Annotated in this window: 53 protein-coding genes (2 of these 53 only partly in view); 23 read left to right on the top strand and 30 right to left on the bottom strand. The window is 33.6% G+C overall.

Going from position 1 to position 57,671, the window contains the following annotated elements; genetic code table 11:
* The 3 genes from mdh to EOD40_RS07195 all read left to right on the top strand — a co-directional run.
* On the top strand, nt 1-560 hold the 3' portion of the coding sequence (gene mdh, locus EOD40_RS07205; protein WP_128194217.1) for a malate dehydrogenase. The gene continues 376 nt to the left of window position 1, outside the view; only the last 560 of its 936 coding nucleotides appear in the window; its start codon lies off the left edge, out of view; the stop codon is at nt 558-560.
* A 224-nt stretch (nt 561-784) separates the two neighbouring features.
* Complete coding sequence (gene secDF, locus EOD40_RS07200) at nt 785-3,760, top strand: protein translocase subunit SecDF (RefSeq protein ID WP_128194216.1); 2,976 nt, start codon at nt 785-787, stop codon at nt 3,758-3,760.
* Between the two features lie 188 nt (nt 3,761-3,948).
* Nucleotides 3,949-5,502 carry a T9SS type B sorting domain-containing protein gene (locus EOD40_RS07195; protein ID WP_128194215.1) on the top strand — a complete coding sequence of 518 codons (1,554 nt, stop codon included), beginning with the start codon at nt 3,949-3,951 and terminating at the stop codon, nt 5,500-5,502.
* 40 nt (nt 5,503-5,542) lie between these two features.
* Here EOD40_RS07195 and EOD40_RS07190 read toward each other — a convergent pair whose 3' ends face one another.
* The 12 genes from EOD40_RS07190 to EOD40_RS07135 form a co-directional block, all read right to left on the bottom strand.
* The gene (locus EOD40_RS07190; protein WP_128194214.1) at nt 5,543-6,637 is read right to left on the bottom strand and encodes a sensor histidine kinase; all 1,095 of its coding nucleotides are present in this window, start codon (nt 6,635-6,637) and stop codon (nt 5,543-5,545) included.
* Nucleotides 6,624-7,187 carry a chemotaxis protein CheB gene (locus tag EOD40_RS07185; protein WP_128194213.1) on the bottom strand — a complete coding sequence of 188 codons (564 nt, stop codon included), beginning with the start codon at nt 7,185-7,187 and terminating at the stop codon, nt 6,624-6,626. Before EOD40_RS07185 ends, EOD40_RS07190 begins: the two co-directional genes overlap by 14 nt.
* Nucleotides 7,184-7,996 (bottom strand): CheR family methyltransferase, encoded by an 813-nt coding sequence (locus tag EOD40_RS07180; protein ID WP_128194212.1) that lies wholly within the window; start codon nt 7,994-7,996, stop codon nt 7,184-7,186. The genes EOD40_RS07185 and EOD40_RS07180 overlap by 4 nt, the downstream gene beginning before the upstream one ends.
* Complete coding sequence (locus EOD40_RS07175) at nt 7,993-12,054, bottom strand: response regulator (RefSeq protein ID WP_128194211.1); 4,062 nt, start codon at nt 12,052-12,054, stop codon at nt 7,993-7,995. Before EOD40_RS07175 ends, EOD40_RS07180 begins: the two co-directional genes overlap by 4 nt.
* Before the next feature lie 157 nt (nt 12,055-12,211).
* Nucleotides 12,212-12,922 (bottom strand): DUF4369 domain-containing protein, encoded by a 711-nt coding sequence (locus tag EOD40_RS07170; RefSeq protein ID WP_128194210.1) that lies wholly within the window; start codon nt 12,920-12,922, stop codon nt 12,212-12,214.
* A gap of 120 nt (nt 12,923-13,042) precedes the next feature.
* A complete protein-coding gene (locus tag EOD40_RS07165) occupies nt 13,043-14,899 on the bottom strand; it encodes a M61 family metallopeptidase (protein WP_128194209.1) in 1,857 nt (618 codons plus the stop codon).
* Nucleotides 14,900-15,012: 113 nt separating this feature from the next.
* A complete protein-coding gene (locus EOD40_RS07160; RefSeq protein WP_128194208.1) occupies nt 15,013-15,291 on the bottom strand; it encodes a DUF2805 domain-containing protein in 279 nt (92 codons plus the stop codon).
* A 256-nt stretch (nt 15,292-15,547) separates the two neighbouring features.
* On the bottom strand, nt 15,548-16,255 hold the full coding sequence (aqpZ, locus tag EOD40_RS07155; RefSeq protein WP_128194207.1) for an aquaporin Z: 708 nt from the start codon (nt 16,253-16,255) through the stop codon (nt 15,548-15,550).
* Between the two features lie 24 nt (nt 16,256-16,279).
* Nucleotides 16,280-16,639, bottom strand: coding sequence for a DoxX family protein (locus tag EOD40_RS07150; protein WP_128194206.1), 360 nt, complete (start codon nt 16,637-16,639; stop codon nt 16,280-16,282).
* Nucleotides 16,640-16,728: 89 nt separating this feature from the next.
* Nucleotides 16,729-17,619, bottom strand: a complete 891-nt coding sequence (locus EOD40_RS07145; RefSeq protein ID WP_128194205.1) for a DMT family transporter — start codon at nt 17,617-17,619, stop codon at nt 16,729-16,731.
* A 144-nt stretch (nt 17,620-17,763) separates the two neighbouring features.
* Nucleotides 17,764-18,930 carry a DUF1501 domain-containing protein gene (locus tag EOD40_RS07140; protein WP_128194204.1) on the bottom strand — a complete coding sequence of 389 codons (1,167 nt, stop codon included), beginning with the start codon at nt 18,928-18,930 and terminating at the stop codon, nt 17,764-17,766.
* Nucleotides 18,931-18,955: 25 nt separating this feature from the next.
* The gene (locus EOD40_RS07135; RefSeq protein WP_128194203.1) at nt 18,956-20,350 is read right to left on the bottom strand and encodes a DUF1800 domain-containing protein; all 1,395 of its coding nucleotides are present in this window, start codon (nt 20,348-20,350) and stop codon (nt 18,956-18,958) included.
* A 193-nt stretch (nt 20,351-20,543) separates the two neighbouring features.
* Here EOD40_RS07135 and EOD40_RS07130 point away from each other — a divergent pair, with 193 nt between their 5' ends.
* Entirely contained in the window at nt 20,544-20,999 is a 456-nt protein-coding gene (locus EOD40_RS07130; protein ID WP_231129593.1) for a hypothetical protein, read from the top strand.
* A 160-nt stretch (nt 21,000-21,159) separates the two neighbouring features.
* Here the strand turns inward: EOD40_RS07130 and EOD40_RS07125 are convergent, their stop codons facing one another.
* The 11 genes from EOD40_RS07125 to htpG all read right to left on the bottom strand — a co-directional run bounded on the left by EOD40_RS07125 (nt 21,160) and on the right by htpG (nt 29,064).
* Complete coding sequence (locus EOD40_RS07125) at nt 21,160-22,320, bottom strand: dipeptidase (RefSeq protein WP_128194201.1); 1,161 nt, start codon at nt 22,318-22,320, stop codon at nt 21,160-21,162.
* 88 nt (nt 22,321-22,408) lie between these two features.
* On the bottom strand, nt 22,409-22,972 hold the full coding sequence (locus EOD40_RS07120) for a DUF4256 domain-containing protein (protein WP_128194200.1): 564 nt from the start codon (nt 22,970-22,972) through the stop codon (nt 22,409-22,411).
* A 7-nt stretch (nt 22,973-22,979) separates the two neighbouring features.
* Nucleotides 22,980-23,150: a YdeI/OmpD-associated family protein gene (locus EOD40_RS18305; RefSeq protein WP_317127910.1), complete on the bottom strand. Its 171-nt coding sequence runs from the start codon at nt 23,148-23,150 to the stop codon at nt 22,980-22,982.
* A gap of 9 nt (nt 23,151-23,159) precedes the next feature.
* The gene (locus EOD40_RS07115) at nt 23,160-23,549 is read right to left on the bottom strand and encodes a YdeI/OmpD-associated family protein (protein WP_317127909.1); all 390 of its coding nucleotides are present in this window, start codon (nt 23,547-23,549) and stop codon (nt 23,160-23,162) included.
* Nucleotides 23,550-23,555: 6 nt separating this feature from the next.
* Entirely contained in the window at nt 23,556-23,957 is a 402-nt protein-coding gene (locus EOD40_RS07110; RefSeq protein ID WP_128194199.1) for a hypothetical protein, read from the bottom strand.
* Nucleotides 23,958-24,052: 95 nt separating this feature from the next.
* Entirely contained in the window at nt 24,053-24,646 is a 594-nt protein-coding gene (locus tag EOD40_RS07105) for a hypothetical protein (RefSeq protein ID WP_128194198.1), read from the bottom strand.
* A 41-nt stretch (nt 24,647-24,687) separates the two neighbouring features.
* Nucleotides 24,688-25,353, bottom strand: coding sequence for a hypothetical protein (locus tag EOD40_RS07100; protein WP_128194197.1), 666 nt, complete (start codon nt 25,351-25,353; stop codon nt 24,688-24,690).
* Between the two features lie 14 nt (nt 25,354-25,367).
* Entirely contained in the window at nt 25,368-25,697 is a 330-nt protein-coding gene (locus EOD40_RS07095) for a hypothetical protein (protein ID WP_128194196.1), read from the bottom strand.
* Nucleotides 25,698-25,950: 253 nt separating this feature from the next.
* The gene (locus tag EOD40_RS07090; RefSeq protein ID WP_128194195.1) at nt 25,951-26,256 is read right to left on the bottom strand and encodes a GIY-YIG nuclease family protein; all 306 of its coding nucleotides are present in this window, start codon (nt 26,254-26,256) and stop codon (nt 25,951-25,953) included.
* A gap of 204 nt (nt 26,257-26,460) precedes the next feature.
* Nucleotides 26,461-26,895, bottom strand: coding sequence for a hypothetical protein (locus EOD40_RS07085; RefSeq protein WP_128194194.1), 435 nt, complete (start codon nt 26,893-26,895; stop codon nt 26,461-26,463).
* Between the two features lie 282 nt (nt 26,896-27,177).
* Nucleotides 27,178-29,064 (bottom strand): molecular chaperone HtpG, encoded by a 1,887-nt coding sequence (gene htpG, locus EOD40_RS07080; protein ID WP_128194193.1) that lies wholly within the window; start codon nt 29,062-29,064, stop codon nt 27,178-27,180.
* Between the two features lie 182 nt (nt 29,065-29,246).
* On the opposite strand from htpG, the gene EOD40_RS07075 reads away from it, so the two are divergent.
* From EOD40_RS07075 to EOD40_RS07055, 5 genes are all read left to right on the top strand, one after another.
* Nucleotides 29,247-29,723: a lipocalin family protein gene (locus EOD40_RS07075; protein WP_128194192.1), complete on the top strand. Its 477-nt coding sequence runs from the start codon at nt 29,247-29,249 to the stop codon at nt 29,721-29,723.
* A gap of 35 nt (nt 29,724-29,758) precedes the next feature.
* Nucleotides 29,759-30,454, top strand: coding sequence for an OmpA family protein (locus EOD40_RS07070; RefSeq protein WP_128194191.1), 696 nt, complete (start codon nt 29,759-29,761; stop codon nt 30,452-30,454).
* A 613-nt stretch (nt 30,455-31,067) separates the two neighbouring features.
* A complete protein-coding gene (locus EOD40_RS07065) occupies nt 31,068-32,015 on the top strand; it encodes an ABC transporter ATP-binding protein (protein ID WP_128194190.1) in 948 nt (315 codons plus the stop codon).
* A 110-nt stretch (nt 32,016-32,125) separates the two neighbouring features.
* A complete protein-coding gene (locus EOD40_RS07060; protein ID WP_128194189.1) occupies nt 32,126-32,458 on the top strand; it encodes a YegP family protein in 333 nt (110 codons plus the stop codon).
* Between the two features lie 93 nt (nt 32,459-32,551).
* Nucleotides 32,552-33,559 carry a 3-oxoacyl-ACP synthase III family protein gene (locus EOD40_RS07055; protein WP_128194188.1) on the top strand — a complete coding sequence of 336 codons (1,008 nt, stop codon included), beginning with the start codon at nt 32,552-32,554 and terminating at the stop codon, nt 33,557-33,559.
* Between the two features lie 79 nt (nt 33,560-33,638).
* On the opposite strand, the gene EOD40_RS07050 is transcribed toward EOD40_RS07055, so the two are convergent.
* Nucleotides 33,639-36,008: a TonB-dependent receptor domain-containing protein gene (locus EOD40_RS07050; protein ID WP_128194187.1), complete on the bottom strand. Its 2,370-nt coding sequence runs from the start codon at nt 36,006-36,008 to the stop codon at nt 33,639-33,641.
* Nucleotides 36,009-36,262: 254 nt separating this feature from the next.
* Between EOD40_RS07050 and argS the strand changes: the two genes are divergently transcribed.
* The 3 genes from argS to EOD40_RS07035 all read left to right on the top strand — a co-directional run bounded on the left by argS (nt 36,263) and on the right by EOD40_RS07035 (nt 40,496).
* The gene (gene argS, locus EOD40_RS07045; protein ID WP_128194186.1) at nt 36,263-38,041 is read left to right on the top strand and encodes an arginine--tRNA ligase; all 1,779 of its coding nucleotides are present in this window, start codon (nt 36,263-36,265) and stop codon (nt 38,039-38,041) included.
* 136 nt (nt 38,042-38,177) lie between these two features.
* Nucleotides 38,178-39,536: a signal recognition particle protein gene (ffh, locus tag EOD40_RS07040; protein WP_128194185.1), complete on the top strand. Its 1,359-nt coding sequence runs from the start codon at nt 38,178-38,180 to the stop codon at nt 39,534-39,536.
* Between the two features lie 78 nt (nt 39,537-39,614).
* Nucleotides 39,615-40,496 (top strand): bifunctional 5,10-methylenetetrahydrofolate dehydrogenase/5,10-methenyltetrahydrofolate cyclohydrolase, encoded by an 882-nt coding sequence (locus EOD40_RS07035; protein ID WP_128194184.1) that lies wholly within the window; start codon nt 39,615-39,617, stop codon nt 40,494-40,496.
* A 57-nt stretch (nt 40,497-40,553) separates the two neighbouring features.
* Here EOD40_RS07035 and EOD40_RS07030 read toward each other — a convergent pair whose 3' ends face one another.
* Nucleotides 40,554-42,725, bottom strand: coding sequence for a response regulator (locus EOD40_RS07030; protein WP_128194183.1), 2,172 nt, complete (start codon nt 42,723-42,725; stop codon nt 40,554-40,556).
* A gap of 338 nt (nt 42,726-43,063) precedes the next feature.
* On the opposite strand from EOD40_RS07030, the gene EOD40_RS07025 reads away from it, so the two are divergent.
* The 9 genes from EOD40_RS07025 (at nt 43,064) to EOD40_RS06985 (ending at nt 51,761) form a co-directional block, all read left to right on the top strand.
* Complete coding sequence (locus tag EOD40_RS07025) at nt 43,064-43,900, top strand: ABC transporter ATP-binding protein (protein WP_128194182.1); 837 nt, start codon at nt 43,064-43,066, stop codon at nt 43,898-43,900.
* A complete protein-coding gene (locus tag EOD40_RS07020; RefSeq protein ID WP_128194181.1) occupies nt 43,890-44,717 on the top strand; it encodes a hypothetical protein in 828 nt (275 codons plus the stop codon). Before EOD40_RS07025 ends, EOD40_RS07020 begins: the two co-directional genes overlap by 11 nt.
* A gap of 1 nt (nt 44,718) precedes the next feature.
* Nucleotides 44,719-45,096, top strand: coding sequence for a GntR family transcriptional regulator (locus EOD40_RS07015; protein WP_128194180.1), 378 nt, complete (start codon nt 44,719-44,721; stop codon nt 45,094-45,096).
* Complete coding sequence (locus tag EOD40_RS07010) at nt 45,083-45,763, top strand: hypothetical protein (RefSeq protein WP_128194179.1); 681 nt, start codon at nt 45,083-45,085, stop codon at nt 45,761-45,763. The genes EOD40_RS07015 and EOD40_RS07010 overlap by 14 nt, the downstream gene beginning before the upstream one ends.
* Nucleotides 45,764-45,954: 191 nt before the next feature.
* Nucleotides 45,955-48,510: a TlpA family protein disulfide reductase gene (locus tag EOD40_RS07005; RefSeq protein ID WP_128194178.1), complete on the top strand. Its 2,556-nt coding sequence runs from the start codon at nt 45,955-45,957 to the stop codon at nt 48,508-48,510.
* 171 nt (nt 48,511-48,681) lie between these two features.
* Entirely contained in the window at nt 48,682-49,296 is a 615-nt protein-coding gene (locus tag EOD40_RS07000) for a hypothetical protein (RefSeq protein WP_128194177.1), read from the top strand.
* 12 nt (nt 49,297-49,308) lie between these two features.
* On the top strand, nt 49,309-49,605 hold the full coding sequence (locus tag EOD40_RS06995) for a winged helix-turn-helix domain-containing protein (protein WP_128194176.1): 297 nt from the start codon (nt 49,309-49,311) through the stop codon (nt 49,603-49,605).
* 52 nt (nt 49,606-49,657) lie between these two features.
* Nucleotides 49,658-51,043 carry a DUF4153 domain-containing protein gene (locus EOD40_RS06990; RefSeq protein ID WP_128194175.1) on the top strand — a complete coding sequence of 462 codons (1,386 nt, stop codon included), beginning with the start codon at nt 49,658-49,660 and terminating at the stop codon, nt 51,041-51,043.
* A gap of 4 nt (nt 51,044-51,047) precedes the next feature.
* Nucleotides 51,048-51,761, top strand: a complete 714-nt coding sequence (locus EOD40_RS06985) for a hypothetical protein (protein ID WP_128194174.1) — start codon at nt 51,048-51,050, stop codon at nt 51,759-51,761.
* 50 nt (nt 51,762-51,811) lie between these two features.
* Here EOD40_RS06985 and rluF read toward each other — a convergent pair whose 3' ends face one another.
* The 4 genes from rluF to EOD40_RS06965 all read right to left on the bottom strand — a co-directional run bounded on the left by rluF (nt 51,812) and on the right by EOD40_RS06965 (nt 55,513).
* Nucleotides 51,812-52,624: a 23S rRNA pseudouridine(2604) synthase RluF gene (gene rluF, locus EOD40_RS06980; protein ID WP_128194173.1), complete on the bottom strand. Its 813-nt coding sequence runs from the start codon at nt 52,622-52,624 to the stop codon at nt 51,812-51,814.
* 128 nt (nt 52,625-52,752) lie between these two features.
* Nucleotides 52,753-53,595, bottom strand: a complete 843-nt coding sequence (locus EOD40_RS06975) for an alpha/beta fold hydrolase (RefSeq protein WP_128194172.1) — start codon at nt 53,593-53,595, stop codon at nt 52,753-52,755.
* A 40-nt stretch (nt 53,596-53,635) separates the two neighbouring features.
* Nucleotides 53,636-54,415: a zinc ribbon domain-containing protein gene (locus EOD40_RS06970; RefSeq protein WP_128194171.1), complete on the bottom strand. Its 780-nt coding sequence runs from the start codon at nt 54,413-54,415 to the stop codon at nt 53,636-53,638.
* Between the two features lie 3 nt (nt 54,416-54,418).
* Nucleotides 54,419-55,513: a Nif3-like dinuclear metal center hexameric protein gene (locus tag EOD40_RS06965; protein WP_128194170.1), complete on the bottom strand. Its 1,095-nt coding sequence runs from the start codon at nt 55,511-55,513 to the stop codon at nt 54,419-54,421.
* A 107-nt stretch (nt 55,514-55,620) separates the two neighbouring features.
* Here EOD40_RS06965 and lpxK point away from each other — a divergent pair, with 107 nt between their 5' ends.
* Nucleotides 55,621-56,646, top strand: coding sequence for a tetraacyldisaccharide 4'-kinase (lpxK, locus tag EOD40_RS06960; RefSeq protein WP_128194169.1), 1,026 nt, complete (start codon nt 55,621-55,623; stop codon nt 56,644-56,646).
* Nucleotides 56,618-57,430: a purine-nucleoside phosphorylase gene (locus EOD40_RS06955; protein WP_128194168.1), complete on the top strand. Its 813-nt coding sequence runs from the start codon at nt 56,618-56,620 to the stop codon at nt 57,428-57,430. Before lpxK ends, EOD40_RS06955 begins: the two co-directional genes overlap by 29 nt.
* On the opposite strand, the gene EOD40_RS06950 is transcribed toward EOD40_RS06955, so the two are convergent.
* Nucleotides 57,427-57,671: the 3' portion of a tetratricopeptide repeat-containing hybrid sensor histidine kinase/response regulator gene (locus tag EOD40_RS06950; RefSeq protein ID WP_231129592.1), read on the bottom strand. It continues 1,939 nt past the right edge of the window; only the last 245 of its 2,184 coding nucleotides appear in the window; its start codon lies off the right edge, out of view; its stop codon occupies nt 57,427-57,429. The genes EOD40_RS06955 and EOD40_RS06950 overlap by 4 nt on opposite strands.

Below are 57,671 nucleotides of genomic sequence, written 5' to 3'. Positions count from 1 at the left end.
CTTATTTGGCATTGAAATCGACTGGATTGCCAAAAAACAGAATTATTGGAATGGGAGGAATTTTAGATAGTTCCCGTTTTAGAACTTATTTGTCTTTAGCTTTGGATAAACCGGCAAATGATGTGTCGGGAATGGTTATAGGTGGTCATGGTGATACCACTATGATTCCGTTAACGCGTTTGGCTTCATATAATGGGATTCCGGTTTCGCAATTTCTGTCTGAAGAAGTTTTGCAAAAGGTAGCGGCAGATACAATGGTAGGAGGAGCAACACTTACGGGGCTTTTAGGGACATCAGCCTGGTATGCGCCGGGAGCATCGGTAGCATTTTTGGTTGACAGTATTTTGAATGATCAAAAAAGAATGATAGCCTGTTCGGTATATGTTGAAGGGGAATATGGTCAGAATGATATTTGTATTGGAGTACCTTGTATTATCGGTAAAAACGGAGTGGAGGAGATTTTCGATATTCAATTAAATGATCAGGAAAAGGCATTGTTTGCAAAGAGTGCTGATGCAGTTAGAGCAATGAATGACGCTTTGAAAACTATTTTAGCTTAAGTTTTTTTCACATATAAAGTGAAGACTGCAATTTTGCAGTCTTTTTTTTGAGATTAATTCATAAATAAATTGGTTAATCTTAACCAGAATTATATATTTGCTCGGTTTAAAAAATGACAGCTGGCTTTTGCTTTTTTTTATGGTTGAATGAATGAAAGCTAAAGTCTTGTTTATAAGAGTTTAACACAGAATAATAAATTTAAAATAATTAATTTTTAGTAATAATGCAGAATAAAGGACTTATTAAATTTTTCGCAATTCTATTTGCATTGGTAAGTATTTACCAACTCTCGTTCACTTTTGTGGCAAATGGTGTCAAAAGTGAAGCCAAGGCTTTTGCAGGAGATAATCCTGATAAAGAGCTAAAATATTTAGATTCTATTGGTAAAGAAAGTGTGTTGAATCTTGGTTTTACCCAGTTTACTTATGATGAAGTAAAAAACAAGCAGCTAAATAAAGGTCTTGACTTAGAAGGAGGAATCAACGTTATTCTTCAAATTTCTATTAAAGACGTTTTGAAAGGATTATCAAATAATTCTAAAAATCCGGTATTTAATAAGTCATTAGCTGATGCAACTGCAAATTTAGAAGGAAACAAAACCTATTTAAATAAGTTCTTTGAAGCTTTTGAAGCTAATTCAAAAGGAAGCGTAAAATTAGCTTCTCCAGATATTTTTGCAAATAGATCTTTGCAAGGTGAAGGAGGAATCGATTTTCAAATGACTGATGCACAGGTTCAGAAAGTTATCAAAAGAAAAGTTGATGAGTCTATCGAAAGTGCTTACAAAGTATTGAGAGAGCGTATCGACAAATTTGGGGTTACACAACCTAATATCCAAAAATTAGGAGAATCAGGAAGAATCTTAGTGGAACTTCCAGGTGCTAAAGATGTGGATAGAATTAAAAAATTATTAGGTGGAAAAGCGCAACTAGAGTTTTGGGAAACTTATAAGATAGAAGAAATTGGAAACTTCTTGATGGCTACTAATGAAGCTTTGAAAAAGACAGAAGTTGCTAAGACAGAAGCTAAGCCTGTAGTTAAGGATTCATTGAGTGCTTTATTGACAGATACTACTAAAGATTCTGCTACTACTAAAAAAGGAAATAATCCTTTATTGGATAAAATGATTGGTCAGGGTGGTGGACCGGTTTTGGGGCTTTTCTCTCCAAAAGATACTGCCGTTGTTAATGGATATTTCAAAAGACCAGAAATTAGAATTTTATTAGGTGCTGACCAGCATTATGCAAAGTTTGTATGGAGTAAACCAACAACTTTAACAGACAAAACAGGAAAACAAATTGAAGCAGTTGAATTATATGCTTTAAAAGGTAACAGAGACAATGTGCCTGCAATGAATGGTGGTCTTGTAACTGATGCTAAAGATACTTTTGACCAAATGGGTAAACCTGCTGTTTCTATGCAGATGAATCCTCAAGGTGCTAAAATTTGGGAAGAATTGACAGGTAGAGCTTTTACTCAAAAAAGTTATATCGCTATTGTTTTAGATAATATTGTTTACTCTGCACCGGGTGTTACAAGTGGACCAATTGCGGGAGGAAGATCAGAAATAACAGGTTCTTTTGATATTTCAGAAACTAAAGATTTAGCTAACGTATTAAATGCGGGTAAATTACCAGCTTCTGCAGATATTATTCAGTCAACTGTAGTAGGACCATCTTTAGGTCAGGCTTCTATTGATGCTGGTATGATGTCTTCAATAGTAGGTTTCTTCCTTGTTTGTGTTTGGATGGTATTCTATTATGGTAAAGCAGGTTGGTATGCAAACTTAGCTTTGTTATTAAACTTACTATTCTTATTCGGAATTATGGCAAGTTTTGGTTTTGTATTAACATTGCCAGGTATTGCAGGTATCGTATTGACATTAGGTACTGCAGTTGATGCTAACATCATTATATATGAAAGAGCTAAAGAAGAATTGCGCGAAGGTAAATCGTTGTCTGAAGCAGTTGTGTCTTCTTACGGATGGCACGGAGCAATGCGTTCTATTATTGATGCTAACGTAACTCACGTATTAACTGGTGCTATCTTGTTTATTTTTGGAACAGGTCCAATTAAAGGGTTTGCATTAACATTGCTTATTGGTATTGTAACTTCATTGTTTACATCTATTTTTATTGCCAGAATTTTTATTGATAAAAATATTTTAGGAAAAGCGACTTTGACTTTCTCTACTAATATTACTAAAAACTGGTTCACTAATTTCCATTTCGATTTTATAAAAATCAAAAAAGTTACTTATATCTTCTCTTCAATTGTAGTTGTAGTAAGTTTGATTTCTATTTTCTTTGTTAATGGTTTAGACGAAGGTGTTGATTTTGTGGGAGGAAGAACTTTCCAGGTTAAATTTGAAAAACCGGTAGATGCAACTGCAATTTCAGATGAATTATCGGCAGCTTTTGGTACTCCGGTTGAGGCTAAGATTTTAGGTGATGATGATCAGTTAAAAATTACAACTAAGTACAAAATCAAAGAAGATGGTGTAGCTATTGACGAAGAAGTTAACCAAAAATTATATCAGGCATTAGCTAAGTATTATCCAAATACTTCTTATGATAAATTCATTAATGCTTTTGACGGTAAAAAAGTAGGAGTATTACAGGCTTCTAAAGTGGGGGCTTCTATCTCTGAAGATATCAAAACCAATTCGTACTGGGCAGTTCTAGGAGCGATGGCAGTTATTTTCTTATACTTGATGATTTCATTCCGTAAATGGCAGTATTCATTAGGTGCGATTGCCGCTGTTGCGCATGACGTAATCTTTGTACTAGGAATTTACTCTTTATGTTATAAATTCATGCCTTTCCACATGGAAATGGATCAACATTTTATTGCTGCAATCCTTACCGTTATTGGTTATTCTATGAATGATACAGTAATTGTATTTGACAGAATCAGAGAGTTTATCATTGGAAACCGTAAAGGTAGTTTTGAAGAGATTGTAAATGCTTCTATCAATACTACATTGTCAAGAACATTGAATACTTCATTAATGATGATTATTGTATTATTAACGATGTTTATTTTTGGTGGAGAATCAATCAGAGGATTCATCTTTGCAATGTTAGTAGGTATCGTGGTAGGAACTTATTCTTCATTGTTTATTGCTACTCCGGTATTGGTTGATACTATTTCGAAAGAAGAAAAAACAACTGTAGAAAAGCAGCATCAGGCAGCATAATCTACTTTTGTCAGAATATAAATTAAGACCCAGCTTTTTGTTGGGTCTTTTTTTTTTGATAGTAATGAACTAATTGTTGAAGTGTGGTTTTATATTTCGCAATTCATTTTATTAAAAGTTGGTTTTTTAATATATTTACCTAGTAATAGGTTTCCCCAAAATCTCAATCTATTTTAAAAATTAGAACAATGAAAAAGAATTTACTTTTATTTGTCTTTGTTTGTCTTTTTGGCTTTTTGCTTAGTTTTAATCTTTTTGCTAATACAGTTAATGAAGCGTCTTTTAAAGCTTATGCAATTGCTGTTAGTCCTCCAGTTGTGACTTCTCCAATCTATTTATGTCAAAATAGTATAGCAGTCCCGTTAACAGCAACTCCTTCAACTGGAAATACTTTAATTTGTTATGGGACAAATGCAACTGGAGGTATAGGTAGCCCTTTTGCGCCAACTCCATCAACTACTGTTGTAGGGCAAACGTCTTATTATGTTAGTGAAACTGACGGTATATCTGTAAGTGCTAGATCTAGAATTATTGTAAATGTTGTAGCCGATAATGGAGCAACAATACTTAATTTTAAATGTGATCCTTCTCAAATTGCAACTGCAGATAAATATTCATCTGTTTTTTTTGATTGGTCTAATAATCCTACTTCGATACCTGATAATTTATATTCTTATACTTATACAATTGATGGAGGAGCTCCTGTTAGCGGAACTGCTGACAATACAACAGGTTCTCATGTTCAAATTTTTGGAATGTCGCCAGGGCAATCAGCTACAATGACTATATCAGCTACATTACATCCTTGCGCTCCGCCAAGAACAGTCACTTGCACTGTTCCCTGCCTTACTTTATCAACTCCTACTTTTACTCAAATTTCTCCAATTTGTGAAGGAGATACCCCTCCAGTATTGCCATCAAGTTCGATAGAAGGATTTGACGGAACCTGGTCTCCATCTGTGGTAGACAATACAGCTACCACAACTTATGTTTTTACACCAAATGCAAACGAATGTGCAAGAACACAAAGTATGACTATAATGGTAAATCCGGATAATCCAGGATTCAGCGACTTTTCTATTTGTTCAGGAACTACTGCGCCAACTTTAGCTAATACATCTCCCAGCGGTGTTACAGGAACCTGGAATCCGCCTACAGTTGATGATGTGAATAGTGATTCTTATACATTTACTCCGGATGCTGGACAATGTGCTACTACACAAACAATAAATGTTACTGTGATGCCATCAAATATGTTAGTTGATTTTGACTGGACTGTTTCGGAGGCATTTGCTGAGAATCAAAAAATTACTGTTTCGGCTATTACAGCGGGAGGTGATTATTTGTATCAATTGGATGATGGGCCGTTACAATCGAGTCCTGTTTTTGAATATGTTGCTTCAGGATCCCATTCGGTAACGGTAACGGATCAAACAGGATGTAGCATGCCTATTACTAAAACCGGTATTATGGTGGTGAATTATCCAAAATATTTCACTCCTAATAATGATGGTTATAATGATTATTGGAACATAGCAGAATTAAGCTCCCAACCTTATGCTTATATTCGAATATTCGACCGTTATGGGAAATTTTTAAAACAAATTAGCCCTAATGGTGCTGGCTGGAATGGAACTTATAACGGACATTATGTGCCTGCAGATGATTACTGGTTTGTGATTCATTATTTGGAAAATGATATCGTAAAAGAATTTAAATCTCATTTTTCGTTAAAAAGATAAAATGAAAAAGGAATTGTAGATGATACAATTCCTTTTTTTTTTAAGTTGTTTGCAATTCCGAAATGATAAATTCGGATCCGCTTTTATATTGGGTATTATAATGCACTTTTACCTCGTTTCTTTCGGCTAATTTTCGAACTAAATTTAATCCCATTCCGGTACCCGAATCTCCTCTTGAGGATTTTCCAAGGGTGTAAAACATTTGGAATATTTTTTCTTCCTGGTTGTCAGGTATTCCGGGGCCGTTGTCCTTTATTGCTATTTGTTGCAGTTCTTCGTTGTAAGAAATAGTGATTTCGGTAATTTCTTTGTCATTATATTTGATAGCATTTGACAATAAATTTTGAATAATTTGCTTAAATGCCACTGATTGAAAACTGATATTATGATTTAAGTTTTCTTTTGTGATTTTGATGTTGCCATTAGGATTGATTAATTTAACTACAGCATTGATTTCGCTAAGGATATTAATGGCTTCTTTTCCTTGGTTATTTTCTACGTTTTTAGAATAATGTAGTAAATCGTCAATTAATTTAGACATGGACATAGCCGATGATTTTACCATGTCGAATAAGTCTGTTGCTTCTTCTTTCAGGTCTAATAAATGTTCTTCTTCGATGAATTCAACTAAGGATTTAATATTGTTTAAAGGCGTTTTTAAATCATGCGCAATGATGTTGGCAAATTGTTCTAATTCGCCATTTTTAGCAACTAATTTTTCGTTTAACTTTTTTAATTCCTGATCATAATCCCAAATTTTCAAGAAAGAATCTACTTTTTTTCGGGTAATTTCTGTTATTAAAGGTTTAAATAGAAAGTCGATTGCACCTAAGTCGTATGCTTTGTTAACGTATTTGGCCTCGTCACTTATGGCGGTTACGAAAATAGTTGGAATGCTGGCAGTATTGGGGTGTTGTTTTGTTATTTCAACAAATTCATAACCATCCATTTCAGGCATTTGAACATCGACCAAAATAAGTGAAATTTTCTCTCTAAGCAATATTTGCAATCCTTCGTTTCCGGAATTACAAGTAATGATCTCTCTGTCGGGTTTTTCTAACATGCTTTTTAGGGCAATTAGATTTGCGGATTTGTCATCAATTAATAAAAGGGTATGTTTTTTAGCGGTATTCATTATTTAATGCATTTATAATGTTTGTGGTATTTAATTCTTGGTGTTTGTTATAAATAATTTTTGCTGCTTTTGGCATAATGGCAAATTCGGCTTCATCACAGTCCTGAATGATTGTCTTTCCATTATTTTCGGCCATAATTTTTAATCCATTTGCCCCGTCTTGATTAGAACCTGATAATAAAATTCCGCAACATTTTTCTTTTAATAATATTGAAAAAGATTCAAATGTGACATCAATGGATGGGCGACTGAAGTTAACTAGTTCAGATACATCCAGAGAAAAAGTGTAATCTTCTTCTAATAGAACGTGATAATCGGTTGGAGCAGTGTATACAAAACCTTTTTCCATTTTCTCTTTATCTTCTATTTCTTTGACCACATAATGGGTGCTTCTTTGTAAAATAGCTTCAAATGAGGATGTCGTATTTTTTAACCGATGCAAAACAATAACAATAGGGATATTTATACTTCTGTCTAAATGATTTAAAATAGACAAAATTGCATCAAAAGCTCCTGCTGAGCCACCTATTATTATGACTTCGGGTCTCATTTTATTTTTTGATAAATTTTTTCTTCACGGTCAATTTCTTTAAAATTTTCGAAAACCGAACTAAATCGCAAAGATTCTTTTTTACCAATTGCCAAAAAACCATGAATAGGCAGACTTTCATAAAAAAGCTCTAACGCTTTGTTTTGTAAATTGTTGTTGAAATAAATCAATACATTTCGACAAAGTATCAGTTGGCATTCTTTAAAAACACCATCGGCAACCAGGTTATGGTTTGAAAACAGGATGTTTTGCTTTAATCCGGATTGTATCATCGAATGTCTTTCGTCAGAAACAAAATAATTCTTTAAGGATTCTTTTCCCCCACAGTCATAATAATTCTTGCTGTATTCCTTAAAATTAGCATTGTTATAAATCCCTTTTCTAGATTTTTCTATGGCATTACTGCTGATGTCAGTGGCATAAATTCTGCTTTTTGAATATAGATTATTTTCCTTTAACAGAATATTTAAAGAATAGGTTTCTTCTCCAAAAGAACAGCCTGCACTCCAAATATTAATTTTAGGATAGCTGTCTAAATAGGGGAAAACTTTTTCCTGTAAGGATTTAAAGAAGCTGGGATCTCTGAAAAATTCACTCACATTTACCACAATTTCATTGATGAAACTTTCGAAGATAGTAGGGTTATTGATTAATTCAAATTTTAAATCAACAGCATTTTTCATGTTGTTGATACCCATAAAACGATTTATCCTCCTAAGCATTGACGCCTTAGAGTAATCACTAAAATCATAATCAAATTGCTTTTTTATTGTAAATAGCAATTCGTCAAGCTCTTTAAGTGTTATCATTTATAAATCCAGATACTAATTAGTGAAATAAGTTTTTGAATGTCAATAGGTTTTGATTGGTAATCAGATGCTCCTGCTTTTAATATTTCATCGCGATCGCCTTTCATTGCCTTGGCGGTTAAAGCAATAATAGGTAAGTTTTTCCATTTTATGTTTTCTCTTATTTTTCTAGTAGCCTCAAATCCATCCATTTCAGGCATCATAATATCCATTAAAACAATGTCAAAATTAGGATGTTCTTCTAATGTGTTCAAAGCTTCTAATCCATTAAAAGCAGTTGTTATGATGGCTCCTTTGCTTGTTAAGGCTGCCGATAGGGCATAGATATTTCTAATGTCGTCATCTACAATCAAAATATTTTTATCTTTCAAAATCTCCCCTCCGGATAAATTAGGAGCACTTTTATATTCTGTTTTTTCCGAAGTTTCTATTTTGTTTAAAAACAATAATATTTCGTCTTTCAGCCTTTCGGTTGCATTATTGGTTTTGATTACAATACTGTCTACGCTTTTTTCAAGTTCTAATTGTTCATTATCTGATAATGTTTTTCCGGTATTGATAATAATTTTGATATTCTTGTTTTTAGATATGCTTTTTAATTCAGAAATGGCTTTTACATTGTCTGAATCAGGTAAACCTAAGTCTATTATGGCACAATCAATTTCAACATTTGTCAATATGTTTTCGGCTTCTAATCGGGAATAAGCCTGTATGCAAATGGTGTTTTTGTCATTGGCGTGCAGCAATTGTTTTATCGAATAATTTAATTTTTCATCATCTTCTAAAATCAGTACTTTTTTATAAACTTTGTTTATTTCCTCATCGATAGAAAGGAAGGCATTTTTAAGTTTTTCGGGAGTAATTGGTTTAACCAGAAAATCAAAAGCACCCATTTCTTTAGCTAATTTTTCTCTCTTCATTCCTGACATCACGTGTACAGGAATGTGTTTTAATTCAGGATCTTCCTTAAGCCATTTCAAGACAGTCCACCCGTCAATTCCGGGTAATTTCATGTCCAGAATGATGGCTTTAGGATTGTATTTTTTAGCATATTGGAATCCGGTTTCTCCCTGATGGGCAATAATTGCTTTAAATCCATTGTTATGCGCTACCTGAAGCAAGACTTCGGCAAAGGATGGATCGTCTTCGATGATTAAAACCGTTTTATCATCAATATCTGCTTGAAATCGGTCATCATTAATGTTAGCCGAAAGATCTACAAATTCCTCATTAGGTTTTGGATATTCCGATTCAATTTGTACTTCTTTCACGATTTCAGGAACCACAGTAGCCACAGGAAGAGGAATGCTGGTATTGTCTTTAAATTTTGTTGGAATTAACAGCCCAAAGGTACTTCCATTATTGAGTTCGCTATCAAAAAACACTTCGCCATCTAATAAATCAGCCAGTTGTTTTGAGATGTATAAACCTAAGCCAGTTCCTCCATATTTTCTACTTGTGGAGCTGTCCGCTTGCTGGAAACTTTGAAATAGTTTTTTCTTATTTTCTTCAGAAATCCCAATACCGCTATCTTTGATTTCAATGGACAGAATTTCATTGTTGTTTAGCAAGGCTAATTTAGGATTGGCATATTCCCATTTTTCGCTTACTACATCAAAAGTCATCGTGACAGTACCGCCATCAGGAGTGAATTTTAAAGCATTTGAAAGGAAGTTTTTAAGAATTTGTTCTATTTTACCTACATCACTATAGATTTTTCGTGGACATTTCTCGGTAATTTTAGTTTCAAAATGAATCTTCTTTTTCTCCATTTGAGCTCTAAAAAGACCGTCCATATCCGAGAATATCCTTTCAGTAATAGTGTTCTCCGGGTAGATTTCTACTTTCCCGGCTTCAATTTTCGAAATGTCTAAAATATCGGTGATTAGGTTTAATAAATCTTTACCTGAGGTATTAATTACCGATAAATTTTCTAATTGTGCATTAGTCAAATTGCCAGAGGTATTGTCCCTTAAAATATCCGAAAGAATTAAGATACTGTTTAATGGTGTTCTTAATTCATGGGACATATTGGCTAAAAACTCCGATTTGTATTTGCTGGCTTTCGCAATTTCTTCCGATTTTATATTTAATTCTTCCTGGGCAATAACAAGGTCGTCGTTCTTTTTCTCAATTTCATAGTTTTTAGTTTCCAGTTCCCGGCTTTTTTCTTCGAGATAAGTATTGGTTTGCTCTAATTCAGCAGCCTGGTTTTTTAATATTTCTTCTGATTGTTGCAGCAGTAAGGTGTGTTTGTTAAGTTCCTCGTTATTTTGTCTTAATTCTTCTTCCTGAACCTGTAAAATGTTGTTTTTGCGATTTATTTCTTTAACTGATGTTTTTAATTCCTCATTTCTAATAAATACCGCTATAGCATTCCCTATAGAATTAGTTAATGTAGTTAATAATTTTTTATGACTATTATTGAAGTTCTCCAAAGAGCCAATTTCAATAACACCTATAACCTCATTTTTATAAGAAATAGGAGTGATTAAAACATTGTAAATAGGAGCTTTTCCCAATGAAGAGGCCAGGAATGAATATTCTTTGCTTAGATTGTTCAAACACTTTTGTTCATTGTATTTAACTACTTCGCCTATTAATCCTTCACCAAAAGCAATGATTTCAGGGCTGTGATTGTCATCGGCATAACTGCCAATTTTTATTAAATTGTTTTTGCTGTCGATGTAATCTGTGGTGTAAAAGGTAGCTTGACAGCCATTAGTTTGATTACTTAGAATCTTACTGATATTTGCACCAAAAGCATAAATGTTTTTAGAATTAATGATAGCATTGTTTATTTCGATGATGTTTTTTTCTAATAAACTATTAGCTGCAGTCTCATCATTAAAACGTTTTAATTCTAAAGACATCGTATTTAGCGACTGGTTTAAAGTATCTGATTCGCTTCGGATTACGATGGTGTCTCCAAAATTTCCTGAGCTGATTTCAGCGGCTAAATCAATTTGTTCTTTAATAGCATTGGTGAGTTTTTTTAAGGACTCTCTGATGGAATCTAATTCTGTATTACCTGAAAGTGTATGTTGGAAATCAGTATATCCTAAAGAAATTTTCTCAATTTTTGCGGCAATTATATTGAGTGAATTTGAAGTATTGCTAATCAATTTATAGACTAAAATTCCTGTTGTAATTAGTAATATTGAAAGGGATAAAAGGGCAATGATAGTGCTAAAAATAGTGTTGTCTTTTTCCTGTTTTGCTAAATCAATAATATAATTTAGTTTTTTAATTTTTAAAACATTGAGTTTGTCATTTATGGCAGTGGATTGGTTCCACCATGCTTCAGGTGTTATTTTAGCGGCATTATAAAGAATCGATTCTGCGGTGGCTAAAAATGATTTAAATTCTGCCGATTTTTTGAATTTAATTATTTCGTCATTGATTTTATTGTTGTTGTAGTTTTCTAATTTAAAATCGGCATTTTTATTTAGGTTTTTTAGATTTTCATAATATCCATATAAATCGCTATGAATGGTATCATCGATTAATTTGTCGAATACGATGCTTCTTATTAAATTAGTAGCTGCTTTTGAATCGATATAGGATTTTAGATTATTAGCCAGTCTAGCCAATTTTTCATTGTCACAATTTACAATTTCCCTGTCTATCAAATTATTCAATATGTTGTTTAAAGCCGTATATTCATTAAAAGTTTTTAATGAAGAAGTTGTGTTTTTTTCGGCATTGTAATGGATGTTGTTGATGATTTTTCGGGCTTCGTCAATGTTTTTAACAACAACACTATCGGTTGAATTTGTTTTAGAAAACCATTCGAGTGTTTTAGCCATTTTTAATTTGAATTCCACTTTTTTATTGGGATCAAATTTTGAATATTCACTCAATGTTCTTTCATTGTTAATTAATATTATTCCTTCCGAAAAATGAGCAATTTTATCAATGTTTTGGATGCTGTTTTCAATTTTGGTATACTTTTGATACGTATTGTCAATATTTAAAATAGTAAAATACAATAGCCCAAAAACAGGTATTAAGAGAATTAAAATTAGTTGTTTTTTAAAGGATAAATTTTTCCACATAATTTAGAAGTAGGTTAGATAGCTAATTTATTTAATTTATTTGGGATGATTCGCATTTTAGCATAAAATATTGAGGATATTTTATATATAAAAAAATAAAAGCATTTCAAATATAATTGAAATGCTTTTGTTTTTTTGAATTATTTAGGCTAGAAATTTAGTTTGCTTTTTTTAGTGTATTAACATATTCGGTTAGTTTTTTACCATATAAAGATTTAGCCACTTTTGGAGTCATTGCATTTTTGATGGTATCTAAATATTTAATGTTAATGTCATAAACTTCAGATAGAGCTATGTAAGGAGCAATTTCATGATCTTTGTTGTTCATTGCAAAATTAACGGCAAATAAATATTTACGTTTTGTATTTAAATCCTGTAGTTGATTTAAACTATCTATTGCCTTAGGATCTTTTCTTTTAATAGCTTTGAATTTTTGCTCAATTAAGTTCAGGTTTTCGTCTTTATATCTCGAAGTTGTTTTTTTATAATCTTCATAAAGTTCATGATTTTTTGAACCTGTAATTTTTGCTCCTGAAAGAAAGCCATCTAAATTAGTTTCGATGTTAATAATTCCCGGTTCAGCAAAAAACATAAGATTATTATCTAATGAGTTGCTAACTCCTCTGTCTAAAAACAGATAAAGCATTTCAGGTGATTTCAAGTCGATATTACTTTCAAAATGTGAATTTCCGTCAATTTTAATTGTATCGATGGCAACTAAGGAAGTATCTACTACTTTTTGGATGTATAAAGTTCCTTCTTTTAATCCTTTTACATTTCCTGTTATCTGTAGGTTTCCTTTAGATTCTTTTTTATTACAAGAGACAATAAGAACTATGGCAACTAAGGCGAGAATTGATTTTTTCATTGATAAATATTATTTGGTGCAAAATAAAGAAAATAGTTTTAAAAACAGCGAAAGTTTGCTTCGATACTCTTTCAAATAAACAGTTCTTTATTGGGTTTGTTTGTGATTAAAATTTTTAGATTATCCTTTTAGCCAGGCTTCTTTTAATTGGTTTTTAGAAGCATCGGTAGCTTCTATCTTTTCTTTGTCTTCATAAGGCAATTTTACGGTTCCTTTTAGCAATTCTTCTTTGCCGCTGCGTCTTATTTTTACGGTAATGTCCTCGTTTTCTTTCCATTTCGCACTTTGGTTAATCATGTCGTAAATGTTGTCGTAAGAATAAGCTACGTTGTTTATTTCTAGGATAACATCTCCGCCTTTTAATCCAAGATTAGTGAAAAATACATTCAATTCGATATTAGGGATAACACTAATTTCATTGTTGTCAGGATTCACCGTTATGTATGGAGTTTGGTCTTTTAAGAAAACAGCAGCTGCAACTTGCACTTTTGATTTTGCTAATCCTACTTTGGCTAAATAAAAATCATAAGGAATAGGAGTGGTGCCTGCAACGTATGTTTTTAAGAAATCGCCAACTTCAGGGTAAGTCAGTGCTGTAATTTTATTAAAAAGTTCAGGATCATTAAATGGTTTTGAAACCCCATATTCATTAGATAATTTTTGCATTAAGTCCAGAATTCCTCTTTGTCCGTTGCTTTTTTCCCTGATAATAATGTCGATACACATTCCTATCAAAGCACCTTTTTGATATACATTGATGTATTGGTTTTTATAAGGTTGCTTTAGTACATTAGCACTCATTGTGGTAAAAGACATGGTGTCATTTAATTTACTTGCTCCTTCAATTTTTTCTGCAATTCGGTTGTAAAAATCATCTTCAGAAATCAAACCCTGATTAATCTGGAAAAGATTTGCAAAATATTCAGTAACTCCTTCATACATCCATAGGTGTTCAGACATTTTTGGTGCATTGTAGTCAAAATATTGGATTTCCTTAGAATGAATCGTTAAAGGCGTTACAATATGGAAAAATTCGTGCGAAACAACATCCATCATCGATTTTACCAATTCGTCTTTTTCCATCACTTCCGGTAATACCACAGTGGTGGCGGTAGGATGTTCCAGCGCTCCAAAACCGCGGGCATCCTCTTCTTTCATGCTAGACAGATACAAAAGAACAGAGTATTTTTTAGTAGCATTAATTTTTCCTAAAAAGTGCTTTTGGGCTGTCATCATGGTTTTCATTTCCGCTGTGATGCTTTCGGCAGTATATTTCCCTGTAGGCGAATAAACACAGATTTGGATATCCATACCATCAACATTAAAAGTGGTATAATCCGGTTTGGAATACATGATAGGATTTTCTACCAATTCGGCGTAGCGTGAAGTAACAAAAACATCTTTTGTAGTGCTGTTGTCTTTGTCGGTCATGGAAGTGCTTCCCCATAAATTAGCCGGATGCTCAACAGAAACCTGATATGGAACAGCTGAAAAATTATCAAAATACCCCACAAAACAATGGGTGTTTATCATGAAATTTTCGCCGGCGTTAATATTAGACCCTGCAGGAGAAAAAACATCGTCTTTGCCAAAACCGGTTCCTTTTTCGGTATCGAAAGTATCATTGACTAAATAGGTTATTTTACTTAAAGTCTTGGCTTTGCTTATAGTCCATGAATTCTCGTCAGCTTTTTTAACAGCTAACAGATTTCCTTTTTTGTCGTAGGCTTTTAAGTCTTCTATATATTTTCCGTAATTGTCTTCAGAATAGGTTCCGGGAACTGTTTTCGGAATGCGATAAGTAATTTCGTCACTGCTGCTTTTAGGAGCATTTACTGTAACTAAAACCTGGTCGTTTTTAACCTCATTTAAATTGATGGCAACCTGTATGGCTTGTGCTTTAGTAGTTTGGGCATTGATAGTTTTACAACTCAAAAATAGAGACGCAATTGTTAAGACAAAAAATGTGTTTTTCATGTTTTTTTGGGATATTTTAGTGCAATAGTTTTATAGTTGTAAAAGCATACTGTTTTACAGGCTATAAAAAGTTCAAAAAAAAGCACTCCAATTAAGAGTGCTTTTGGTATAGGTTAATCTAATTTGTTCTTGATATAATACTTTCCGTCTAAATCGTCATCAAAATCATCAATTTTAAGCGGCTTAGGTTTGGGTTTGTTAGCCGTAGCTTTCTTTTTCCACATCTCAAATTTCTCTAGAGGCATCTTTTTCTTCATAATTTCCAGAACTTCTTTTTCAGCCAATCCAAATTCTTTTTTTATTATTTCAAAAGGATTCTTTTCCTCTAAGGCTAATGTAACAAGTTTTTCAGTTTGTTCCCAAGTCAGTTCTTTACGGTTACTCTTTTTCATCACGTGAAAATTTATTCTAAATAGTTTTTTTAATTAAAAAAATGATTTTGTAATAGGTTTCAATATTAATAAAAAAAATAATTACTTCACAGTTTCCGTAGTTTTTTTTGTTGATATTTTTAGGGTCAGAGTATGGGGTTAAGAAATTGTTATTTTTTGTGCGATTCTTTTTTATTTTGCTGGTTTTTAGTCCCTTTTTTAATAAAGTAAGAAGATGTTTTGTTCTCTTGATTTATTTTATAAAGTAATATTAAAGTTAAGCTTCATTGTGATTTTGTAAAAGTAGTTTATAAATGAAGCCAGCAGCTATAGCTCCTAAAATTGGAGCAATCCAAAACAGCCAAATCTGACTTAAAGGTTCACCACCTACAAATAAAGCTTGTGATAGGGAACGGGCAGGATTTACAGAAGTATTGGTAACTGGAATGCTGATTAAGTGAATTAATGTTAAGCCTAAACCAATAGCTACTCCGGCAAACTTTCCATTAGCAAATTTGTCTGTGGCTCCCAAAATGATTAATAAGAAGAATAAAGTCAATACAAATTCAGTAATAAAGCAAGCTTCTAATGAATAACCATTAGGCGAAAAATCACCAAATCCATTAGAAGCGAATGCTCCCGCTTTAGTATTATCAATTGCAAATCCCGCTTTTCCTGATGCAATGGTGTATAAAGTACCAGCTGCGGCAATAGCACCAACACATTGAGAAATAATATAAGGAATCAGCTCTTTGGCTTCAAAACGTCCGCCAGCCCACAATCCGAAAGAAACAGCAGGGTTAAAATGTCCTCCAGAAATATGTCCAACAGCATAAGCCATAGTTAAGACCGTTAGACCAAATGCCAGGGCTACCCCTGCAAAACCAATTCCTAATTCAGGTATTCCGGCAGCGAAAATAGCACTACCACAACCTCCAAAAACCAACCAATACGTTCCGAAGAATTCTGCAAATAATTTTTTCATAATAAATAATTTATATAATGGTTACTAGTTAAATGTGTATTGATACGCCCAACTGATAAGGACTATTTGTAAAGGTAAACGCAATAGTAAAATCCATTTTGGGATGCCAAAGCTTGCTTTTCGGTTTTGAAACATAAATAGATTAGCAGGAAAAACAGCTATTAATAGTATAATAATTCCCCAGGCAGCATAATTTGTCATGTTTGGAAGGACTAACAAGAGTCCTAGAATTATTTCGGCAGCTCCACTAAGCAGGTTGAGTAATTTGGGATTCGGTAGGTAAGGAGGGATTATTTTGAGGTATGTTCCTGGAATTCTAAAATGATTTAACCCTGCCATGATATACAGTAAAGCCATGATATAGAGATGCCAAGGTAAACTCATAACAAAAAGGTTTGATACGAATTTATTGAAAAAAAACTAATAAAGGATGGAAAGTGTAGGATTTTTTAACCTCTTGTGAGCAGTTTGTTTTATTTCTTTAAACGAATATTCATGAAAACAATGGCAGTAATAATTAAAAAAATGCCCAACCATTGTTCGAAATTTACTTTCTCGGATAATAAAAAATAAGCCATCATTACCGAAACAGGCAGTTCTAATGCCGAAACGATACTCCCCAGTCCAATGCCTGTAAGTGGAAAACCGGTATTGAGCAACAGGGGAGGAATTATTGTGCCAAACAAGGATAAAATAAGCCCCCACTTTATGAAAATGGAAAACTGAAAAGCCGTGTTTTGTGTCATAAGTCCGAAGAGGATGATAATTAATATGCCACCGATAAGCATAAACAAACTACGTTGTGCAGACGAAATTTCGGTTGCAATCTTATTTGCACTGTACATATTAGCGGTATATGCGGCTGCGGCTAAAAGTCCCCAAAAGAAACCTTTCCATTCGATAACCAATTGGTCTTGCAGCAAATTTGTAGCTAATATTGTTCCGATTAAAGTAATAATAACCGATAGTGTTTTTTGGACAGAAGGAAGTTTTTTGTCTAATAACATTTCGAGAACAACGCCCATCCAGACCGTTTGCATTAATAAAACAATACTAATGGAAACAGGAACGTATTTTACCGATAAGTAATAAAAAACACTGGTAAAACCTATCGAAGTTCCCGCTATTATCAACTGAAGTATTTGATTTTTGTTAATTGGCAGCTCCTCGCTATTTTTGCTTTTTTTTCGAAAAAGATTAAGGCTTAGAAGGGCTAAAAGTCCTAAAGAAAATTGAGAACCGCTAACTTCAGCAGTCGTATAACCTTCCTGATAGGCCATTTTTACAAATGTAGCCAGCATACCATAGCTGCTGGCTCCTAATCCTACTAATAGTACTCCTTTTAAGGTTTTGTTTTTAATCATCTTAGCCTTTTTGACTCTGTAAAAATAGACTATAGTTAGGATTAAATAAAAGAATAACCCACAGATAATACCGATATAGCAGATTAAAACGGATTTATCTGTGAGCTAAATTTTGAATTATTATAAGATCGAATGTTTCAAAAATTAAAATAAACCTTCTAAGCTTGGATTTTTTATTCCAATTTTAGTGTAATCAAATGCCATTTTCTCTTTTAATAAACTGGCATATACTGATCTGAAATCAATTTGATGTTTTAAATCACCTTGCGATAAATCGGCAAGATTTGGGTTAGAGCCAATTACTTTTCCCTGGTTTTGTCCTCCAATGACAAACATCGGTGCAGCAGTTCCGTGGTCGGTTCCATTGCCGTTGTCTTTGACTCTTCGCCCAAATTCTGAAAACACAACAATAGTCACATTTTGAAGTAAATTGGCTTGTTTTAAATCCTGATAAAAGCTAAGAATGGCGCTGTCCAGTTCTTTGAATTTATTGCTTTGAATCACTAATTGGTTGTCATGGGTATCATAACCACCTTGTGAAGTATAATACACTTTCGAATTTAAATTTCCTTTTATCAATCGGCTAATCCATTCCAAATTTTTACCCAATGCATTTTTAGGATAGCTAATTTCAGTAGTAGATTTTGTCAGTGCTTTTTGGATTTCTTCCGAACCTTCTAAAACGGAATTGGCTACTTTTCGAACAAAATCCAACGAAGGATTCTCAGATAAAACATCTGTTTCTTCTTTTATGTTTTTTATTTTAAATCGATCAGGATCTTTTACCGTTATAGAATTTGGGCTTTGTCCTTTCAGCGATAAATTATCTATCGAATCGATGTTAATTCCCGCAGTAGGAGTATGGCTTACACATTGCAAATCAAGGTAACGACCCAGCCAGCCTTCGTTGATGTATTTATTCGAATCAGAGGCGGTTTGCCAAATTTCCTGACTTCTGAAATGGGAACGGTTGGGTTCAGGATAACCAACATTTTGAATTACTGATAAATCTCCGTTTTGTTGCATTTGAGCAAATCCTTTTAGCGAAGGATGAAATCCCATTCCTTTGGTTGTCGAAATAACATCACCTTTAGAAATGGCAATTTTGGGACGGAAGTCATAGTACAATGGATCTTCAAAAGGAATAAAAGTATTCAGCCCGTCATTTCCGCCGTTTAGCTGTACAAAAACAAGACATTGTTCGCCTATGATTAAGTTTTTTTGAGTGCCGTAAGAGAATAAAAAATCAGGAAGTAACAGGGCTCCTCCTGTCAATGTTCCTGTAAGCGATAGAAAACTTCTTCTGTTCATAATCGGTATTGTTAGAAGGTTTGGTTTAAATTAATTGAAATTCAGGTTCTTTCACCATGGCATTAAAGAGCCTCAAAACAGCCTGATTGGCATTTTGAGCCTGTGTATCAAAATCGTATTTTAAGATATTCTCGAAATCTTTTTGGCTTTCGCTGTCTATTTGAAATAACAATCGACTTGATAACTCACTTATGATTTCTTTGTTAGTTCCTTTGTTCCAATCTAATTGAATTACCGTTTTTCTAAAAGCTGGACGATTCACATTTTCATCCATCATAGTGCCCATCGTTTTTTGATTGAAATTCTCCCTTCCGCTACAATACAAATCGGCTAAGTTGTTGCGTTGCAAATAAATCTGGGAAGTCAGCCAGGATTTTCCGCCTTCCCAACCTTTTACATTGGGTTGATTGAATAAATCCATGCCTTGGTTTTTTAGAAAAGCCACCATTGGCCTGCTGTTTCTGGGATTGATGTGTAATTCTGAAATGAGTTGTAAACTATATTCCAGCGGATTTTTAATTTTAGAACCTGCCGTTTTTTTATCAAATTCTTCGGTGAAAATTTTTTCTAATAAGGGTTTGATTTCAAAGTCTTTTTTCCTGAAATAATCACCATAATAAGTCACCAGTTTTTCACTGGGATTGTCATAAATAAACCATTGAAGAATTTTTTTAGTAAAAAAATAAGGAGCATTTTTTTGTTTGAAAATAATATCGACAATATCATCGGATTTAAAATGTCCTTTTTTGCCGAAGTATATAATTTCTGAATCGTCGGCTAATTTATCTCTGTAAACACCGCCGTTTTCTCCAACACCTAATCCTGCCAGGGCTTTAGCGCCGTTTTTAATATCTTCTTCGGTGTAATTTCCAATACCCAGAGTAAAAAGTTCCAGTAATTCCCGACTCAGATTTTCGTTGATTTTACCTTTTCGATTATCTACATTGTCCAGATAACGCAGCATCGCATTGCTTTTTAAAATGGCTTTGGTTAAGTCTTTGAAATTGCCAAAAGCGTGTTTTCGAAGTAATTGATTGTGTTCGAAAATCCAATAGTTTACTTTAACCTTTTGAAAAGTTGACACAAAATGATTGTGTAAAAACAGCGTCATTTTCTCCTGTAAAGGATAGTTTTCCTGCATCATTTTTTCCAGCCACCAGGCTTTCATGTCTAATGAGGTGAGTGCTTCCTGTTTTTGGAACTCTTTTTTTTGATCGTCGGTAAGCTCTTTAGCTTTTTTTCGAAGTTCTCTGTAATCAGCTAATGTTTTTGGACTGTCTTTTAAAAAGTCGGGGATAGAATCATCAAAATTAGTTTTGAATGAAGCATCCAGGAATTTTGAAATTCCCATTTTTTCTATTGCTGCAGCTTGCTTATTTGAAAAGCCTAAACGGAGGGACCAAAGCGAATTAGGGTTCATAGTTAGTAGGTTTTAGGTTTTTTCTGGTTTGTTATTAATTAAGATGTTAAAGTGTGAAAAAGGTTTAATGGATTGGATTTTTTTATTGAGTTATCTAATGTACACAATTTAATTCTTCAACAGGGTAGGGTAAATGGGCTTATGGTTGTCTTACTATTGAAAGTAATAATAACGATAACTAAAATTGAAAATTATGAGAACGATATTAGCAATATTTCTTTTAGGAACAATGGCAATTACATACGCTCAAGAAGCTAGTGTAGAAAGTAGAGCAAGTGTGGGCAAAACTCCTGATAAAATCACGTATTACCAACAAAGAGGAGCCGAAGATGCTAAGTATGAGTTAAGTTTTGAAGCTAAAACTAAAGCCGAGGAAAAAGCTTTTTGGAAAGAACAGAAAGCTTACGAAAAAGAGTTGAAGGAAAGGGATAGAAAGGCATATCGCGCTTATATTGCCAGCAAGAAAGAGGTTTATGTAGAGCATTATAATCATTGTGACGCACATTGCCATCACGACGATTATTTTTATAGTCACGCCGGATTTTATTATTATCAATACGATCAACCAAATTATCAAAGAACTCCAAGTAGTACTTCGATAAATACCCAAATAGGTGTACGTACCCCCAGCGTACGATTAGGGCTTTAATCTATTTTAAAGCTACTAAAAGCTGTTTCGATATCCCGATAGCTATCGGGATATCGAAACAGCTTTTTTTAGATAAAGCTTCTCGATACAATTTTAAATAATATAGGCTATCGCATTATTATTTAAAATCACTCGAAGTAACGGCAAAAAGCCTAATTAACTAAAGCCTTGTTGCTTCGTCAAATATTCGGCAATAGTTAGCTCCTCCAATTTTTATGATTTCGTCTTCGTTAAAACCTGTTTCCAGCAAAGCACTTACCACGCTATAGAAAAAGCCTTCTTTCTGATTTTCCCAGGCTGAATTTGTTTTTTCACCAATTCGTTCCCTCTTTTTGTTGGCTTCACCATTGTTGGTATTTTCAGAAGCAGGATAATTAGCCGTAGCCATTTTAGTATCGGTGCCAATGCACACATGGTCTATGCCAACGACATCAACCATAGCTTTTATGTTATGGGCATATTCTAATGGTGAATCGGCGAGATGTGTCCAAACTCCTATTACACCACCTGCATTAGCCACAATTTTAGCTTGTTCTTTGCTGATAAGTCTTGGTTTCATCATTTTTGCCATTCTTTCATTTTTGCCTAATTGACTATCAAGACCGGTATGGGAAATTAGGATAGGCTTGGTCGAAATTGCAAGAGAATCATTAATAGCGTCATTGCTTGCATGGGTAAGATCCAGAAGAATCCCCAGTTTATTGGCTTCGGTAATAATTTGTTTGCCAAATTCAGTTAGTCCACCAAATTGTGGCGGATTAGTATAAATGTCTCCTATAGGCACCGAAGATTGATTGTCGTGAAGCAATCCTAAATGTCTTAATCCTCTATGGTAAGCTAGTTCGAGTCGTTCGAGATGTCCTTCTAAAAAATGACCTCCTTCTATCGACTGAATAGCAATAGGCTTATTTTTTTTATGCGCTTTTTTCAAATTGGCCAGGCTTAGTGCGCGTTCCATATTGTTGTCTTTTAGGACAGCATCCATTTCGTCTAAACTGTTCAGGAATCGTTGGTAAGCTTCTCCTTCCTGGGTTAAATTAGGACGATCTACCGAAAAGGTCATGCATATAGCCGATAAACCGGATTTTTTTATTTCGGTGGCTAAATCATATTTTTGATTCTTAAAATCTGCTATTTTAAAGGGAACATCAATATGATTGTGAGTGTCAATTCCTATGGTTTTAGCTATGATTCTGGCTATTTTAGTTTCTTGGGTATCATTATCAAAAGCCAGCATCGGACTGGCATAAAGTACCGCAGTTGCACCAGATAGATTGATAATGAATTTTCGTCTTGACCATTTGGAATTGCTATTACTCATAAACTTTAAATTTGAAAAATTTTAAGTTGGACTCTGGATTGCTAATAAAGTTTAATCCTAATAATTCTATCTGAGAGAAAATCTGTAATTAAACCTTTAAAGCCCCACGGAATCCCCTGGCGGCATAATAAGATTCGGCACCGTTGTGGTAGATAAATACGTTCCCGTAACGGAAATCAGCAAAGATGGCGCCACCCAGTTTCCTGATTTCGGCAGGAGTTTCAATCCAACTCGAGGTTTTTGTATCGAAATTCCCCAGTTTTTGCAATTCCTGGTATTGTTCTTCTGATAAAAGTGTAATGCCCATGGCAGCAGCTACATCTATAACGTTGTTTTTAGGTTTATTTTCTTTTCGGGAATCCAGTGCCTGACGGTCATAACAAAGGCTTCTGCGCTCTTTTGGACTTTCAGCTGAACAATCATAAAAAATGTATTCGTCTGTATTTTTATCATAATTGACAACATCAGGTTCGCCGCCCGTTCTTTCCATTTCATTTAGTGACCAGAGTTTTTCAGGATTTGCTTCCAACTTAGCCTGAACTTTATCCCATTCCAAACCTTCATGACGGTTGCTGTTTTTCTCAAAACGGGCTTTTAGTATTTCTATTAAGGTTTTAGAGTCTGTTGCTGATAACTTATTTCCCATAGTCATAAAATGTTTATTGTCTTGCTTTACAGTTTCGCTCGCACAAGTCAATTATTTGAGCAATTCTGTTCTGTCTTGTTTCTACTCTTTTGGCTTGGTTTAACCAATGTAAATAATTTTTTTTATAGGATTTACTAAAGTTTTCATAATTAGAAAAAGCAACTGGATTTTTAGCAAAAGCCATTTGTAAATCTTAAGGGATTTCTAAGTTTTCAACCGAATCTAAACTTTCCCAGAAACCGTTTTTCTTAGCGGTTTCAACTTTTTTCAATCCACTTTCGTGCATTAAATTGGCAGCAGTTAGTTCTTCGATGTAGGTTTTGTTTAGCTTGCTCCAAACACTTTTGTCTTTTCTGGGAGTAAAAAGTTGTTGTCTTCGGTCTTCATCCAGTTTTTTAACCGTAGAATCTATCCAGCCATAACAAATAGCCACTTTAACGGCTTCTTCCCAACGCATACTTTCGGCTTCATGTGCCACCCTGTAAAAAATCAAATACACCGCCTTGTGACTACTGTGGTTTTCATGAAGCCAGGCTCTCCATTCGGAAGCGTTTTTAAAGTATAAGGTAGGTTTTTCGTGCATTAGGTTTTATTTTCGTTTAAAGATCAACTTGATTTTTGAATTCGCATTAGGATAACTGTCTGTACGAGTTTTTCCCTCAAAAAATGCAATTGACCAACCTGAAGCTAATTTGTAGAAATAGCCCCAACCTGGATATCTGATTAAGTTTTGTTGAATTGTAATAGGTAATTCTGTAAATTGTTTTCCTACATGATATCCTTCTTTAGTTACAAATTTAGGTTCCATTGTTTGAATATAAATTGTATCGTGAATGCTGTTCATAACTAAATCAAAATTGATATCGTTAATTGTAACAGTTTCATATTCTGAAAGTTGTCCACTTGATATTAAAATGATTTTTCCTGATTGATTTTGTCCAAATATTATTGTTGAGAAAAATGTTGTTAGAAGGACTAGTGTTGTTTTCATTAACTGTTTTCATTTTCTAATTATTCTTTGAGTGCACATGCATAACGCTCGCCAGCTTGTGGGCACGGATTGCAAATCCGTGCTATCGGGAAATTTTATTTATCTCGAAAATACTTGTTTAATGGGATTTTGATTCCTAAATATGTTTTCTGTCTATTTAAATAATTTTCAACTACAGAGGTGACAGGTGGATAAAAACCAAGTTCTAAGGTGCAATAATTTTTAATGTTATAACCCAAAGATGCTTTTCCAATAAAATCAATTTTTTTAGATTTATAGGTATTGTTTTCAAATTGAGGTGAATTAAGTATAAAACCAGTTCCACCTCCTAAGCTAAAATAAATGTTTCTCGCTAGTTGGACTCTTAGAAAGGGAACTAAATTAAAGGCTTGAAAACTTTGATCCACTTTTTGAGAAGAAGTGTTGTCATAAAATAATTCGCACCCCACATCAAAGACATCTTCTATAATTTGATAGGTTGCAAATGCCCCAATTCCGATATTTGTTCTTTTTCCAGTTGATGTAGCTCCTTCGCTGTAACCTCCATTAGAGTAAATAGTGTATTCTCCATTAGGTACAGAAAGCGTTGTTCTTTCTAGATTGAGCATTGCTCCATATTCTAGTTTTTGACTATAATTTGATTGAGAAACACATAAAAATAATGTTAAAAAAAATAGTTTTGATTTCATTTAGGTTGGTTTTTGGTTTACTTCTTTTATTGGTAAATGTTTTATTTGTAATCTTCTAAATAGAGTTCGTCAAAATCTTTAACCTCAGATAGTTTGATGAGTGGATTTTGCTTGATGGTTTTCCAGCTGTCTTTAAAAATTTCCTGACCACCGTCATCGTTCTTGTTTACGTTTACTCTTTGCAGTTTCTTTTTAGTTAGGAAATTAATGCTAGTTTCATCGCTAATTATTGCTCCGCCATTGCTAATGTCATAACCGATTAAATCAAAATCAGCGTTTTTATATCGAAAAGTATATTTCCAATAGCCATATCTACCATGCCCGTAATGCATAATCAAGTTTCCTTTTTCTATTAGAACACTTAAATCGGGAGGGAAATAAACGCCACCATCTTCATTTTCAGAAGAGAAACAATTGTAGTTTTTTGAAGCCAATTCATAATGGTCTTTTTTGTTAAATAAAATGATAATACCCCTTCGGTTTCGGTCTAATTCTCCGTGATATTCATGTTTGAAAAATTTACTTTTATCAGTGCCTTTAATAATAAGTACACAATCTTCTAGACCATCTTTGTCTAAATCGCCATTGATTTTTTCAAAAAGCACATAGCCTTTAGGTATAAAATCAGATGGATTTTTTCTTTGTCCATTTTGTCCAAATACTATTGTTGCGAAAAATGTTGTAAGAAAGACTTGTATTGTTTTCATTGGTTTTTTAGTGTTTAATTTGCATTTCCTTCTTCATTGGATTTATTCTTGCGATATTGGATGTATAGTTGTATGAGAATCACGATTAATAATACGAATCCAACTAAGTATTCCATCATTAAAACAGCGAGCCAAGCCATTCCACATTTATGAGTTGCATGTTTTAATGATTCACCCATTAGTTCAAGATTTATAATTGCAAAAGCCACATGTCCAAGTGAACTTATTAAAATTACTTCTAAAAAACTTAAAGAGATGGAGTCTTTAATAGCTTTGATTCCAAAGATTAACTGGAAAAGCAATGGCGAAAGTAAAAGAAAAAATAAAGATATTATATATATCATGTAGTTACTATTCTTTAAAATTAGTTATCTATTAAGCTATTTTGTATCCATTTGTGATTTTACTATACCTAATTCCTCGCCGACGTGTAAACGAACTTTTTAAAACATTTATGCGAAAACATTTCCCGTTGCAGACTGTATCAAGTTGTGATTTCTATTCGCAATCTTGTCATTTCGACGAAGGAGAATCTCATCCAGTAATTTGACAAAGTAGTTATTGTTGCTGGCATAGTTTTAAATTTAAAAATAGATATTATTCAGTCATTATATCTTTAATTTCGTCAAATAAATCTGTCCATTTTGGATTGATAGATTGAATCAATTTGTTTTTGGCAGCCCTTGAACCCGCTTTTATTTGTTTTTCACGAGCTATAGCATCTTCAATCCATTGAAATTGTTCATAGTAAACTAATATGTTTATATCGTATCTAGCTGAAAATGATTTTGGATATTTCTTGTTTTTATGTTCTATAATTCTTTGTGGAAGATTTGATGTGACACCAACATAAACTACCGTTTGATATTTATTGGTAATGATATAGACAAATCCTGGTTTCATCTTTTTTAGTTTTATTGATAGGCTAGCGATGTAATTGCATTTTAAGACTAGATTTACTCTTTTTAGTGAGATTGCTTCGCTATCGCTCGCAATGACTTAAACTGCTTAGTAGTCATTGCGAGGAACGAAGCAATCTCATTTAGTAATTCTACAAAGTTGCTCATTGTTGGGGATCCGGTTTGTAAATCCGCGCTAATGTTAAATTTATTTTCTTCTTGGAGCGCTTCTGGTATGTGGTTTTACATATGTTCCATTTTTTCTATAATAACCTTTAACATTTACAGTTTTGGGTCGGTCATAGCTTGTAGAAGAATAATTGTATGTTGAATTGTTTGTTGTAGAGTTGTTTTTTATTGACGAGTTCGATACAGAAACTTTTGAATTTGGTGTATAATAAGGGTTGTCAAAATAGGGATTATAAATGTATCCATTTAAGTTACCGTATTTAGCTTTTCTAAATCGTTTTTTAACTATCGTTGTATAATAATATGTTCCTTTAGGTATTAGAGTTATTTCTTTGCTAGAGTCATTTTTATCTGGGGTATTATATAAATAAATATCTTCAGTGTTAGAAATATAATAGTAAGTATTACAAGATGAAAATAGAACTATTAGAACTAATATTAAAATACGTTTCATAATCGATTCTTTAAGTTTATCAATTTATAGAGGACTAGTCTTGTAAATTGGAGAATCAAATATATTAAAATATTCTTACAAAAGTTATTTTGGAAATTGAACCTTATTTTTAGCCCTGATAGTAGTGGAAATCCCCTTGTATAGCGAAAGCGGTACAAGAGATTGTAGCGGATAGCAGGAGGAAAGTACTTCTGGAAAACCAATTCTACTGCTCCTAAAACAAAAAAAGACCCGCAAGTTTTCACTTGCAGGTCTTAAGTATTAATTCTGTTTATTTGATGCTTACTTAATCATCTCAAAACTACGTTTTACGAAAGTAGTCAGGGCTTCTCCTTTTAACAGGTTTTGGGATAGTTTAGCTAAATCTAAAGCTTGTTTTACCAGGTGCTCCTGATTAGTTTTGTCTTCGGTATTCAGGATAGTTGAAGCCAAAGGCGAATTAGTATTCACCACCAAATTGTACATTTCCGGCATGTTGCCCATTCCGAACATTCCGCCACCACCGGTTTGGCTCATTTCTTTCATTCTACGCATGAATTCCGGTTGCGTGATGATAAATGGTGCCGCCTGGCTGTCAAGAGCTTCCAGTTGAACTGTGTACGTTTGTTTATTAACTACCGCTTCAACAGCTGATTTCAGGTTGTTTTGCTGGTCTTCAGACAATTTAGAAATTACAACTTCGTCTTTTTTGATAAGGTTGTCAATATGGTCAGAATCCACACGAACGAAAGTCAAATCTTTATTGTCGTTTTCTAATTTTTGAATTAAATGCGAGATAATTGGCGAGTCTAAAAGCAATACCTGGTATCCTTTTTCTTTCGCAATTTCGATATAAGAATGTTGAGCTTCTTTGTTTCCGGCGTATAAAACAACCAGTTTTCCGTCTTTGTCGGTTTGCGCGTCTTTCAGGTTTTCTTTTAATTCCTCAAGAGTGTAATATTTGTCATCTACTGTTGGGTACAATACAAAAGCACCAGCTTTTTCGTAGAATTTATCTTCCGAAAGCATTCCGTATTCCAAAACGATTTTGATGTCGTTCCATTTTGATTCGAAATCCTCACGGTTTTCGTTGAATAATGATTTTAGTTTATCGGCAACTTTACGGGTAATGTAGTTCGAAATTTTCTTCACCGCACCATCTGCCTGCAATCCTGAACGGGAAACGTTCAAAGGAATATCCGGAGAATCCACTACTCCGCGAAGCATCATCAGGAATTCAGGTACAATTCCTTCTACGTTATCGGTAACAAAAACCTGATTTTGGTACAATTGGATTTTGTCTTTTTGGATTTGCATATCCGAACCTAATTTTGGGAAATATAAAATTCCGGTAAGGTTGAATGGATAATCTACATTTAAATGAATGTTGAATAAAGGCTCTTCAAATTGCATTGGGTACAATTCGTGGTAGAAAGCTTTGTAATCTTCCTCATTTAAATCGGCCGGTTGTTTTGTCCAGGCTGGATTTGGGTTGTTGATGATGTTGTCAACTTCAATAGTTTCTGTAGTATAATCTTCAGGAGCATCTTCCGGTTTAGGAAGTGTTTCTGTTGTTGTTCCAAATTTAATCGGAATTGGCATGAACTTATTGTATTTGTTCAGCAATTCTCTGATTTTGAAATCTTCTAAGAATTCTAATGAATCTTCGGCAATGTGAAGGATAATTTCAGTTCCGCGAGTCGTTTTGTCAGCTGGTTCTAAAGAGAATTCAGGACTTCCGTCGCAAGTCCAGTGTGCTGCCGGCTCGTCTTTGTATGATTTAGTGATAATTTCCACCTTAGAAGCGACCATAAAAGCAGAGTAGAAACCAAGACCAAAATGACCAATAATTCCTGAATCTTTAGCAGTGTCTTTGTATTTTTCCAGGAATTCCTCGGCACCTGAAAAAGCCAGTTGGTTGATGTATTTTTCAACCTCTTCTGATGTCATTCCGATTCCCTGGTCAATGATGTGGAGCTTTTTACCCTCTTTGTCAATTTTTACCTCAAGTATTGGATTGCCATATTCTACTTTGGCTTCGCCAATATTGGTCAGGTGTTTTAATTTTAATGTTGCATCTGTTCCATTCGAAATTAATTCACGTAAAAAGATCTCGTGATCGTTGTATAAGAACTTTTTGATAAGTGGAAAGATATTTTCCACTGAAACGTTAATTTTTCCAGTTGTCATATTTAAAATTTATTTATAATGTTTTACAATCAGTTACGGTTTCTTCAAATAAAGTACCAATTCGAATCGGGGTGACAAATTGTCTTAACCATAAATTTTGTAATAAAATAACAACATTTTGAAACAAAATCTGTAAGTTAGATTGTATCTTTGCCTAAGTTTAATATTAAAACGATAAAATGATGAAAAAAATATTTTTTGTTACAGCAATTGCGCTAGCATTATTTTCTTGCAAAACGTCTTCAGTTACGGCTACTAAGTTAGACAGGGGAATTCAAACTGGTGTAAAAGGAAATTGGGTAATTAGTTCTGTTTCATATCCGGGTTCAGAATACATTAAAGTGAATTCTTTCCAATTGGCTGATTCAAAATGTTTTGAAGGAAGTACTTGGAAGTTTGTTTCTAACAATAACAAAGGAACTATGGCTTTGACAAAGTACGATTGTCCTGTTTTTAGTTCGCCAATTACTTGGTTTGTAAATTCTAACGGAGAGTTTGTTTTGAAAATTTTAGATGCTGGTGAAAAAGCCAAAAAAGTGAGAGATGGTTATGTTTTACACGTGGCTAATTTAACAGAAAGTTCTTTCCAGTTGATTGACAAAATCAATGTTGGAGGAAAATTAACAGATGTGGTTTACCAATTCCAACGTGTAAACTAATTCCAGGATTTTAATAAACAATAAAAAAGATAATTATGAAAAATATATCGGTATTAGCATTAGCTTTAGTAATGGTTGTGGGGTCAATTTTCACAAGCTGTGAAGCAGTAAAAAACACAAATAAAACACAAAGAGGAGCTGCTATTGGAGCTGCCGGAGGTGCTCTTCTTGGAGGAATCTTGGGAAATAACCTTGGAAAAGGTGGAAAAGGCGCTATGGGAGCTGTTATTGGTGGAGTTGTAGGTGGAGTTGCCGGAGGTGTTATCGGTAGCAAAATGGACAAACAAGCCAGACAAATTGACCAGGCTATTCCGGGTGCTGAGGTAAAAAGAGTTGGTGAAGGAATTCAATTAGTTTTAAACGAAAATGCAGTGCGTTTTGATACAAACAAATCGACTTTAACTGCTGCTGCAAAAGCCAATCTAGATAAATTAGTTGCTGTTTTTGACGAATATCCGGATACTGATATTACTATTTTTGGATATACTGATAGTACTGGTCCTGCTGATTACAACTTGAAACTTTCAGGAGAACGTGCTGCATCAGTTAAAAGTTATCTGGCAAGCAAAGGACTTGCAGCAAGTAGATTTACAATTCAGGGAATGGGAATTGCTGATCCAATTGCTACTAACGATACAGCAGAAGGTAGAAGTCAAAACCGTCGTGTAGAATTTGCAATTGTTGCAAATGCTAAAATGAAAGCGGATGCTGAAAAAGAAGCTGCTAAATAATAAAGCACTTTTTTAAATTATAAAGGTCGTTTCGTTTTTATAGCCGAACGACCTTTTTTTTATAATAAAAACAAATCTAAAGGAGTGATTCTAAATGATAATGCGATAGCTTTATCATTTAGAATTGTATCGAGAAGCTTTATATAAACTAGGTTTCTCTATACTGGCTAAAAATGTTCTGGCGCAACTACTATTGACGTTTTTATTAAAAGAGAAAATTAGATTTATCAAATTTCTTTTTTGCTTGATCAAAAAAGAAACAAAAAAATCAAGTCTTACGCTTCCTCGTCGGTCAAATTAGTTTTCGAATGCTAAAAGAAAATAACTCGCTACGCTCAAACAGATTTTCTTTTTACGCATTCTTCAAACATTTGACACTCGACTGCGAAAGCTAAGGACAGTTGAAACTCGGAAAAAATGACGTTTATATTGTTTTTAGAATAAAAATTACTCATCGAACACACTCCTTGAAATTAATGACATAGTTTTTGATTTCGCTCGATATGATAGTTTGATGCGATAAAAGATTATTCTAAAAGATATTTCTAAATTCGCCTCTTTTTTTATACCAAAGAAATCTATCTTTGCAATCTCAAAAAACATTCTTTTAAAAATGCTTCAAGTTCAAAATATCTCCTTTGGTTATACCGAAAAACCAGTGGTTCAAAATATTCATTTCTCTGTAGAAAAAGGACAAAATATTGCTGTAATTGGCGAAAGTGGTTGTGGTAAAAGCACTTTGTTAAAACTGATTTACGGATTGTATGACTTAGATGAAGGACAGATTTTTTGGAATGAAACCGAGGTTTTAGGAACTAGTTTTAATCTGGTTCCAGGAATGCCTTTTATGAAATATCTGTCTCAGGATTTTGATTTGATGCCTTATATTACGGTGGCGGAGAATGTGGGGAAATATTTGTCGAATATTTTTCCTGAAATTAAAAAAGCACGTGTCAAAGAACTGCTGGAAATTGTGGAAATGTCGGAGTTTGCCGATGTGAAAGCAAAATACCTGAGCGGAGGTCAGCAACAACGTGTGGCTTTAGCGAGAGTTTTAGCTTTAGAACCTGAAGTTTTATTATTGGATGAACCCTTTAGTCATATTGATAATTTTAGAAAAAATGCGTTGCGACGCAATTTGTTTGCTTACCTAAAAGCAAAAGAAATTACCTGTATTGTGGCTACGCATGATAGTACTGATGCGCTTTCTTTTGCTGACGAAACTATTGTGTTGCAAAACGGAAAAATGGTCGATAAAGCCGATTCGTATAATTTATATAACAATCCTATAAATAAATATGTGGCTTCGCTTTTTGGGGAAGTAAACGAACTGAAATTATCCCAACTCATAGCTGTTGACGGTGCTGATGATTCGGTTTTACTTTATCCACACCAATTAAAAGTAGCCGAAAAAGGTTTGATAAATGCTCTGGTCAAACAATCTTATTTTAAAGGTGGTTATTATCTTATCAAAGCCGTTTTTGATAGAAAAGTGATTTTCTTTGAGCATGATACTGAATTAGTTAATAATACAACTGTTTCTTTGAATTTTGATTTTTAATTAAAATTTTTGCATTACTTTTTTTAGTATTTTTAGTTTCGCTAATGAAAAAAAACTAAAAAGTTTTGATTTTTAGATAAATAGAGATTATAAATTAAAATTTTAAAAAAATGGGAAAATTTGTAATTACAAAAAGAGTTAACGGTGAGCTTCAGTTTAATCTGAAAGCGGGCAATGGCCAGACAATTTTAGCAAGTGAGGGGTATACAACCAAAGCAGCTTGTGATAATGGAATTGAATCGGTTAGAAAAAATTCTCAGGAAGACGGTCGATTTGAACGTAAAGAATCATCTAACGGAAAATTTTATTTTAATTTGAAAGCGACCAATGGTCAGATTATTGGAAATAGTGAAATGTATGAGTCAATTGCTTCCAGAGAAAACGGCATTGAATCAGTAAAGAAAAATGCGCCCGATGGAGTCGTAGATGATCAAACAAGTTGATTTAAATAAATACAATTGAATAGGTAAACCAGTTTTAGACTGGTTTTTTTATTATATTTAATATCTTAGGTGTTAATGTAAAAAAAGTAAAATATGTATCATTCAAAAATTTCGGGTTTAGGTTTTTATGTGCCTTCCAATGTGGTTACTAATGACGATTTGTCAAAAATCATGGATACCAATGATGAATGGATTCAGGAGAGAACCGGAATTCAGGAACGCAGGCACATCATTAAGGGAGAAGATACCACCACGACAATGGGAGTGAAGGCAGCTAAAATTGCTATTGAACGTTCCGGAATTGCCAAAGAAGATATCGATTTTATTGTTTTTGCAACCTTAAGTCCCGATTATTATTTTCCTGGACCGGGAGTTTTAGTCCAAAGAGATTTAGGCTTGAGAACGGTAGGGGCATTAGATGTCAGAAATCAATGTTCGGGTTTTGTTTATGCACTTTCGGTTGCCGACCAGTATATCAAAACAGGAATGTACAAGAATATCCTGGTCATCGGTTCTGAAGTACAATCATCAGGATTAGACATGACAACCAGAGGACGTGGTGTTTCGGTGATTTTTGGAGATGGGGCAGGTGCGGCTGTGTTGAGTCGCGAAGAAGATTTATCGAAAGGGATTCTCTCTACTCATTTGCATTCTGAAGGAATCCATGCCGAAGAATTAGCCTTAACAGCTCCCGGAATGGGCGGACGTTGGGTAAATGATATTTTAGCCGATAATGATCCCAATGACGAGAGTTATTTTCCATACATGAACGGGCAATTCGTATTTAAAAATGCCGTAGTTCGTTTTGCTGAAGTGATTAATGAAGGTTTAGAAGCCAATAACTTAAAAGTTTCCGATATTGATATGCTGATTCCACATCAGGCTAATTTGAGGATATCCCAATACATCCAGAAGAAATTTGAGTTGAATGACGATCAGGTGTATAATAACCTGCAAAAATACGGTAATACAACCGCGGCTTCGATTCCTATTGCATTGACTGAAGCCTGGGAACTCGGCAAAATAAAATCAGGAGATACTGTTGTTTTGGCTGCTTTTGGTAGCGGATTTACCTGGGCAAGCGCCATTATTAAATGGTAATCTTTTTGGTTTTAAATCGAAAAGCCCGAAGTTGGTATACTTCGGGCTTTTCTTTTGCAACAAACTATTAAAAACTATATTATAAAACGCCACCACCCTGGCTTTCGTTTTGATCCCTTGTTTTTCTCTGAACCGCTTTGTTTTTACCGCTTCCAAATCTATAATTGAAACCAATATAAGCGGATCGGCTTTCCCAGTTAAATTGTCCGTATTGTTCTTTAGGATATTCTGATGTAAAGCGATAGCGCATCGTTTTAAAAATATCGCTATATCTAACAGTAAATGTTCCGGCTCCTTTTAAAACGTTCAGGCTCGAACCTAAATCCATTTTCCACATGGGTTTGCCCAGCATTTGTAAGGTTAAATCCTTTCCCTGATACATGGCTGAAAATTGGAAACGTAAATTTTTTGATGCTTTGAAGGTATTGTTCATTCGTGCATTAAAGGCTGTCACATTGGCTTCGAGAAATTTACCTGAAACTACGCCTCTAATTGTTTTGTTATAAGCATCTACACTTATATTGCTGCTCAGCCATTTTGTGAAATCTAAATTAGCCGAAGATTCAAATCCATAGGCGTTGTTGCCATCCAGATTGGCATAAGATAAAATTTGTTTAGAGTTGTCGTTTGGATTTTCGACTAAAGTTCTTGTGATTTCATTATTGATTCTTCTGTAGAAAATCCCGGTGGTTATTGAGCCTATTTTTGTTTTTCGGGTGTAATTTAGTTCGTAAGAATTGGTAAACTGAGGACGAAGATTTGGGTTTCCTTCTGAGTCTATTTGCGGGGTACTCCAATCTCTAATTGGATTCAGTTGGCCAATGCTTGGTCTATCCACTCTTCTTGAAAAGCTTAAGTTGAATGAGTTTTTTTCAGAAGGTGTATAGTTTAAAAATCCGGAAGGACATAAGGTTAAAATGTCGTTATTGAATTCGGCTGGGGTTTCGCTTTCTTTGTTGAAATTGGCAATAGCGTCGTATTTTTCTATTCTTGTTCCCAGTTGTGAGCTCCATTTTTTCCATTGTTTACCAATAGTGGCATATCCTGAATAAATATTTCGGGAGAATTTAAAGTCGGAGTCGGAGTTGTCTTTGCTCGATAATAATTTATTGCGTGCATTTTCGATTCGGCTTTCTAAACCTAATTCTAATTTTAGGGTTTCCGATAGTGGATTGACGTAATCTAAATTGATTAAAGTATTGTTTCTTTTATTGGTAACATAATTGGTTTTTGGGTCGCTATAAGTTGCATCCTCTTTATTGTCTCCGTCAGAATAATTAACTTCCAGTTCGATATTATGCCCTTCTTTTTTAAAATTCTTTTTATAGTCTAAATTGTAGGTTTGGGAATAATTGTCAACCTTGTTGTTGAATGTTTGGTTAATGTCAGCTTTTGAATCGGTTACGAAATCAATTGTTGACAATGAACCTGATTTCCCTTTAAATATGTTTTGGTTGGTATAAAATGACAAAGTATTTTTTTCATTGAGATAAATGTCTAAACCTATTTTGGCTAGTTGCGAAGTGTTGTTACGGGTAAAAGTATAGTTTTGAAAATCTTCCAATCCGGTTTCGGTGGTGTTTATAAAACCGTAATTGGTACGTTTTCCCGTGTTTAAACCATAATTAGCAAACCAGTTGATTTTTCCATTACGGTAATTCATATCAACAGATGAGTTTAATTTTGGTGTTATACCAAAGGTTACTCCGTTATTAATACTTCCGTTTAGACCTATTTTAGTGTTTTTATTTAAAACAATGTTTATAATTCCGCTCATTCCTTCCGGATTGTATTTGGCAGATGGATTAGTGATTAATTCTATTTGTTTAATAGATGAAGATGGTATTTGTTGTAGTAATTGGGCTGTATCTATGGTAGTAGGTTTGCCGTCAATTAAAACTCTAACATTAGGATTTCCCCTAAGACTGATGGCGTTGGTTTGTTGGTCAACACTAACCGATGGAATGTTGTTCATAATTTCAGCAGCTGTTGATCCCGCTGAAATTAAATCCTTCCCCACATTAATTACTTTTCGATCGATTTTTTGTTCTATTGTCGATTTTTCACTGACAATCTCGACACTTTTTAACTCAATAGCATCTTCTTCTAAAACAATTGTATTGAGATTTACATCTGAATTTTTTGCAGTAAGAGTTATTGGAGTGGAAATGGTTTTGTAGCCTATAAATTGGAATTCTATGTTGTATTTTGTTAATTCAAGGCTTTTTATATGAAAAGTTCCTTTTTCAGAAGTAATAGCACCCGAAATGATTTTGTCGTTTTCCTTCACAATTATATTTACATAAGGCAGTGGTTGGTTTGTTTTTTTGTCGACTACTTTTCCACTAATGCTTCCCGGTTTGATAGTAGTAATCAATGGTGCAGAGTTTTGTGCTCCTATCGAAATTAGGTTTACGAATAAGCAAACTAAGATTAATTTGATTTTCATGATTATGCGGTTTGGTTATTTTTTTAAATGATTGAAACAAAGGTATGTGTTTTTTAGATAGTATTATGTAATACAAGGTACTATTTTTTTACAAAAAGTAAAATTTATTTTGTAATAGTCAAAAACGTCAGTGTTTCTACATCTTTAAGACGCATAATAAAGGCGAATGGTTGTACGGGAAATTATCTTGTTTTCCAATTTCCCAATTACCGTATAATAACTATCTTTGCGCACTTTATAAATTCATATACAAAATGACATTATCACAAACGCTTACGCCATCTATACAAAATGCAATTCAGGTTTTATTTGATACAACAGTTGATAAAATAGAATTTCAGGCCACACGTAAGGAATTTGAAGGCGATATTACCATGGTAATTTTCCCTTTGTTGAAAATCATAAAAAGTAATCCCGTTGAATTAGGAAATAAAATAGGAAACTATTTAGTGGATAATGTTGCTGAGGTATCCAAATTTAACGTGGTTTCCGGTTTTTTGAATATTGTGATTTCAGATGCGCATTATTTGAATTTTTTCAACGGAATTAAAGATAATGTCAAATATGGTTTTGTGACTCCAAATCCCGAAGACAAGGCGGTAATGGTTGAATATTCTTCTCCAAACACCAATAAACCGTTGCATTTAGGTCACGTTCGTAATAATTTATTAGGTTATTCGGTAGCTGAAATTATCAAAGCTTCGGGTAAAAAAGTATATAAAACCCAAATCATCAACGATAGAGGAATTCATATCTGTAAGTCGATGTTGGCCTGGCAAAAATTTGGTAAAGACCAGACTCCGGAATCAACGGGATTAAAAGGCGATAAATTAGTGGGGAATTTTTATGTGGCTTTTGATAAGGCTTACAAAGAAGAAATCAACCAATTAATGGCTCAGGGAAAAACTGAAGAAGAAGCTAAAAAGCAAGCACCAATTATTCTGGAAGCACAAGATATGCTTCGCAAATGGGAAGCCGGTGATGAAGAAGTGGTTGAGCTTTGGAAAACCATGAACCAATGGGTTTATGATGGATTTGCTGCAACTTACAAAAGTATGGGCGTTGATTTTGATAGTTATTACTACGAAAGCAATACCTATTTGTTAGGTAAAGATGTGGTTCAAATAGGCTTGGAAAAAGGGATTTTCGAAAAAGATCCTGACGGTTCGGTTTGGATTGATTTGACTGCTGAAGGTTTAGACCGTAAAATTGTACTGCGTTCTGACGGAACCGCAGTGTATATGACTCAGGATATTGGAACGGCAATCCAGCGTGTAAAAGATTATCCGGATGTAGGCGGAATGGTATATACCGTAGGAAATGAGCAGGATTATCATTTTAAAGTGTTGTTCTTAATCTTGAAAAAACTAGGTTTTGACTGGTCTGAAAATCTATTCCATTTGTCTTATGGGATGGTGGATTTGCCTTCCGGAAAAATGAAATCCCGTGAAGGAACCGTAGTTGATGCCGATGATTTGATGCAGGAAATGACCGATACGGCTCAAAAAATCTCTGAAGAATTAGGGAAGTTAGACGGTTATTCAGAAGAAGAAAAAGCAAAATTGTTCAAGACTATTGGTCTTGGTGCTTTGAAATACTATATCTTAAAAGTAGATCCTAAAAAACGTATTTTGTTTAATCCTGAAGAATCAGTTGATTTTGCCGGAAACACAGGACCGTTTATTCAATATACTTATGCCAGAATCCAGTCGATTATAAGAAAGGCTGATTTTGATTTTTCGAATGTTTCTAAAGTTGAAACTTTGCACGAAAAAGAAAAAGAATTGATTAAACAATTGGAATTGTTCCCGGAAGTAATTCAAAATGGAGCCCAAAATCACAGTCCGGCTTTATTGGCCAATTATACTTATGATTTGGTAAAAGAATACAATTCATTCTATCAGGCGGTGCCAATTCTTGGTGAAGCTGATTTGGATACCAAAATATTCAGAGTACAATTGTCTAAAAAAGTAGCCGATACTATTGCTGCTTCTTTTAGTTTGTTAGGGATTAATGTTCCTGAAAGAATGTAATTATAGGATAAAAACGACTTCTTTTTGAAGTTGTTTCTATGTTTAATAAAGTTTAAAATCAATGCCAATAAACTAATTATGTAATTGCCTAATTATCTAATTAGTTTATCTTTGCATTTCAAAAAAAAATAATACTATGTTCGATAATTTAAGCGAAAAATTAGATAAAGCTTTTCATATATTAAAAGGTCACGGTAAAATTACCGAAGTAAACGTTGCTGATACATTAAAAGAAGTGCGTCGTGCGTTACTTGATGCCGATGTGAATTTTAAAATTGCCAAAGATTTTACTGCCAGAGTAAAAGATAAGGCGATAGGTCAGGACGTATTAACTACTTTACAGCCAGGACAATTATTGGTAAAGTTGGTTAAAGACGAGTTGACTGAATTAATGGGAGGTGACGTAGCAGGAATTAATTTGCAGGGAACGCCTTCTGTGATTTTGATGTCAGGTTTACAAGGTTCTGGAAAGACTACTTTTTCCGGGAAATTGGCTAATTATCTTCAAACAAAAAAGAACAAAAAAACACTTTTGGTAGCTTGTGATATTTACCGTCCTGCGGCGATTAATCAGTTGCATGTGGTGGGAGACCAAATAGGTGTTGAAGTATATTCAGAGCCTGAGAATAAAAATCCTGTTGATATTGCACAAAACGCTATTAAGCATGCTAAAGCAAACGGATTTAATGTGGTTATTGTCGATACAGCAGGTCGTTTGGCTGTAGATAAGGAGATGATGGACGAAATTGCACGTGTTCACGCTGCTATTAAGCCACAGGAAACCTTATTTGTTGTGGATTCGATGACAGGGCAAGATGCAGTAAATACTGCAAAAGCTTTTAACGATATCTTGAACTTTGATGGTGTTATCCTGACTAAACTAGATGGTGATACCCGTGGTGGAGCAGCCTTGTCTATTAAATCGGTTGTTAATAAACCAATTAAATTTGTAGGTACTGGTGAAAAAATGGAAGCAATTGATGTTTTCTATCCAGACCGTATGGCGGAACGTATCCTTGGGATGGGAGACGTTGTTTCTTTGGTTGAAAGAGCGCAAGAGCAATTTGACGAAGAAGAAGCCAGAAAATTACAAAAGAAGATCGCAAAGAATGAATTTGGTTTTGATGATTTCCTGACCCAGATTCAACAAGTAAAGAAAATGGGTAATATGAAGGATTTGGTAGGAATGATACCGGGAGCTTCTAAAGCCATGAAAGATGTTCAAATTGAAGATGATGCTTTCAAACATATTGAAGCTATTATCTATTCGATGACTCCATTAGAAAGAAAAAAACCTGCTTTGATTGATGTAAAAAGAAAAGCAAGAATAGCTAAGGGTTCAGGGACTAAAGTGGAGCAGGTAAACCAGTTAATGAAACAGTTTGACCAAATGAGTAAAATGATGAAAATGATGCAAGGCCCAGGCGGAAAAAACCTGATGAAAATGATGGGCGGTATGAAAGGAATGCCAGGTGGAATGCCGGGAATGAAATAATTATAAATTGTGAGTTATGAATTATGAGTTTTATATAACTCATAAATTATAACTGATAACCCATAACTAAAAATAACAATGCAAATACTAGACGGAAAAAAAACTTCGGAAGATATTAAAAAAGAAATCGCAGCCGAAGTACAACAAATGAAAGCCAATGGGGAAAAAGTACCTCATTTAGCAGCTGTTATTGTTGGAAATAATGGTGCAAGTTTAACTTATGTAGGTAGTAAAGTACGCTCTTGCGAGCAAATTGGTTTCGATTCTACTTTGGTAGCTTTGCCGGAAACCATTACTGAAGCTGAATTATTAGACAAAATCAAAGAGTTGAATGAGAATGAAGACTTAGATGGTTATATTGTTCAATTGCCTTTGCCAAAACATATCGACGAGGAAAAAATCCTTTTAGCTATTGACCCTCAAAAAGATGTAGATGGTTTTCATCCTACTAACTTTGGACGTATGGCTTTAGAAATGGAAACGTTTTTGCCGGCTACTCCTTTTGGAATTATGGAGTTGTTAGAGCGTTACAAGGTTGAAACTTCAGGAAAACACACCGTTGTAATTGGGCGTAGTCATATTGTAGGTCGTCCTATGAGTATTTTGATGAGCCGTAAAGGAAATCCTGGTGATTCAACTGTTACTTTGACTCACAGTCGTACTAAAAATTTAGAAGAATATACTAAAAATGCCGATATCATTATTACGGCTTTAGGAGTACCGGAATTTTTAAAGGCTGATATGGTAAAAGATGGTGTAGTTATTATTGATGTGGGAATTACCCGTGTGGAGGATGCTACAAACTCAAAAGGATATGTAATTAAAGGAGATGTTGATTTTGACGGAGTAAGTAAAAAATCATCTTTTATTACACCAGTTCCTGGTGGAGTAGGACCAATGACTATTGCAATGTTATTGAAAAACACACTTCTAGCTAGAAAAATCAGAAGTAGAAAATAGTTTATTATATATTTTATGATACAATAAAACCCAAGAGAAATCTTGGGTTTTGTGTTTTTATGAATAATGATATTGTTCCATCTGCTTGGCAATGGTTTCTTCAAGATTTTTCAAAACAATAGGTTTTGTTACAAAATCGTCCATACCACTGGCTATTGCTTTGGTTTTATCTTCATCAAAAGCGCTGGCAGTTACTGCAACAATTGGAATATTTCTCAATTTGTATTTAGCTAATGAATGGATTTTTTTTGTGGCTTCAAATCCGTCCATTTCAGGCATGTGCAAATCCATGAAAATAATATCGTAGTCGTTTTTTTCGAAAAGTAAAACAGCTTCCAGCCCATTATTAGCAATAGTATTAGGAATGTTTAATTTGTCTAATAGCTTTTTTAAAACCTTTTGATTGATGATATTGTCTTCTACAATTAAGGCTTTTTGGATACTTTTTTTATCAGTATCATGAGATAGAGTGTCTTGATTTTCAATAGGTAAAGAATCGGTATTTAGTGAAAACGGAATGTCGAAACTAAAACTGGAACCGCCTTCTTCTAATGCGATTATATTTAATTTGGAACCTTTCATTAAATGTATTAATTGGTTTGAAATGGTCAAGCCAAGTCCTGTTCCTCCATATTTTCGGGTTGTTGTTAAATCGGCCTGTTCAAAGGCTAATAGCAATTGTTCTGTTTTATTCACATCGATACCAATTCCAGAATCCATGATTCGGAAATTTAGATATTGCAGCTTGTTTTCTTTTTTGACTAATCGTACTTCGAGTTTTACATCTCCTTCGGAAGTAAATTTAATGGCATTGTCCAAAAGATTGATTAATACCTGTTGTAATCTTAAATTATCGCAAAAGATATTGCTGTCAATGTTCTCGTCAAAATTAAAGTGTAATGCTATGTTTTTGTCTTTAATACGGTATTCGAATAACCGAATCAGTTTAGATAACTCTTTTTTAAGATGAATAGGGTGTTTCTCCAGTTTCATTTTGCCGGCTTCCATTTTAGAATGATCCAGAATCATATTTACAATGCCCAAAAGATGGTTGGCACTGTGTTCGGCAATTTCTATATGTTCTGTTTGTTCGCTGTTTAAGGAGCTTGTTTTAAGCATGTTCAGCATTCCGATAACGCCGTTAAGAGGAGATCGGATTTCGTGACTCATATTGGCAAGAAATTGCGTTTTGAAGGCTGCCGTTTTATTAGCCTGTTCCGTTTTCTTTTCTAAGAAGATAATGTTTTCAGACAGCTTTTCTTTTAATATTCCGTAACTCTTTAATAGGAAATCGACTTCCCTGATGGAGGAATCATGATTTATATCGGATACAGCTTCCTTGAAATTGGATTTTATGTAGTTTGAAATATCCAATGAAAGCAGTTGAATGTCTTTAGTGAAATATTTAGAAATGTAAATACACAATAACAAGGCAATTAATGCCATGAGTAAGGTTTGAGATAATTGCACATAAAATAAGGTTTCTTTTAGTTCATTGATCCTTTTTTTATTGTGGGCTATGATTTGAACAAAGGAGTTTTCAATAAATCCATTGATTTGATTTATTTTTTTGTACAATCCCTGATTTTCTGAAACTCCCAGTTGTGAACTCAATTTTACCAAAGAATCAAAATTGGTTTTGTAGTCAATAAGTACTTGCTTGGTCAGCACATCAATGTTTTTTTCTTTCAAAGTCTGATGGAACAAGCTTTCAAATTTTTTGATGGAAGTTTTGTCCGAACGCAACAGATAATCTTTCTCGTGCCTGCGAAACTGGAGTAAAGTAATTTTGTCTAATGAGGATTTTTCTTCGAGAAAATGGGCTTTGTTTCTCATTTTTCCTTCAATTCCGTAATCTTTAAATCCCCTGATTAATGCTATTTCTTTAAACTGGTTTACGATAGTATAAAGGTGATCTATTTTTCTTGAAACTGCAGTCATGGTGGGATTACTGCCAATGTTCAATTCTTTCGATTCATTGAAAAGTAAATCGATTTCTTTTTTTTGCCTTTTTAAATGGTCTATATAGAGTTTTAGGTCTTTTTGATTGTGATGGATGTAAAAGTCTTTCCCTTTGTATCCGGATAATAAAAAGGTTTGAAAATTTTTTATGTTCGAGCTGAATTCCTGCGAAATTCTATAGGATTTATAAGTGAAATTATTCAGATGATCTACTTTGCGGTCGATGTAGAGGTAAAACATAAACCAAACCACAATCAATGCAATCATTGATGAAAAGGATAAAAATATTTGTGTTCTGAAGTAACGTAAATTGTTGAAGAAAAATTTCAAGGGTATTGTATTTAATGCTCTGCAAATTTATTAAGCTCATCAACAAAACGGATTAAAAGACTTGAAACAAAAGGTTAAGTTATTGTTTATAGAATAGAAATAGATGATTTAGATAATGTTTGTAGTTAAATTTTAGTTGGCTTTTTCTCAGTTATAGCTTGGTTTTTAGTTTTTTGAAGTGAAAAAAGTAAGATTTTTTATAAAAACACTTGTTGGTTTAACAATAATTTTATTTCTTTGTGTACTACAAAACTAGTACACTAATAAAATATATTATGATAAGCATTCAACACTTAACGTTTCAGTACAAAAAGCAGGACGCTTTGTTTACTGATTTATCTTTTGAGCAGCAAAATGGAAGTATAGTCGGATTGCTGGGTAAAAATGGTGCCGGTAAATCAACTTTTCTTAAGCTGATTACGGGTTTACTAAAACCACAAATTGGAGAATTGAACATTAATGGTTTTAAACCTTTTGATCGATTGCCTGATTTTTTGTCGGACCTCTATATGGTTTCTGAGGAGTTTTCGTTTCCTTCGATAACTATTGCATTGTATATAAAGGCAACCGCTCCTTTGTATCCTAAATTCGATTATGAAAAAATGAACCGCATTTTGCAGGAATTCGAATTAGAATCTAAAAAAAACCTGAACGGACTTTCGCATGGACAACGCAAGAAATTCCTGATTGCTTTTGCCTTATCAACTAATTGCAGTTTGCTTATTCTGGACGAACCAACAAATGGTTTGGATATTCCGTCCAAGAGTTTGTTCCGAAAAATATTGGTCAGTTCAGTTTCCGAGGAACAATTGGTTTTGATTTCGACTCATCAGGTAAAAGACATTGAAACCATTATTGATACAATAGTAGTTCTTGATGAAGGGAAAATGGTTTACAACGAAACTATTTTTGATATCAGTAAACAATGGCAATTTAAAACCGTAGCCAGTTTGGCGGGAATAGAAACCCCAATTTATCAGGAGAAATGTCTGGGCGGTTACCGAATCATAACACCAGCAGATGAACTCGAAGAAACCGAAATAGACATCGAACTGCTTTTTAATGCCATTATCAATAAAGTAACCTTAAAATCTATAAGCCATGCCGTTTAATAACCATTTTAATTTGAATCGATTTGTTCGTTTATTCCAGCAAGATTTATTAATTAATAGAACAAAATATCTTTTGGCTATTCTTGGATTGGGATTGATAACTTATTTATTGACCTATTGGTTTCTTAGTTCTAGTAAAGGCAGTATAATGAGTTATGCCGAAAGTATCAATATTTTTTATATGGTTTGTTTTGTGTTTTTTATGATGGGAGTGGGGGTTATTGTAGGCACTGCATTTCCTGATTTTACCGATAAAATTAAAACTGCTAATTATTTATTGATTCCAGGATCGACATTCGAAAAGTTTCTAGTGCAGTTTTTATTGAGGATAGGATTTTTTATTCCTATAGCTTTGGGAATTTTTTGGATTGCCATTCGTTTAGCCAAAGCTTCTTTACTTCCGGAAATGATTAATGGAAATCAATTTTTTGATCCGGTTAAAGTACCTTATTTTGAATATTGCCTTTTAGTAACCAGAGAGGGTAAGTTGTGGGATACTTGGCAGATACTGCTTATGATTTTTGGTTTTTTCTCTTACGGAACTTATCTCTTTGCTGGATCAACTTTCTTTAAAAGATATGCTTTGGTCAAAACTGTAGTAATTTCCATTATTCTATTCTTTAGCGGTATTTTGTTTTCAATGTTACTATCTAATGTTTTTTATTCATCACCTCGATTTTTTGATATACAATTTTATGCTTTTCAAGTGACTGATAATTTTGACAGTACTGAATTTTCCTTGTTATCCTTGTCGTTACTTTCTTGGGTATTCTTTTTGCCAATCGCTTATTTTAAATTAAAAGAAAAGGAGGCTTAATATGGATTTTAAATCAACCAAAGGGATTTATCTGCAAATAGTAGATAATCTCTGTAGGCAAATTTTGGAAGGGCAATTGCAATCGGGTGATCGGGTGGCTTCGGTGCGGGATTTGGCTGCTGAGTTTGAAGTGAATCACAACACGGTCATGCGGGCTTATGCTAATTTGCAAGAATCCGGGATTTTTGACAACAAACGGGGCATTGGATTTTTTGTTTCCGAAAAAGCTTTCGAGCTCATTAAAGCCAATGAAAAAACCAGTTTTTTCAGTCAGGATTTACCAGATTTCCTTCTTAAAGTAAAGTTACTCCAACTAAACAGTGCCGATTTAAACGAATTACTAACGACTATTAAAAATAACGATCATGAAAATATCTAACATCATATTTCTTTCTTTTTTAATCTTTCTTTTTGGAGGGATTATCTTATTATTTATGGGTTCTAAATATTATAAAGGAGTTGATGATAAAGCTGATTTTGTAAAGCAAGAAAAACTACTACCTCCTTTTTCAGTTGTCGTAGCAGAGCCTAGTGCAATTTTTAGTTTAAAAAGTGAAAAGGAAAACAAAATAACACAGACCTATTTGAAAAATACTCTTCCTGATATTGGTTCTTTTGTGGTTCGAAATGATACTCTTTTCATTTCTTCGGTTCAATTAAAAAAAGATCAAGTAAGACATACCCGAAATCTAACTTATGTTTCTTGTTTAAACGTAAAAAGTATTATAATTAAAGAAAACTCAAATGTTCGAATGGAGAAATTTAAAGCTGATTCTTTGAGGATTACTATGAATAAATCTGAATTAACAGGAGAATTAAATGAAACAGTATTTGTAAGTCTTACTTCTCAAGATTCTTATGTGCGTTTTAGAGGTGATAATATTAAAAAATTACAATTGCAATTGGATAAAACAGATCTTAACATAGATTCGGATAAAAGTATTGAAAATGTATTAGGGAGCTTAAAAAATAAATCAATGCTTAATTGTTCTATCGATGGAAAATTAAATCTGCAAAAAGATAAGTCGAGTCAATTATTCTTTTAGAATTTAACTTCGATAAATTTAAAATTAATTTGCCTTTATCTTGCTTTTGGAAAACTATAGTAGATGCTACAGTGTTTTCTTTCTTTTAACAAATTATTATAATCTTTTTCTGAATTAATAATTAAGTTTGATGATGTTTGTGTAATAACCTACAAACAATCATGATCAACTTCTAACCAACCAAAAAAAGCATGAAAAAAATCTTTAGTATTCTTGTTGCACTTCTGATGAACTGTGGTGTTTTCTCGCAGAAAACAATTGATAAACCAGACTATGGTTTGAGTAATCTTCCTGGGAAATTAACTAAAATTGAATTGACCGATTCGGCAACAATCATTCATTTCTATATTAAATACCAACCCGGACAATGGATTCAAGTTCCTAAGGATACCTATATACAGGATATCAATGGAGGTGTAAAATACTTGGCAACCCAAACCGAAGGAATCCCATTTGGAGAAAGATATACGATGCCTGAAACAGGAGAGGCAAACTATAAGGTTTTCTTCCCTAAGTTGAAAAATGGAATAGATAAAATAGATTTTGGTGAAGGCAATAATAATCCTAATAATTGGTCTGTTTACGATATTGTACTTAACGAAAAAGATGTTGAATCGTTACTGCCAAAAGTACTTCAAGGAAACTGGTTTCAAACCGATGGAAGTAATCAATGGGATTATGGATTTTATGCCAATCAGGCAGTTGTTGACAAAGCAGTTTGGAATTATAAAACAGTAAGTCAGAAAAAAAACAATTATAGTATTGTTCTGGAAAGAAACGGAAATCTAAAAACAGTTTATGTACAAATAGATAAAAAAGGAGCGGTAAAAATTGGAGACAATAAAGAAAAATTAGCAGTTTACAGTAAGGAAAAAACAGAAAATCCGAATTATAAGTTAGCCAATGATGAAATATTTTCTTCAAATATTTTTAAATCAGATTCGGCTACTTTTTCCGGCTTTATTAAAGGTTATACTGCTAGAGCAGGTAGAAAAACAGGAAAAGTATATGTAAGTAACGCCCTTACCGGAAGTCAGGACACTTACATAGTCGAAATTGCTAATGATGGCAGTTTTAAGGTACAATTTCCAATAAATCATCCTATGTCTGTTTTTGTACAAATTCCGGGAGCTAATTCTACGGTTTTTGTTGAGCCCGGAAAAGAAACATTTCAATTAATAGATGTAGATGCTGTTTTGTTTATGGGCGATTGTGCTGGTATAAATACAGATCTTAAGGCATTGGAAAAGGCAGAATCTTATAAAGATTATCAAAAATTGAGAAAAACAATCTTAGAAATGAGTCCCGAAGCTTTCAAACAAGCTTGTTTGGAAATAAAAGAGAAACAATTACAGGAGTTGGATGTTATTTCTCAAAAGCAATTTGTTAGTCAGAAAGCATTACAAATTAAAAAGTTAGATATTGAATTTTTGGCTTTTGCACAAATTCTTACTTATCAGACCTACAGACAGATTGCTCAAAGTGATAAAGCAGCAAATAAGGTTGCTACATCTGATGAAGATTATAAAATAGAGGCATCATATTATGATTTTATTACCAAATCCATGTTGAATAACGAAGCTGTAGTGATAGCTAATAATTTCTCTTATTTTGCCAGTAATTTAGCTAATGTTGAGGCTTTAAATGAGCATCCTGTTTTACCTTCGTTCAGGACTATGTCAGATATGGCTAAAACACTTCAGGACAATGGTATCGTGTTGACTAATGAGGAGTTAGAAATGATTGGAGCATTCGGAAAATTGGAAAAAGGAAATTTAAGGTTACTTGATTTTAATACGACTAATAAAACTAAAATTGCAGATTTTAATAATAATCACAAAGAGGCTTATGAAGCATTGCAAAAAAATAAACTTCAGAATGATATTTCAGTAGGAGATTTCGCAGCCTATTTAAAAACTCAGGGAGTATCTCTTACTGCCGAAGAAAAAGAATTAGTATCCAATTATAAATTGATTCAATTATCAAAAGAAGAACTTGTTGTCAAAAAGGCCTTTGAGCAAAAGTATGCTAAGAAACCTGAGGAATTTGGTAAAAAATACATGAAAGACATACAGAATATTATCTCAGGATTATATTCTAATAAGAGTTATAATAAAATGAAAGAAGTTTATGGTTTAAAAGAGACTTTTTTAATTGACGCAATGTTGCTACAGCAAAAAGCAAGAATGCTCGAAAACAATTTTACTCCTTATACAGAAAGTGAATTACAAACAATTCAGAAAAATATTAAGCATCCATTTTTATCCAATTATATTGTTTTTGAAAATGATAAACTGAAAGCCAGATTAGAAGCTAATAAATCCAAAACAGGTTTTGCAGTCAATACAGTTCAAAAAGCAACTGGAGATGAGCTTTTTAATTCGATGATAGCCAAGTTTAAAGGCAAAGTAATTTATGTTGATTTTTGGGCAACCTGGTGCGGACCTTGTAAATCAGGAATTAAAGAAATTGCACCGTTAAAAGAAGAAATGAAGAGTAAAGATGTTGTCTTTTTGTATATCACCGGCCAATCTTCGCCAGAAAAGACATGGAGTAACAGTATTCCTGATATTAAAGGAGAGCACTACAGAGTTTCGGAGGATGAGTGGAAATATTTGACCAAAAAGTTTAATGTTACGGGAATTCCACATTATGTATTGGTTAATAAAAAAGGAGAAGTAGTAAATCCAGAATTAGGACATCATTCTAATGAAGGCTTAAAGAAGATTTTAGAGAAGCAGATGTAATAGATTGTAATTCTAAATAGATCAAAATCCCAATAAAAGATATTCGAATAGATATCTTTTGTTGGGATTTTTAATTAAAGGCTTTAGTATTGAATTTCTGTAAAAAAAAATGTTTTTTGATGGCCTCATTTCAAAAATTAAATTAACTTTGTATCTCAAAGTACTTTAATTATGAATCAGAAGCATCAGGAAGATTTATCACACATTCGCTCTATGATGGAGCGTTCTTCAAGATTTATATCTTTAAGCGGACTCTCAGGAGTATTTGCAGGATTGTCAGCCTTGATTGGCGGTTTGTACGTTTATCAATTGTTTGAGAAAAACGGAATTAATTATTTCGAAGGAAAGAACAAGGAGTTTTCGATGAGTTTAGTCTCAGAACTCGTATTTAGTGGGATTGTCATTTTTACTTTTGCATTAACGTTCGGAATTTTATTTACCGTTAGAAAAAGTAAAAAGTACAATTTACCTATTTGGACTTCGACAACAAAAAATATGTTATTGAATCTGGCGATCCCATTGGCAGTAGGAGGATTGTTTTGTTTGGCTCTGTTGTTTCATCAAATGTATGTTTTGATTGCGCCGGCCACTTTGGTGTTTTATGGTTTAGCACTTGTAAATGCTGAAAAATATACTTTTTCGGATATTAAATATCTGGGGTTTTGTGAAGTCGCTTTGGGGAGTATTTCTATGTTTTATCTGGGTTACGGTTTGATTTTTTGGATTCTTGGATTTGGTGTTTTACATATATTGTACGGATTAATTATGTTTAAAAAATACAAATAAAACAGCCAACTAATGGGAATCATTGATAAGCTAAATAAGGATTTTGAAAGTCGTGTCAGATTGGGGATTATGTCCATTTTGATGGTTAACGACTGGATTGATTTTACCGAAATGAAAACGCTTTTGAATATTACTGATGGTAATTTAGCCAGTCATTCTTCGGCCTTAGAGAAAGCAGAATATATTGAAATAAAGAAAGAATTTGTGGGCAAAAAGCCTAAAACATCTTATAGAGTGACTAATAGAGGACGCGCGGCCTTTAATGAGCACTTGAATAGTCTTGAAAAATTAATGAAATCGAATAACTAAAATTTTTTTGTCTAATAACTTTGAAACGCAAAGTACTTTTAAATTGAGAATTATGAAAAAACTACATTTTATTTTAGCTAGCAGTTTGATTTTTACACTGCTTTTTTACAACGAGGATTTAGGTCTTAATTGGGCTATTTTCGGTCTGTTACAAACCACCTTGATTTGTTATTTCTTTCAGGAAAAGCTTAGCAGTAGGCTCCATTTGGTTTTAGTGATCACATCGGTATTATCTTGTTTTGCTTTTGCCTGGTACGGAGATTTTCCATCATTTTTTGCTATGGCTTTTTCTATTGTCTTTTTACAGTTCAAAACACAAGAACCTAATCTTAAAGTGTTCCAAGTATTTCCGCTTGTTGTGGTAAACGGAATTGCATCATTAGGTCGAATTTTGATGTTCAATCAATACATTCCCAAACGGAAAGTCAATAGTGGTTTTGCTAAAAAGTTGATAGCCTACTTTATTATTCCAGCCGTATTTTTGGGATTGTTTTTAATTGTGTATTCTTTTGGAAGCGATCATTTTTCATCTTTGTTTACCGATTATTATTTAGATATTGATGTTTGGCAAGCATTTGTTCTTACAGCTTTAGGATTTTATATTTCGTTTACTTTCTGGAATTATTGGATTCCTGAAGTTTGTTACGAAAAGAATGAATTATTAGATAACGATTTTAAAGAAGAAGCAAAAACAGAAAATCAAAATTCATTTTCGTTTCTGGATATTGACTTCGAAAGAAAAAGTGGTGAGATTACTTTATTTCTTTTAAATACGTTGCTTTTGGTTTTTATAGTCACTTATAATTACGAACAGTTTTTTGAAGTTGTCGAAAAATCAAAATTGAGTTCGGATACGCATGAAAGGGTTAATGCTGTTGTTTTTTCAATCGTTATGGCGGTTGGCGTGATTTTATTCTACTTTAAAGGAGGATTTAATTTTGATGAAAAAGCAAAAACCTTGAAACGATTATCTAAAATTTGGATTTTCTTAAACGGAGTTTTAATATTGAGTGCGATGATTAAAAATTCCGAATACGTTTCTTTTTTCGGCTTGACCTATAAACGATTAGGTGTTTATGCTTTCTTGATTTTGGCAATAATTGGCTTGGTGATTTCCTTTATAAAAATCAGCAAACAAAAAACCAATGCTTTCCTTTTCAATCAAATGCTTTGGTATTTCTACGGAACGATTCTGATATGCAGTTTTGTCAATTGGGGCAATCTGATTACGAATTATAATATTGCTGTTGGTAAAGGTGTAGATGCTGAATATTTGAGAGAACTGAATTTCAATGAAGAAATTTATCAGGATTATTTTGCTTCAAAGCCTGAAGAAGTAAAGCAATTGGATCATATAAAGCAAAGAGTGGAAGAGGAGCAAAGTGAAAGCTTTTTATCTAAAGCCTTGTATTATGAATTTGTAAAAGTTGATAAATAGAGAGATGAAAACAATCTTGTTTTTAATGGCGTATTATTTTTTATCAGTTAATTTATATTCACAAAAGTTAGAATATCGTAGTGTTGATTATTATTTTGATTTGGTAGAAAAATTAGAAATCGATAAACTTAAAGAAGAAAAGTTGATTGATAAAGATTTAAATGTTACTAAAAAATATAGAAAGGATACAGGGAAAGGACTTAATGATGAAGGACGTAAGAAGTATTTAGATATAAAAATTAACGTTTTGAAATCTGTTTTTAAGAACTATCTCTATCAGCAACATTTAGAGTATGAACAAGATATTTATGGGTTGTACTTTTCTATGGCTGGATTTGATGATACAGAATGGTGTATTATAAAATGGAGAAAAGATAAATGGAACAATCAAGAAAAAGTTGATAAAAAGCTTGTTCACAATTCAGAGATGGAACTTGAAGAAGGAAAAAATGTTGTGAATTTAGATTTTATTTTTATTTGTAGTAATTATGATGAAGGTCCTAAAAATTTGGACGGAGTAAAAATTTTTATCAAAAATAATTATTTAATTATGGAACGAGGAGGTTTATATCATTCGTTATTCGATTTAAAAAATCAAAAAGTTTTAGTGAACGAAACTTGTCCTTGGTGTAAAAGTGAAGCTGAGAGTAAAGAAAAGATGAATCTTTGGATTAAGGAAAATTTACATGATAAAATAGAGAAGATTATAAATGAATAAGGTGAAAAAAATCCCATCTTGTTTTTTAGAACGAGATGGGCTTTTTTATTTTAATAATCTCCTCTTTTCTTAAATCTAGGATCATTTTTTTTGATGAATTCGGTTCTGCGTTTTGGAGCCTCAGCTTTGGGTAAACTCGCTTCTTCGGTTTTGCTTGAAGGCTCGATAAGTTCGTTTAATTCTTTGATTTCAGCATCAGTCAAATCGCGGTAGCGTCCCACAGGAACATCCAGTGAAATATTAATGATACGAATACGTTTCAGGGCAGTAACTTCGTAGCCTAAATATTCACACATTCTACGAATTTGACGATTCAAACCTTGGGTAAGAACGATTTTGAAAATGTTTTTGCTAATTTGTTCTACCTTGCATTTTCGGGTTATAGTGTCTAAAATTGGAACACCATTACCCATTCGTTGTATAAAACGGTCGGTAATCGGCTTGTTTACGGTAACTGTATATTCTTTTTCGTGGTTGTTTCTGGCACGCAATATTTTGTTGACAATATCACCATCATTGGTCATGAAAATCAAACCTTCCGATGCTTTGTCTAATCGGCCTATTGGGAAAATACGTTTAGGATAATTGATGTAATCGACAATATTGTTGCGAACCTCTAGGTTAGTGGTACACTCAATTCCAACGGGTTTGTTAAAAGCAAGGTAAACGTGTTTTTCGTTTTTCTCATGAATCAGTTTGCCATCAATACGCACTTCGTCATTTGAACCAACTTTTGTCCCTAATTCAGGCACAACTCCATTGATGGTAACACGACCTTCTTCAATATATTTATCAGCTTCACGACGGGAGCAAAAGCCCGTTTCTCCTATGAATTTATTGAGACGTTTTAGATTTTCTTCCATAGTGCAAAAGTAAGCAATAATACAATAACAATTAACAATGGCAATAACAATGACAAAAGTCTATTGCAATTCTATTTTAAGATTTAAAATTGATATTGTCATTGTTATTGATTTTTGATATTGAATAATTATTCAAACAGGAATTGATACACTTTTTGATATAATTCTTCACCGTGCAGGCTATGACCAAGGCCTTTGGTTTCAATGAAAATAGCATCTTGCCAGGCACTGGCTATTTTTTTTCCTTCTTCAAATAAAACGATGGTGTCTTCGATGTCATGGGCAATGAGTCCTTTTGTTTTTATTTTGGAAGCAAATGATTTTCCTGAAAAATGTTCTAATTGAAGGTTGAAGTGATTGAGATAATGATTTTCCAGACCTTTTGAAATTTTAGAATTCAGGCTCAATAAATTAATATAATTGTTGAGAATGATTTGGAAATCGCTAGGCGAACCTAAAATAACCATCTTTTCAATGCTGTTATTTTGATATGTCGATTGGTAGTAAAGGCAGGTTTTACCGCCTAAGGAGTGTCCTATAAGATGTTTAGGATTGAATTTTTGAACGATGATATCTATAAAAGTCGCATACTGCGGAATGTTGAATTCCTTGCCGCTGGATAAACCATGTGCAGGAGCATCGATTGCTATAATAGTGCTTCCTGATTTTTTTAAGTAGCGTAATAAATTTTCCCATCGGGAAGCATTACTTTCCCAGCCGTGAACTAGCAGAATAGTATTCTCATTGCCTTTCCAGGTATAGGTCTGGAAAAATCCCCCTTGATGTTGATAGGTTTCTTTTTCGGTTTCGCGAAGAATTTCCGGAAGATTGTCTTTTGCTAATTTTCCATCACGAGGTTCACTAAAGAAAGCATAAGCGAGTTGTGTAGCTTTGTCAGGAAAAATAAAGCTTAAAGCATTGATGTAGAAACCAATGGATTTAGTAAGTAAAAAATAAAGTGCTTTTTTCATAATAAAAAAGTCCCGATGGTGAATCGGGACTTAAATATAATTAAATACTAGCAAATAAGTTTTCCATTTTTTCTTTTTCTTCCTCAGCTAAACTGCTGTCTACTAAAATTCTTCCAGAATGCTCATCGATGATGATTTTTTTTCTTGAAGCAATTTCAACCTGTGTTTGTGGTGGAATCGTGAAGAATGAACCTGCAGATGCTCCTCTTTCGATAGAAACAACAGCTAATCCGTTACGAACACTTGAGCGAATTCTTCGGTAAGCTGCCAATAATCTTTCTTCGATTTGTTCTTGGAACTCAGCAGATTTCTCAGTTAAAAATTCTTCTTCCTTAGCAGTTTCGGCCATGATAGCGTCTAACTCTAATTTTTTATGTTTCAAGTGATTTGATTTTAGCTCTAATTTTTCTTTAGATTGAGCAATAATCTCTTTCTTGTGTTCGATAGAAGCTTTCATTTCTTTCATTTGCTTTTCAGCCAATTGAATTTCAAGTTCCTGAAATTCGATTTCTTTAGTTAAAGAGTTGAATTCTCTGTTGTTACGAACATTTTCTTGTTGTTTAGTATATTTTTTGATAGCCTCTTTGTGGTCATCAATACTGTTCTTTTTAGCTTTTATTTGCTCTTCGATAACTTCAAGCTCGCTTTTCAATTTTTCAGAACGTGTGCTTAAACCAGCAACTTCATCTTCTAAATCTTCCACTTCAAGAGGAAGTTCCCCTCTTACATTTCTAATTTCGTCAATTCTAGAGTCAATCAATTGTAAATCGTAGATGGCTCTTAACTTGTCCTCAACACTTAATTCTTTCGTATTAGTCATATTCTATAAGTACTTAACTGGATTTGTATTTTCTTCTGATAAAATGATGGCAAAATTAAGGATTTTTTTCCGAAGAAAATCAACAATATAATTTTTTGTATAGCGTTCACTCTCAAAATGTCCAATATCGGCTAAAAGTAATCGATTTTCGGCTTCATAAAACTGATGGTATTTCAAATCGGCTGTTAAAAAAGCATCAGCATCGGCCTGAATAGCGTTTTTTATGGCAAAACTTCCCGAGCCTCCCAAGACGGCTACTTTTTTTATGGATTTGCCTAAAAATGCCGAATGACGGATTCCATCGGCTTGCATTTTGTCTTTTACTAAGGCCAGAAAGTCTTTTTCGTCCATCGGACTTTCAAATTCACCTATCATTCCCAAACCGATATTTTGATGTGGATTTTGCAAATCATAGATTTCATAAGCCACTTCTTCGTAAACATGGTTTTTAAAAAGTGCTTTTAGGATTTTTGGTTCCAAATATTTCTCGAAAGTGACTTCGATTTTTATTTCTTCGCTTTCTACAAATTCAAAGCGTTCGCCTATTTCCGGATTACTGTGTTCGTTGCCCATATAAGTTCCAATTCCTTTAGAATTGAAACTGCAATCCTCATAATTGCCAATGTTTCCGGCCCCGGCTTCAAATAAGGCATTGCGTACTTTTTCGGCATTTTCAGGAATGGTGTAGGTAATTAATTTTCGAATAAAATTGGGTTTCGGAATCAATACTTTCGTCTTTTTCAATCCCAAGGCATCGCAAAATATTTTATTCACTCCATCCTGATGATTGTCTAAGGCAGTATGAACGGCATAGATGGCAATGTCATTTTTTATGGCTTTAATAATCGCGCGTTCTACATAATTCTTGCCCGTTATTTTCTTTAAACCTGAAAACAAAATAGGATGAAAACAAACCACCAAATTGCATTTTTTGGCAATAGCTTCGTCAATTACATTTTCTAAGGCATCATGACAAACTAAAGCTCCTGTAGCCTCTGCATTTTGGTCACCAACTAATAGACCAACGTTGTCAAAATCTTCGGCATAGGCTAGAGGCGCCATTTCTTCGAGAACAGAAAGAATTTCTTTTATTTTCATTTGAAAAGGGATTTTTAAAGACTTGGTTTTTTGAATAGCTATAAAACCAAATGAACAAAAACATTTTTTGATTTCAATTCAAAGATAAAATATTCTACTTTCGTATTATGAATATTCTTCGAAAAATACTCTTTCCTTTTGCCATTTTATATGGTTTGATAACCGCTATTAGGAATTTTCTTTTTGATAAAGGCATTCTGAAATCCTATTCTTTTGACTTGCCTGTAATTGCTGTGGGAAATCTAAGCGTGGGCGGAACAGGAAAAACGCCTCAGATTGAATACCTGATTCGGTTGCTGTCAGATAATTACAAAGTGGCTACTTTAAGTCGTGGTTATAAAAGAAAATCAGAAGGATTTGTTTTGGCTGATGTCAATGCCAATGCTGAAATTCTGGGTGATGAACCTTTTCAGTTTTTTCAAAAATTCCCAAATATTCAAGTTGCCGTTGATGCCAACCGAAAAAACGGAATAGAGCAGTTGCTTTCGAAAAATCCAAAACCTGAAGTGATTTTGCTTGATGATGCCTATCAACACCGAAAAGTGAAAGCTGGTTTTTATATTTTATTGACTGCTTACGGTGATATTTATGCAGATGATTTTATGCTGCCAACGGGTAATCTTAGAGAGAGCAGAAGCGGGGCACAAAGAGCCGATGTAGTAGTCGTTACTAAATGTCCATCAGATCTTTCTACAGCAGAGCAACTTTCGATAAAAACCAAACTAAAACTAGCCGAAAATCAAGAATTGTATTTTAGTTGTATTGCTTATGATGATTGTATTTATTCAGAAAACAGCAAGATAAAAATAAGCGAAATTCAGGATGAAAATAAGCTGCTTTTGGCCGGGATTGCTAAACCGGAGCCTTTTTTCTCCTATTTGAAAAATCCAAAAGATGTTTGTTTGACTTATCCTGATCATCATCATTTTTCTGAAAATGATATCCAGGAAATTATTATTAAAGCTCAGGATTCGGTTATTATTACTACCGAAAAAGATTATGTACGATTAAAAGGAAGTTTGCCGGACGAACAACTTTTTTATTTACCAATACAGAGTTCGTTTCTTTTAGGAGCAGATCAATTCGATAAAAAAATTAAAAACTATGTGGGAGCTAGTACAGGAAACTGTTAGTTTTATAAAAGCAAAAACCAATTTTACCCCGGAATATGGTGTGATTTTAGGTTCAGGATTAGGGAATTTTACGGATGATATTCAAATAGAATATACTTTGCCTTATTCCGAAATTCCTAATTTCCCGGTTTCTACAGTTGAAGGGCATAAAGGAGCTTTAGTTTTCGGTTCTATTGGCGATAAAAAAGTAGTAGCCATGCAAGGTCGTTTTCATTATTATGAAGGTTATTCGATGCAGGAAGTTACTTTTCCGGTGCGTGTGATGAAGTATTTAGGAGTTCAAAAGTTGATTGTTTCGAATGCTTCGGGCGGAGTGAACCCTAATTATAAAGTAGGTGATATTGTACTTATCAAGGATCATATTAATATGGTTCCGGAACATCCTTTGCGAGGGAAAAACGATGAACGTTTTGGTCCCCGTTTTGTTAATATGAGTGAGCCTTATTCGAAAAAAATGATTGCTCAGGCAAAGGAATTAGCTCAGAAAAACAATATAGAAGTCAAAGACGGAATTTATTTAGGTTTGCAAGGACCTACATTTGAAACCTTGGCCGAATATAAAATGGTGAAAATCCTGGGTGCCGATTGCGTGGGAATGTCTACTGTTCCTGAGGTTATCGTGGCGTGTCACATGGATTTGGAAACTTTTGGTGTTTCGGTAATTACGGATATGGGGGACGAAGAAAGTATAGAAACTGTTTCTCACGAAGAGGTTTTGGAAGCCGCTCGAAATGCCGAACCTAAAGTTCGAAAACTAATCAAAGAATTGATTTTAAATTATTAGTTGTCCAGGTATTTAGATAAGATGTTGTAGAAATCTTTTGGGATAAAAGGTTTAGTTATTACATCGTTCATTCCAAAAGAGAGCAGCATTTCTCTATTCTCATTCAGCGAAATGGCTGTCATGGCTATAATAGGTGTGGCAGCGTCAAATTTTCTGATTTCCTGAGTAGCAATTGTTCCGTTTATTCCGGGTAAATGCACATCCATCAGCACCAAATCGTAGTTGTTGTTTTTAAGGGCTG

It is taken from the genome of Flavobacterium sufflavum, assembly GCF_004016525.1.
In the GTDB taxonomy this organism is placed as follows: domain Bacteria; phylum Bacteroidota; class Bacteroidia; order Flavobacteriales; family Flavobacteriaceae; genus Flavobacterium; species Flavobacterium sufflavum.
This window is presented reverse-complemented; position numbering and strand designations above follow the sequence as displayed.

What these genes read in the sequence shown, in the direction of transcription:
- EOD40_RS07015 (WP_128194180.1), top strand. Translation starts at nt 44,719, where the DNA reads ATGGATTTTAAATCAACCAAAGGGATTTATCTGCAAATAGTAGATAAT.
- EOD40_RS07170 (WP_128194210.1), bottom strand. Translation starts at nt 12,922, where the DNA reads ATGAAAAAATCAATTCTCGCCTTAGTTGCCATAGTTCTTATTGTCTCT.
- secDF (WP_128194216.1), top strand. Translation starts at nt 785, where the DNA reads ATGCAGAATAAAGGACTTATTAAATTTTTCGCAATTCTATTTGCATTG.
- EOD40_RS07130 (WP_231129593.1), top strand. Translation starts at nt 20,544, where the DNA reads ATGAGAACGATATTAGCAATATTTCTTTTAGGAACAATGGCAATTACA.
- EOD40_RS07120 (WP_128194200.1), bottom strand. Translation starts at nt 22,972, where the DNA reads ATGACTATGGGAAATAAGTTATCAGCAACAGACTCTAAAACCTTAATA.
- EOD40_RS06995 (WP_128194176.1), top strand. Translation starts at nt 49,309, where the DNA reads ATGGGAATCATTGATAAGCTAAATAAGGATTTTGAAAGTCGTGTCAGA.
- EOD40_RS07195 (WP_128194215.1), top strand. Translation starts at nt 3,949, where the DNA reads ATGAAAAAGAATTTACTTTTATTTGTCTTTGTTTGTCTTTTTGGCTTT.
- EOD40_RS18305 (WP_317127910.1), bottom strand. Translation starts at nt 23,150, where the DNA reads ATGGCTTTTGCTAAAAATCCAGTTGCTTTTTCTAATTATGAAAACTTT.
- EOD40_RS07110 (WP_128194199.1), bottom strand. Translation starts at nt 23,957, where the DNA reads ATGAAAACAACACTAGTCCTTCTAACAACATTTTTCTCAACAATAATA.
- EOD40_RS07000 (WP_128194177.1), top strand. Translation starts at nt 48,682, where the DNA reads ATGAATCAGAAGCATCAGGAAGATTTATCACACATTCGCTCTATGATG.
- EOD40_RS06970 (WP_128194171.1), bottom strand. Translation starts at nt 54,415, where the DNA reads ATGACTAATACGAAAGAATTAAGTGTTGAGGACAAGTTAAGAGCCATC.
- EOD40_RS07010 (WP_128194179.1), top strand. Translation starts at nt 45,083, where the DNA reads ATGAAAATATCTAACATCATATTTCTTTCTTTTTTAATCTTTCTTTTT.
- ffh (WP_128194185.1), top strand. Translation starts at nt 38,178, where the DNA reads ATGTTCGATAATTTAAGCGAAAAATTAGATAAAGCTTTTCATATATTA.
- EOD40_RS07135 (WP_128194203.1), bottom strand. Translation starts at nt 20,350, where the DNA reads ATGAACCCTAATTCGCTTTGGTCCCTCCGTTTAGGCTTTTCAAATAAG.
- EOD40_RS07125 (WP_128194201.1), bottom strand. Translation starts at nt 22,320, where the DNA reads ATGAGTAATAGCAATTCCAAATGGTCAAGACGAAAATTCATTATCAAT.
- EOD40_RS07075 (WP_128194192.1), top strand. Translation starts at nt 29,247, where the DNA reads ATGAAAAAAATATTTTTTGTTACAGCAATTGCGCTAGCATTATTTTCT.
- EOD40_RS07025 (WP_128194182.1), top strand. Translation starts at nt 43,064, where the DNA reads ATGATAAGCATTCAACACTTAACGTTTCAGTACAAAAAGCAGGACGCT.
- EOD40_RS07030 (WP_128194183.1), bottom strand. Translation starts at nt 42,725, where the DNA reads ATGATTGCATTGATTGTGGTTTGGTTTATGTTTTACCTCTACATCGAC.
- EOD40_RS06990 (WP_128194175.1), top strand. Translation starts at nt 49,658, where the DNA reads ATGAAAAAACTACATTTTATTTTAGCTAGCAGTTTGATTTTTACACTG.
- EOD40_RS07100 (WP_128194197.1), bottom strand. Translation starts at nt 25,353, where the DNA reads ATGAAAACAATACAAGTCTTTCTTACAACATTTTTCGCAACAATAGTA.
- EOD40_RS07050 (WP_128194187.1), bottom strand. Translation starts at nt 36,008, where the DNA reads ATGAAAATCAAATTAATCTTAGTTTGCTTATTCGTAAACCTAATTTCG.
- EOD40_RS07160 (WP_128194208.1), bottom strand. Translation starts at nt 15,291, where the DNA reads ATGAAAAAGAGTAACCGTAAAGAACTGACTTGGGAACAAACTGAAAAA.
- EOD40_RS07055 (WP_128194188.1), top strand. Translation starts at nt 32,552, where the DNA reads ATGTATCATTCAAAAATTTCGGGTTTAGGTTTTTATGTGCCTTCCAAT.
- EOD40_RS07070 (WP_128194191.1), top strand. Translation starts at nt 29,759, where the DNA reads ATGAAAAATATATCGGTATTAGCATTAGCTTTAGTAATGGTTGTGGGG.
- EOD40_RS06985 (WP_128194174.1), top strand. Translation starts at nt 51,048, where the DNA reads ATGAAAACAATCTTGTTTTTAATGGCGTATTATTTTTTATCAGTTAAT.
- EOD40_RS07060 (WP_128194189.1), top strand. Translation starts at nt 32,126, where the DNA reads ATGGGAAAATTTGTAATTACAAAAAGAGTTAACGGTGAGCTTCAGTTT.
- htpG (WP_128194193.1), bottom strand. Translation starts at nt 29,064, where the DNA reads ATGACAACTGGAAAAATTAACGTTTCAGTGGAAAATATCTTTCCACTT.
- EOD40_RS07180 (WP_128194212.1), bottom strand. Translation starts at nt 7,996, where the DNA reads ATGATAACACTTAAAGAGCTTGACGAATTGCTATTTACAATAAAAAAG.
- rluF (WP_128194173.1), bottom strand. Translation starts at nt 52,624, where the DNA reads ATGGAAGAAAATCTAAAACGTCTCAATAAATTCATAGGAGAAACGGGC.
- EOD40_RS07085 (WP_128194194.1), bottom strand. Translation starts at nt 26,895, where the DNA reads ATGAAACGTATTTTAATATTAGTTCTAATAGTTCTATTTTCATCTTGT.
- EOD40_RS06975 (WP_128194172.1), bottom strand. Translation starts at nt 53,595, where the DNA reads ATGAAAAAAGCACTTTATTTTTTACTTACTAAATCCATTGGTTTCTAC.
- EOD40_RS07145 (WP_128194205.1), bottom strand. Translation starts at nt 17,619, where the DNA reads ATGATTAAAAACAAAACCTTAAAAGGAGTACTATTAGTAGGATTAGGA.
- EOD40_RS07190 (WP_128194214.1), bottom strand. Translation starts at nt 6,637, where the DNA reads ATGAATACCGCTAAAAAACATACCCTTTTATTAATTGATGACAAATCC.
- EOD40_RS07115 (WP_317127909.1), bottom strand. Translation starts at nt 23,549, where the DNA reads ATGCACGAAAAACCTACCTTATACTTTAAAAACGCTTCCGAATGGAGA.
- EOD40_RS07090 (WP_128194195.1), bottom strand. Translation starts at nt 26,256, where the DNA reads ATGAAACCAGGATTTGTCTATATCATTACCAATAAATATCAAACGGTA.
- lpxK (WP_128194169.1), top strand. Translation starts at nt 55,621, where the DNA reads ATGAATATTCTTCGAAAAATACTCTTTCCTTTTGCCATTTTATATGGT.
- EOD40_RS06955 (WP_128194168.1), top strand. Translation starts at nt 56,618, where the DNA reads ATGTGGGAGCTAGTACAGGAAACTGTTAGTTTTATAAAAGCAAAAACC.
- EOD40_RS07175 (WP_128194211.1), bottom strand. Translation starts at nt 12,054, where the DNA reads ATGTGGAAAAATTTATCCTTTAAAAAACAACTAATTTTAATTCTCTTA.
- EOD40_RS07165 (WP_128194209.1), bottom strand. Translation starts at nt 14,899, where the DNA reads ATGAAAAACACATTTTTTGTCTTAACAATTGCGTCTCTATTTTTGAGT.
- EOD40_RS07020 (WP_128194181.1), top strand. Translation starts at nt 43,890, where the DNA reads ATGCCGTTTAATAACCATTTTAATTTGAATCGATTTGTTCGTTTATTC.
- EOD40_RS07105 (WP_128194198.1), bottom strand. Translation starts at nt 24,646, where the DNA reads ATGAAATCAAAACTATTTTTTTTAACATTATTTTTATGTGTTTCTCAA.
- aqpZ (WP_128194207.1), bottom strand. Translation starts at nt 16,255, where the DNA reads ATGAAAAAATTATTTGCAGAATTCTTCGGAACGTATTGGTTGGTTTTT.
- EOD40_RS07150 (WP_128194206.1), bottom strand. Translation starts at nt 16,639, where the DNA reads ATGAGTTTACCTTGGCATCTCTATATCATGGCTTTACTGTATATCATG.
- EOD40_RS07140 (WP_128194204.1), bottom strand. Translation starts at nt 18,930, where the DNA reads ATGAACAGAAGAAGTTTTCTATCGCTTACAGGAACATTGACAGGAGGA.
- EOD40_RS07065 (WP_128194190.1), top strand. Translation starts at nt 31,068, where the DNA reads ATGCTTCAAGTTCAAAATATCTCCTTTGGTTATACCGAAAAACCAGTG.
- EOD40_RS07035 (WP_128194184.1), top strand. Translation starts at nt 39,615, where the DNA reads ATGCAAATACTAGACGGAAAAAAAACTTCGGAAGATATTAAAAAAGAA.
- EOD40_RS07185 (WP_128194213.1), bottom strand. Translation starts at nt 7,187, where the DNA reads ATGAGACCCGAAGTCATAATAATAGGTGGCTCAGCAGGAGCTTTTGAT.
- EOD40_RS07095 (WP_128194196.1), bottom strand. Translation starts at nt 25,697, where the DNA reads ATGATATATATAATATCTTTATTTTTTCTTTTACTTTCGCCATTGCTT.
- argS (WP_128194186.1), top strand. Translation starts at nt 36,263, where the DNA reads ATGACATTATCACAAACGCTTACGCCATCTATACAAAATGCAATTCAG.
- EOD40_RS06965 (WP_128194170.1), bottom strand. Translation starts at nt 55,513, where the DNA reads ATGAAAATAAAAGAAATTCTTTCTGTTCTCGAAGAAATGGCGCCTCTA.
- EOD40_RS07005 (WP_128194178.1), top strand. Translation starts at nt 45,955, where the DNA reads ATGAAAAAAATCTTTAGTATTCTTGTTGCACTTCTGATGAACTGTGGT.